Raw genomic sequence first — 57,671 nt, forward strand, 5'->3', positions numbered from 1 at the left:
CCGAGAGATTGGCCGCAGGCGATGCTGCCAGTGCCTCGCGCGCGCTAATGGAATGGACGTTGTACGACGCGGATAAAGGGGCAGATGAAATCGACCAACTGGTTGAGCACTTCCTGCGCAAGGACTATCGGAATCCGGTCGGTGATGCGCCAGGACAAAGCAGCAAGTTCAGTTTATTGAAATGTCTGGATCTTTACCACAGCAAGGAACTGAATTCGCTCGTGAAGCGGATAGTCATTAGGCCGCATTCCATCAAGCGGTGAGCATGCAGCACAGGGGGAGTCCGGACGAAAAAGAGGCGGATGCTATCGCTGTGGGAGCATCCGCTTGCAAGCGGATGCCGTTACGCAGGCGAATCGCACGCGATTCGAAACCCCTGCTCCACCGCAGCGCATCCGCCGTTTTTGCCTATAAGGTCAGGTGTTGTTGACCACGAGGCGCGGTTCGCCGCCGGCGAAACGCTGGCGAATCGAAGCCGCAATGCCCTTCGCATCCAAGCCCACGCCAGCCAGCAGCGCCGCCGGATCGCCATGGTCGATGAACTTGTCCGGCAGGCCGAGCATCATGATCGGCTTGACGATGCCTTCGGCAGCCAGCGCTTCCGCCACGGCTGCACCGGCGCCGCCCATCACGCAGCCCTCTTCCACCGTCACCAGGTAGTCGTGGTCCGCCGCGAGGCGCTTGACCAGTTCGACGTCCAACGGCTTCACGAAGCGCATGTTGGCGACCGTCGCACCCAGTTCCGTGCCGGCGGCCACGCTTGGCGCCACCATCGAACCGAACGCCAGGATTGCGATGCCCTTACCTTCGCGCTTGATCTCGCCCTTGCCGATCTCGATCGAGGTCAGCTCCTTCTGGATCTCGGCGCCGATGCCGGCGCCGCGCGGATAGCGCACCGCAGCAGGACCTTCGTAGCGGTAAGCCGTCGTCAGCATCTGGCGGCATTCGTTTTCGTCCGACGCGGCCATGACCACCATGTTCGGGATGCAGCGCAGGTATGACAGGTCGTAGTTGCCGGCGTGGGTCGCGCCATCGGCGCCCACCAGGCCCGCGCGGTCCAGTGCGAACGTCACGTCGAGGTTCTGCAGTGCGACATCGTGGATCAGCTGGTCGTAGGCGCGCTGCAGGAAGGTCGAGTAGATCGCAACCACAGGCTTCAGTCCTTCGGTCGCGAGCCCCGCGCCAAAGGTCACCGAGTGCTGCTCGGCGATGCCGACGTCGAAGTAGCGGTCCGGATACTGCTGGTCGAACTTCACCATGCCCGAGCCTTCGCGCATCGCGGGCGTGATGCCCACCAGGCGCTTGTCGGCGGCGGCCATGTCGCACAGCCAGTTGCCAAACACTTCGGTGTAGGTGATCTTGCCCGCGGCCGCAGGCTTGATGCCTTCGTTCGGGTTGAACTTGCCGGTGCCGTGGTACAGGATAGGCTCGGCTTCGGCCAGCTTGTAGCCCTGGCCCTTCTTGGTCACCACGTGCAGGAACTGCGGGCCCTTGAGCTTCTTGATGTTTTCCAGCGTCGGGATCAGCGATTCGAGGTCATGGCCGTCGATCGGGCCGATGTAGTTGAAGCCGAATTCCTCGAACATCGTGGCCGGAACCACCATGCCCTTGGCATGCTCTTCGAAGCGTTTGGCCAGCTCCAGCACAGGACCCGGCAGCACCGATTTGCCGACATTCTTCGCAGCTGCATAGAACTGGCCGGACATCAGGCGCGCGAGATAGCGGTTCAGCGCGCCCACAGGCGGCGAGATCGACATGTCGTTGTCGTTCAGGACCACCAGCAGGTTGATGTCTTCCTGAACGCCCGCATTGTTCAGCGCTTCGAACGCCATGCCGGCGGTCATCGAGCCGTCGCCGATCACTGCGATCGCATGGCGATGTTCGCCCTTGATCTTGGCGGCTTGCGCCATGCCCAGCGCGGCCGAGATCGAGGTCGACGAGTGGGCGGTACCGAAGGTGTCGTATTCGCTTTCGATGCGGCGCGGGAAGCCCGATATGCCGCCGAACTGGCGCAGCGTGTGCATCTGGTCGCGGCGGCCGGTGAGGATCTTGTGCGAGTAGGTCTGGTGGCCGACGTCCCACACGATGCGGTCGTGCGGCGTGTTGAACACGTAGTGCAGCGCAATGGTCAGTTCGACCGTGCCGAGGTTGGACGACAGGTGCCCGCCGGTCTTCGATACGGAATCGAGCAGGAAGCTGCGCAGTTCATGCGCCAGCGGCGTCAGTTGCGCGCGCGGGAGCTTGCGCAGTTCGGCCGGCTCGTTGATTGTGTCTAGCAATTTCATTTACTTTACGCTTTCCGCTGCACGATCAGGTCCGCGATTTCGCGAAGCCTGCGCGCCTTGTCTCCGAACGGTTCGATCGCCTTGTGCGCGTCGTTCCTCAGTTTTTCTGCCAAAGCCCTGGATTGTTCCAGGCCCAAAATCGATACATAAGTCGGCTTGTTGGCCGCCGCATCCTTGCCCGCGGTCTTGCCCAGCGTCGCCGAGTCGGCGGTCGCGTCGAGCACGTCGTCGACCACCTGGAACGCCAGGCCGATCGCCACCGAATACGCATCCAGCGCGGCCATTTCCTGCGCCGTCAGGTCCTTGCCGGCCAAGGCGCCAAGCACCACCGATGCACGCAGCAGCGCGCCGGTTTTCAGCTGGTGCATGCGCTCGAGCTGTTCGAGGTTCAGGCTGATGCCGACGCTGTCCAAATCAATCGCCTGCCCGCCGCACATGCCCGCCGAACCGGATGCGCGCGCCAGCACCCGCACCATGGCGAGCTGGCGTGCCGCAGGTACCGCGTCGCCTTCGGACAGAACCGTGAAGGCCTGCGCCTGCAGCGCGTCGCCCACCAGCAGCGCGGTCGCTTCGTCGTACTTGACGTGCACGGTCGGCTTGCCGCGCCGGAGCACGTCGTCGTCCATGCACGGCATGTCGTCATGGACCAGCGAGTACACATGGATCATTTCGACCGCGGACGCGGCACGTTCCAGCGTAGCCGTGTCGGCGCCGGTCAGGTCGCCGGCGGCGAACACCAGCAGCGGGCGCACGCGCTTGCCGCCGCCGAGGGTGGTGTAGCGCATCGCCTCATGCAGCTTGTGCGGTACCTCGCCGGGCTGCGGCAGGAAGGCGCCGAGCGCCTCCTCGACGTGGGCCTGCACCGATTTCATCCAGTCGTCGAAGCTCGCACTCATTGCATGCCCTCGCTGCCGTTGTCGCTGGCGAATGGCTTGAGCATGTCGCCCTCGAGTACCTTGACCTGGGCTTCGACTTTTTCCAGCTGGGCCGCGCAGTAGCGCACCAGCTCCGAGCCGCGCGCGTAAGCGGCGACGGATGCCTCCAGCGGCAGTTGTCCGGCTTCCATCTGTGCGACCAGCTGGGCCAGTTCGGCCATGGCCTGTTCGAAGGATTCCGGGCCGGCGCTGCCGTCGGCTGTTAATTTGTTTGACATAGATACTTAAAAGTGAGGCAGCGCGCAAATTGTGCGCCACCCGGCAGTCTAATCGCTTATTTTAGAATAATTCACATCAACGGGATACGACACTTGTCCGTTGCGGGCTTGCCAGCCAGACCAGATTTTATCGCAAATGGGGCGCGGGCCATGAAAACCATGCCTTTCCAGCAATACTTGCACATTTCCAATCCTCATTCACGGCAGGGCAATTGCATGAAGGCGATCTCGTTGTCATGAGCAAAGGTTGCAAGTATTGCTTGTAAACTCGCTCAGAATGGCGTTTACTCTCGATATTTGAGCGAGAAAATGGCAAACGGACCGATGTCGTTGGTGGAAGCATTCGATGAATTGCGCGATCCGCGTGCGCGGCAATGCGCATATCAACTCGACGAATTACTGTTGGCCGCGATCTGCGCCGTCATCAGTGGGGCAGAGAGCTGGACCAATGTTGTCGAATGGAGCGAGATGAAGCTCGACTGGTTGCGCCAGCACCTTCCATTTGCCAATGGCATCGCCTCGCACGACACCTTCGGACGGGTCTTTTCGCTGCTCGACGCAACGCAGTTCGAGGCATGCTTCGTGCGCTGGATGAGTTCAATGTGTCCCTCGCTGAAGGGACAGCACATTGCCATCGATGGCAAGTGCGTACGTGGCTCGCATGATGGCAAGCAGAGTGCCATTCACCTAGTGTCGGCATGGAGCAGCGCAAGCGGTTTGACGCTGGGACAGGTCCGGACAGCCGACAAGAGTAACGAGATCACGGCGATACCGGAACTGTTGGCGACGCTGGACATCAAAGGCGCCATAATCACGATTGACGCGATGGGATGCCAGCACGACATCGCGGCCAATATCGTCGCAAGCGGCGCCGACTATGTGCTGGGCGTGAAGGACAACCAGCCCGGTCTGTCCGAAGCCGTCAAGCTGTGGTTCGATGCCGCAGATAGCGGCAAGTTGGATCGCCCGTTCTGGGATGACAGCCAGACGGAAAAAGATCACGGACGGATCGAAACCCGGCGCTGCTTGGTAACCAACGACGTCGCCTGGCTCGGTCAGCAAAACCAGCACTGGTCCGGCCTGCAAAGCCTAATCATGATCGAATCGACGCGTGAAATTATTGGCAGAAACAGTAGCGGCAAAACCAGCGTCGAACGCCGATACTACATCAGCAGCCTGCCGGCCAAAGCGGCGCATCTCGCTCAGACCGTACGGGCACACTGGGGCATCGAAAACTGCATGCACTGGGTTCTGGACGTCGCATTTCGCGAGGACGATTGCCGTATCCGCGTAGGCGAAGCTGCGCAAAATTTCGCCATCCTGCGTCGAATTGCTCTCAACCTACTGAAAAACGAGAAGACCACGAAGCTCGGGATCGCCGGAAAACGCTTAAAGGCAGGCTGGAACACCGACTATCTCGCTAAAGTATTGGGCTTGGCAATCTGATCCTTCATGCAATCGCCCTGTCATTCACGGGCGGGGCCGCGACTGTAGAGTCCGTTACGCGGTATAATCGCCGGTTCTGTCCGAAATACCGTATTCCGCAAGCTCAAAATACTGGTCTTTGGATTCTTTCTCTTCTTTGGCTCGATGCTTATTTAAAAGGGGGGTTGGGATGTCCGATCTGGCTACCCACGCCAAGCTGGCGCAATCTTGCGCACAGCTTCCGGTAGATGTCTACTTTGACGAAGCGCTGTTGAAGCGCGAAATGCAGCAGTTGTTCCAGGATGGCCCGCGCTATGTCGGCCATGAACTGATGGTGCCCGAAGTGGGCGATTTTGCCACCCTTGCCGCAGAGAACGAGGGTCGCATGCTCGTACGCAACGCAAACGGCATCGAGGTGCTGTCGAACGTCTGCCGCCACCGCCAGGCGCTGATGTTCAATGGCCGCGGCAACGCCAACAACATCGTCTGCCCGCTGCATCGCTGGACCTACGACCTGAAGGGCCAACTGATCGGAGCCCCGCACTTCCCCGAAACACCTTGCGTGCACCTGGCGAAAACCCCGCTGCAAAGCTGGAACGGCCTGCTGTTCGAACAGAACGGCTACAACGTCATGGACAAGCTGAAGACGCTGTCGGTGACGAAGGACCTCGACTTCACCGGCTACATGCTGGACCACGTCGAGGTGCACAACTGCGACTACAACTGGAAGACCTTCATCGAGGTCTACCTCGAGGACTACCACGTCGAACCGTTCCATCCGGGCCTGGGCGGCTTTGTCAGCTGCGACGACCTGCGCTGGGAGTTCGGGCGCGACTACAGCGTGCAGACCGTGGGCGTGAACCGCGGCCTGCAGAAATCCGGCTCGCCCGCCTACAAGAAGTGGCAGGAGCAGGTGCTCAAGTTCCGCCGCGGCGAACCGCCTCCGTACGGCGCGATCTGGCTGACGCTGTACCCGAACATCATGGTCGAGTGGTATCCGCACGTGCTGGTGGTGTCGACCCTGTGGCCGGACGGCCCGCAAAAGACCCGCAACGTGGTCGAGTTCTACTACCCCGAGGAGATCGTGCTGTTCGAGCGCGAGTTCGTCGAGGCCGAGCGCGCAGCCTACATGGAAACCTGCGTCGAGGACGACGAGATCGCGATGCGCATGGACGCCGGCCGACGCATCCTGGTGCAGCGCGGTGTCAACGAAGTAGGCCCTTACCAGTCGCCGATGGAAGACGGCATGCAGCACTTCCACGAGTGGTACCGAAGTAATATCGATCTCCAAACCTAAGTAAGGACCCGATGGCGTCGTTATGGATGTTGTTCGCCAGCTTTATGTTCGCCGCCATGGGCGTGGCCGTGAAGCTGGCCTCCGAGTTGTACTCGACCTCAGAAATTGTGATGTACCGCGGATTGGTCGGCACGATCATGTTGCTGATCTTTGTACACCAGCAGGGCGGCACGCTGCGCACAGCCTTCCCAAAGGAGCACCTGTGGCGCGGCTTCGTCGGCGTCGTCTCGCTGTGGCTGTGGTTCTACGCGATCGATGCACTTCCGCTGGCCACTGCCGTCACACTTAATTACCTGGCACCGATCTGGATCGCGCTTTACCTTGCCCTGATGGGCTGGTTGCGCGGCAGGCACCATGTCGAGTGGCCGATGCTGGTGGCAGTAGGTGCCAGTTTCATTGGCGTGGTGCTCGCGCTGCAGCCGGCCGCCGAATCGAACCAGTGGCTTGGCGGCGTGATGGGCATCGCCTCCTCCGTCATATCCGCGATGGCCTACATGCAGGTGCGCCGCCTTGGCCAGATGGGCGAACCCGAATTCCGCGTGGTGTTCTACTTCTCGCTGATGACCGTGGTGTTCGGCATGGTCGGAACGCTGGCGCCGGGATCGGATGGCGAGCCGTCGCTGCATCCACACAGCTGGTACGGCGCGGCGCTGCTGCTGGCGGTCGGCGTATCGGCAACCATCGCGCAGATTGCGATGACCCGCGCCTACCGCGTCGGCAAGGTGCTGGTTGTGGCCAACCTGCAGTACACCGGCATCGTGTTCTCCAGCCTGTGGGGCGTGGCGCTGTGGGGCGACGTGTTCGACTGGCACGTGTGGCTGGGGATGGGCGTGATCCTTGCCTCCGGCATCGCCGCGACGTTCTACAATACGCGCAGCACGCCCGCCAACGAGGCCGTGAAGACCGATCCGATCGCAAGCGAACTTTGAGGACTGCATGTACACGACATTGATCTCCGCTGCCGCCCTGGCAGCCCAGGTGGACAACCCGAACTGGCTTATCGTCGACTGCCGCCATGACCTGGCCAACCCGGATGCGGGCCGCGACGGCTACGCGATCGGGCATATCCGCAACGCGGTCTTCGCGGAGCTGGAAACCGAACTGTCGGGCGAAAAGCGCGGCGCCGACGGCCAGTTCCATGGCCGCCATCCCCTGCCCGACCGCACCGCCTTCATCGACACGCTGCGCCGCTGGGGTGTCAACGACGAGACCCAGGTAGTGGCTTACGACGCCCACGGCGGCATGTTCGCGGCGCGCCTGTGGTGGATGCTGCGCTGGGTGGGCCACCCGGCCGCCGCGGTGCTCGACGGCGGTCTGGCTGGGTGGCAGGCCGGCGGCTACCCGATGTCGACCGAGGCGCCTGCGCGTGCAGCGGGCGCCCTCAGCGACAGGCCGAGGCTGGTGCACACCGTGACGGCGCAGGATGTACTGGAAAATATCGAAGGCGGCGAGCGCACCGTGATCGACGCGCGCGCGCCGGACCGCTTCCGCGGCGAGAACGAAACGATGGATCCGGTCGGCGGCCATATCCCCGGTGCGAAGAACCGCTTCTTCAAGGACAACCTGCAGCCGGACGGCCGCTTCAAGGATGCGGCGCAGCTGAAGGCAGATTTCGCGGCGCTGGTGGACGATCCGGCCAAGGTCGTGGCGCAGTGCGGCTCCGGCGTGACGGCTTGCCACAACCTGCTGGCGCTCGAAGTGGCAGGCATGCCCGGCGCGGCGCTGTATCCGGGTTCGTGGAGCGAATGGAGTTCCGATCCTTCTCGCCCGGTCGCCACTGGGGCGTGAACGAGTCAAACATGACGGCATGTCTCGATCCACCGCCGGCCGTCGCCCGTCGATCCCGCGAAAGCGGGATCCTATACTGACGACATGCAGCATGCGGTGTATGGGTTACCGCGGGGCCGCCGAGGCCTTCGCGGGAAGTCGAGTCCGGCAATGCCGGGCACGACGTCGCTCACGACTGGGGCGATGCCCCGCGCTCCCACAATTGGTGAGCTTATGAAAAAGCCGGTGGATCTGTCAGATCCAGCGGCTTTTTTGTTTTAGTGCGCTCCCGTGAGGAACACCACGATCAGCACGCCCGCCCCGATCAGCAGCACCTGCGGCACCGATTCGCGCACGGTGGCGCGGCGCTGCATCTGCCGCATCAGGTCGCTGACGGCGATATACAGGAAACCGGACGACGCGAACACCAGTACATACGGAATCAGGCCGCTGGCCTGCTCGCGCAGCAGGTATCCCCGCGCCAGGTGCTCCCCCGCGCCAGTTCCGGCATTGTCGATCAGGTAGGGTATGTTTGCAATCGACCTGCCTATGTATTCCTCCATGCCGGCGGCGGGCGCCGCAAGCACGGACAGGGTACCCAGCACGACGCGCGCCCAGGTTGGGTTGTCGGGATTCTGCGCGTCGTTGATGGCGCCTTCGTACTGCTGCAACAAGACGCCATGCGGTATGAACGCGCGGTAGTTAGGGCCGCTCACCGGAGGCAAGGGGGTCGCTTCCGGCCTGCGCGTTCTGGCGCAGGGCAAATTTCTTCGCAGGCCCCTGCCTCTGGTGTCTCGCGCGCCCTTCCTCCTAACTAGCTGGAAAAAGCGCCTCCCTACACATGCCCAACGCTTGGATGATGCGCCCTCCTCATGCGATGGCTGCCAGTTTGTTGAGGCGTTCTACAGATTGAAACGCACATCGATCCGCACCTTGCGCGGCGGCGCCGGGTTGGCGAAGCCGCCACTGACCCATTCGGAGTTGTAGGCCTTGTCCGTGGCGTTCTCGACCGCGGCCGACAGCGACCACTTGCCTTTGGCGTCCTCCAGCACGGCGCGCAGGTTCAGCAGCCACAAGGCTGAGCGGGCCGCCGAGTTCTCGGTGTCCCAGTATTGCTTGCCTTTGTAGACCAGATCCGAGCGCAGCATGATGCGCAGCGCACCGCTGAGCGGGAAACGGTATTGCACACCGGTGTTACCGGTCACGCGCGGCACGTAGGGCGCCCAATTGCCCACCACCGAGGGATCGACGCGGTATTCATCGATCACGCTGCGGGTCACGCCCAGGCCGATGCCGGCGTCCAGCCCGCGCGCCAGGCTGGCAGTGGCCTCCAGTTCGCCGCCGGTCAGATGCACCTTGTCCAGGCCCGCCATCACCTGCGAGCTGAGGGCGGTGATGAATACGAAGTATGGCGAATTGCGCACTTCGGTATCGAACAGCGCCGCGTTCAGGCGCAGCTTGCCGTCCAGTAGCGTGGTCTTGTAGCCCAGTTCCGCCGACTTGGTCAGCTCCGCAGGCATCATTTCGCGCACGCCCTTGATTTTGGTGGCCTCGGCCAGCTCCGCCACACCGCTCTGATTGAACAGGCCGGACCGGAAACCCTTGCCCCAGGAGGCGTAGGCCACCGAACCGTCAGCCGCCTTGTGGCGCAACGACACCTTGGGCTGCCAAGCGCTGAAGGTGGCCTCGCGCCCGCACGCTGCCGATGCCGCCACCGTGCAGCCGGCAGGCACGCCAGTCGACAGGTCACCGGAGAACTGACGCGGATCGATCGTCTGCTTGCGGCGGTCGCGGTCATAGCGTAGAGCCAGCGACGCTTCGACGCGCTGCGTCAAGTCGTAGTCGAGATTGCCGAAGGCGGCGGTGGCGCGATTGTCGTTGTGGTCCGCCAGCCACAGCTTGGTCGGGTTGGCGCTGCCGGCCGGCGCGGGATCGTAGCTTAGGTAAGTGATGTCCTGGCCGTTGTCGATACCGTTGGTGGACGAGACAAACTTGTTGGCGTTCATCGCGTACACCCCGCCCATCCAGCGCAGGCCCGGATCGCTCGGCGAGGTCAGGCGCAGCTCCAGCGCCGTGTTGCGGGCGGCGATGTACTGGGTCTGGGTGCCATCCACCTCGAACGGGAAGCCCCAGCCCGCCACCGTGCCCACGTCCACGTTGCGCGAAGAGGTGTACGGGTATTCGTCGCCTTCGATGTATTCCTTCATGCGGTCGTGGCTGGCGGTGGCGGCCAGCGTGGCGAAGTCCAGCGCGTACTCAGCCTTCAACGCCACGTTGTCGAGCGAGCGCGTGTTGCGGCCGGGGTTGGTGGTGCAGATGCGCCGCACCACGCTGTCCGGGTTGGCGCGGCTGGCGTCCTCCACCGTGGCGCTGCCGCCGCTCAGGTCGGCGCTGCAATTGGGACCGATGTGCTGCGGCTGATAGACGTAGTTGAGCGCGCCGGCGCGGTCGCGCACTACGCCGAAACGGGCATCGAGCTGCAGCTTGTCGCCGGCGATCCAGCGCAGGTCGCCGCGCAGCGCGTCGTTGCGGTAGGGATCGGCCTTGGCGTGCAGGTAGCCGTTTTCCAGGTAGCCGCCAACGTTCGTGTAGTTGCCGCCGATGCGGTACAGCAGCTTGTCGTCGACGATGGCGCCGCCGACGCTGCCCTGCACGCCGCGCCGCTGGCCATTGCCGGCGGTCGCCTGCACGTAGCCGCGCGTGGTGTTGGTCGGCGCCTTGGTCGTGATCAGGATCGCGCCGCCCGAGGCGTTGCGGCCGTACAGCGCGCCCTGCGGCCCGCGCAGCACTTCGATGGACTGGATGTCGAACAGCTCCTGCGTGAACTGCTGGGCACTGGTCTGTGTGACGCCGTCCACCACCACCGCCACCGGGGCTTCGCCATTGCGAACCTGGGTCAGGCCGCGCACCGTCATGAACGACGTGCCCACCGATTGCGATTCCGACAGCGAGACATTGGGCGTCAGCGCCACGAAGTCACCCGGCTTGCTGATGCCGGCATCCTCGATGGCCTTGGCGGAGAAGGCCTTGACCGACATCGGCACGCCCTGCTGTGTTTCATCGCGGCCGCGCGCGCGCACCACAACCTGTTCCATGGCGCCTTCCGGCGCCGGCGCGACGGACTCCCCCGCCGCTGGCGCCTGGGTCTGGGCCGCGGCGGCGCTGGACCAGGCCAGGGCCACGGCGATACTGATGAGTGTGGGGCGTGAGACGAAATTCTGGCAAGGCATGGAATTCTCCGTTGTGCTTGATGTGGGAAAGTCGCTGTGGAGCCGGGCTTGGCGCCGTTTCGATCCACTATAGGTAGGCACCGCAACGCGGGCAACGGCGGCGGCGGGTAGTTGGCTGCAATGGCTGGCGCCCCGCTACCCGGCCGGGTAGATTCATGGCACGGCGTCGATATAGCCGTTCTGCAGCGCCACCGCGATGGCAGCGGTGCGCGTGCCGACGCCCAGCTTGAGGAAGATCTGCTTGAGATGGAACTTGACCGTGTTTTCCGACACGCCCAGCGCATTGGCCACCATCTTGTTGCCCTGCCCGGCCGCCACCAGCGCCAGCACCTGCTCCTCCTTGGCGCTGAGCGGACTCCGGTGGCGTGGCGGATGCACTTGCCAGCCACGCAGGCGCGTCACCAGCGCGGCCAGGCCCGGCCAGGCGGCGTAGCGGCCGTCCGGGTCCAGCGATTGCAGGCGCGGCAGCAGGCCCGCGCCGATCTCCAGCAGCAGGCCGTGCAGGTTCTGGGCCCAGACTGACTGCATCCAGTGGCGGAAGCCTTCCTGCGCCGCCGGGCTGTCGGCGTCACGCCGGCCCAGTGCCCACGCCAGCCCTTCCAGCCGCCAGGCGCACAGCCGCAGGCCGGCGCCGTCCAGCGCCTGCGCTCCTCGCCGCAACCCGGCCGCCGCCGCTTCGGACGCGCCCTGCGCGGCGGCCAGGCGCCCCAGTGCCAGGCTCACCGCCTCGTATTCGCGCCAGTTATCGGTCACGCCGCGCGGCGGCGTCCAATCGACCAGGCCGGCCGCGCGGGCTTCCTGCTGGGCCTGCGCCACGTGGCTGCTTTGCACCAGCAGGTCGATGCGCCAGGCTTGCACCAGCCGCCCCAGGCGCGGCAATTGGCGCTGGCGCGCGTCCAGCGCCGACTGGTCCAGCTGGCGCAGCGCGGCGGCCAGGCCATCCAGCCGTAGCGCGCTGCGCCACAAGATTTCGGCGCTGGTGGCGCACACTTCCAGCCAGCCGTCGGTCTGGTGCAGCGGCTCCAGAGCCGCCGTGGCCCAGGGCCAGGCCTCGCTCCAGGCGCCCGACCAGTAGAGGTGCTGGGCGCGGTAGCAGCCCACCATCGACTTCAGCGAGCTTTCGGTGCCGAAGTTGGCCTCGGCCAGCGCCAGCGCGGTGTCGATCTGGCTGCGCGCCATGCGCACGTTGCCGGACAGCGCCTCGGCCTGCGCCTGGTTCAGCAGCACATACGCCTCGCCCAGCGCGCAATGCGCCAGCTGCATCTGAACCCGCGCCTCCTGCGCCTGGCGCACCGCGTCCGGCAAGTGCGCGTTGGCCAGCGCCGCCATCGCGCGTTCGTTCAGCACGCAGGCGCGGCCCAGGATGCTCAGGCCGTCCGGCAGCGGCGCGGCGCACAGCGTCGCTTCGCGCGGACGGTCGAAGTAGCCATAGACCATGAACTCGATGACCAGGTAGTCGCTCCGCAGTTGCGGCGTGGCGGCCAGCCCCGCTTCTGCCAGCCGCAGCATCTCGAACGCCAGCGCCTCATTGCCCAGCTTCGCGTTCAGGTAGGCCTGCATCAGCAGCAGCGCCGGTTCGCTGCGGCGTTGCAATTCGTCGAATTCGTTCAGCAGGCTTTGCGTGTAGGCGATGCCCTTGCGCAGCACCAGTTCCCAGCCACCGGCCGCGCGCACCAGCGACACCGCCAAGGCCTGGTCGCCGGCACGTTGCGCGTGGCGCACCGCCAGCAGGCAGTCGGATTGCTTGGCCAGCCAGTGCGCGGCGGCGCGGTGCAGCGTGCGCGCCCGCGCCGGATCGAGGCGGGCGCGCAGGAAGTCGGCCAGCAGCGGGTGGTAGCGGTGCCAGCGGCGTTGCGCGTCCAGCGGGACCAGCAAGGCGCGGTAGGAGGCCAGCGCCAGCAGGTGAGCAGCGCTGTCGCCGCGGCCGCGCACCTCGTCTGCCATTTCGACACTGAAGCGTTCCAGCAGCGAGGTTTCGATCAGGAATTCGCGGCAGTCGGGCGGCAGGGCTTCGAGCACCTGCTCGGTCAGGTAGCCGGCGATTTCGCCGGTATGGCCGGACAGTTGTTCCAGCCCGGACAGCGCGGCGCTGTCGCGCGCCAGCCAAAGCTTGGCAAGTTGCACCGCCACCGCCCAGCCCTCGGTGCGCTCGTGCACCAGCGCGGCGGCATCTCCGGCTGCATCGCCCAGGATGGCGCTGGTTTCCGCACCGCTCAGCACCAGGTCGGCCGCGTCAATGCGGTACAGCAGCCCGCGCGCCTGCAGGGTGGCGACCGGCAGGCGCGGGCGACCCCGGCTGGCCAGCACGAGCTGCAGCCAGTGGCTGGCCCGCTCGATCAGCATCAGCACCGCCGCATCGACCTCCGCGCTGCTGGCGCGGTGGTAGTCGTCGAGAATCAGCGTTACGCGCCGCCCGCCCTGCCCCAGCGCGGCCACGATGATAGCCAGCGTGTGCTGCGGGTTGGCGTCCAGCGCGTGCGACCGGGCCAGCGGCGCCAGCGACTCTAGCGGCACCCCGGCGCGCTCCAGCGCCAGCACCAGATAGGCGAGGAAACGGTGCGGCGCGCGGTCGTCCTCGTCCAGCGACAGCCAGGCCACCGGCACAGGCGGGGTTTGCCCAGCCAAGCGGTCGCGCCATTGCGTCAACAGCGTGGTCTTGCCGAAGCCGGGCGGCGCCTCCAGCATCACCAATGGCTTGGCGGCCTGCTGTGCCAGGCGTTCCAGCAAGGCGGTGCGCGGCACGGCGTCCACCTCGGAACTGGGCGGCGCCACCTTCCCGATCCAGATCCAGTTCGCTTCCGCCGCAGCGGCCAGGTCGGGCGTCTCGCTCATGCTTGCTTATCCGTCGAATGCGACCAGCGGGTCCATCAATACAAAGAAAATTTCGCTGTCTTCCAGCGCCGTGGTCGCATGCGGCTGGTCCGGGTTCTCCACCACGATGTCGCCGGCAGCGATCTCGTAGCTGCCGGACGCGGTATCGACCCGCAGCCGCCCGCTGACCACATAATCGACCTCGCTGGCGCAGCCCCGCCGGAAACCGGACGGCGGACTGCGCACGCCGGCCTCGATGCGCGCCAGGCCGGTCAGCACCTTGCGCACGCCACCGACTTCCAGCGGCGGCGCGGTGGCGACTTGATAAGGGCCGCTCAGCGGCGGGAAACGGTGCACAGTCATATCAGCTCCTCCAAGAGTATAGCGGAGGCTTGCGGTTCAGCCCAGCAAGCCATTCTGTTGATCCTCGGCCAGCGCCTGCGGCGCGCGCTGCGCCGGGTCGCCCCAGCCGCCGCCATGCGCGGTGACCAGGCGCAGCAGGTCGCCCTGCCCCAGCGGCACCCGGTTGGCGCGCGCGAAACGCTGGCGCGAGCCGTCCGGGCGCACCACCTCGGCGTAGCTGCAGGAGCCGTCGGCGCCGCCGTCCATGCCCCAGGGCGGGGTCTTGCCGCGCCCGAAGAAGGTCGAGACCCAGGCGCGCGGCCCCAGGATGCGGTATTCCAGCGCCACGCCGCGTCCGCCTCGCCAGCGCCCGGCGCCGCCCGCGTCGCCGTGGAAACCATAGCGCTCGATGCGCACGTCGTAGCAACGTTCCGCGATCTCGATGGGGATGTTGCTGGTCTCGCCGTTGCCGACGCAGAACTGTCCGTTCTCGCCGTCCTTGCCCTCGCCCGCGCCCCAGCCGCCCACCAGCGGCTGCACTAGCAGGAATTCCTTGCCGCTGTCGCGCGCGTGGCCGTTCAACACCATCGAACAGACCGAGCCGAGCTGGCCGGCGATCAGGCGGTCGCTCAGCACCGGCGCCAGCGCGCGGCGGATGACGTCGGCCGCCGTCACCATCGCCTCGAAATAGGCGGACACCGGCGCCGGGCGTTCGGCGGTGCAGATGGTGCCGGGCGGGCAGATCACCTCGATGGCGCGGAAGCAGCCGGCGCTGGCCGGCACGCCCGGCCGCACCACGCCCATGAATACTTCGCGCACCGCCGATTCCAGGCCGCAGCGGGTGTTGTTAACCGGGCCGGGCGCCTGCGCGCTGGAACCGGTGAAGTCGGCCACGAAACGCTCCGCCGTGATGGTAACGCGCACCTTGATGGTGAACGGGCCATTGCCCAGGCCGTCCTCGTCGATCACGTCCTCGGCCTCGTACACCCCGTGCGGCAGGCGCGCCAGCGCGGCGCGCGTCATCGCAGCGCCGTAGTCGAGCAGGTGCGTCATGGTATCTTCCACGCCGTCGCGGCCATACTTCTCCACCAGGGCCAGCAGGCGACGCTCGCCCACCCGCAGCGCGGCGGTGCAGGCGTGCAGGTCGCCCAGCGTCATTTCCGGCAGGCGCACATTGGCAGCGATCAGGTCCTGCAAGCCATGGTTGACCCGCCCCTGGTCGACGATGCGCACAGCCGGGAATTGCAGGCCCTCCTGGTACACCTCGGTGGCGTCGGCGCTGAAGCTGCCGGGGTCTTTGCCGCCCACCTCCGTCCAGTGCGCCTTGTTGGCGGTCCAGGCCAGCAAGCGGCCGTCATGGAACACCGGGGCCACCATTGACACGTCGGACAAATGGGTACCGCCGCCCGCGTATGGGTCATTGGTGATGAACACGTCGCCGGGGTGGATGCCGTCCGCGCCGAACTTGTCCAGTATGCTGCGCACGGCGCCGTCCAGCGTGCCGATGAAGCCGGGGATGCCGTTGCCCTGCGAGATCAGGTTGCCGGCCGCGTCGGTGATGCCGATGCCGTAGTCGAGCGCCTCGTAGATGATGGGGCTCATGCTGGTGCGCTGCATGGCGGCGAACATTTCCGCGCCAATGGCGGTGAGCGCGTTCTTGATCACCTCGCGCGTGAATGGCGTGTGCTGCATGGGTGCTCCTTAAAGCTGCGGTAAGTGGATGTGCAGGCCGCCGAAGCGGTCGATTTCGACCCGCTCGCCGCGCCCGACCACGGTGGTGGTGGTGGCTTCTTCGATGATGGCCGGGCCGTGCAGCTCCATGCCCGGCAGCAGGCGCGCGCGCGCATACACCGGCGTGGTTTCCGGCTGGCCGGGCAACAGTTCGACCATGCGCTCGCCGGCCAGGGCTGCGATGGCGGAAGGCCCAACGGCCGCCGGCAGGGGCGCCATCGGCGACTTGGGCACGGCGCCGAAACCGGCCAGGTGCAGGCCCACCACCTCCACCGGCGCATCCAGGCGGAAGGCGTAGGCCTGCTCGTGGATGCGGTGAAAGCGTTCCAGCGCCTCCGCCGCGTCCGCGCCCTGTTCCGGCAGCGCGACCTTGACCGCGTGCTCCTGGCCGACGTAACGGGCATCGACGTAACGCTCGAAGCGCAGCTGGCCGGCCGCGAAACCATCCTGCCGGAACGCGGTCTCGGCTTCCTCGCGCAGGCCTTCGAACGCCCGTTCCAGCGCCGCCATGCCGTCCTGCGCCAGCGGCTGCACGTGGGTGCGGATCGCGTCGCGGCGCACGTCCAGCATCAGCATGCCCCAGGCCGAGAACACGCCCGCATACGGCGGCACGATCACTTTCGGGATGCCCAGTTCGGCCGCCAGCGCCGTGGCGTGCAGCGCGCCGCCGCCGCCGAAGGCCATCAGCGCGAATTCGCGTGGATCGTGGCCCCGGTTGACCGACACCAGCTTCAGTGCGTTGACCATGTTGGCGTTGGCGATCTGCAGCACGCCGTGCGCCACCGCCATGCCGTCCAGCTCCAGGCGCTGGCCGATCGTGTCGAACGCTGCCCGCACCGCGTCCAAGTCCGGCATGATGGTCCCGCCGGCGAAGCCGTCCGGATTGATGCGGCCGGTAGCCAGGTTGGCGTCGGTGGTGGTGGGCGCCTTGCCGCCGCGTCCATAGGCCACCGGTCCCGGCATGGCGCCGGCGCTTTCCGGCCCAACGCGCAGGCTGCCGGCTTCGTCCAGCCAGGCGATACTGCCACCGCCGTTGCCAATTTCGACGATATCGACCACCGGCGTCATGATCGGGTAGCCGGCGCTGGTCGGGCCGCGTTCGATCACATAGTCGTTGGTAATGGTGACGCGGCCCTGGTCGATCAGCGAGCACTTGGCGGTGGTGCCGCCGATGTCGAGCGCAATCAACTGCGACTCGCCGATCAGCGCACCGTACACCTGGGCGCCAAGGATGCCGCTGACCGGGCCGGATTCCACCAGGCTGATCGGGTCGGCGCGCACGGCGGCCAGCGGCGCGATGCCGCCATTCGATTTCATGATAAAGGGCGCGCCTGGCAGGCCGCGCTGTTTCAGCCGCTTTCCCAACTGGTCCAAATAATTGCTGGTGGACGGCATCACGTAGGCGGACAGCACCGCCGTGCTGCAACGCTCGTATTCGCGCCAGACCCGGCTCACTTCGTGCGAGGCCACCACCGCCACTTCCGGCCAATGCGCCAGCACGGCCGTCTTTAGCGCTAATTCATGGGCCGGATTGCGGTAGGCGTGCAGCAGGCAGATTGCCACCGCGCCCACGCCTTCCACGCGCAGCCGGTCCAGCGTGTCCGCCAGTCCCTCCAGCGACAGCGGCACCACCACCTCGCCGCGATGGTCGATGCGCTCGCGCACTTCGCAACGCAGGTGGCGCGGCACGAAGGGGCGCGGCTTGCTGTAGCGCGGATTGAAGATGTCTGGTGTGTTGCCGCGCGCGATCTCCAGCACGTCGCGGAAGCCGGCGGTCGTTAGCAGCGCGGTCTTCACGCCCTTGCGCTCGGTCAGCGTGTTGATGACGACGGTCGAACCGTGGGCGAAAAAGTCCACCTCGCGCAGGTCGATGCCCGCCTTGTCGACGGCATCCAGCAAGCCCAGGTGGAAATGAGGTGGCGTGGTGTCGGCCTTCACGGCATGCACCTGCCCCTGCTTCAGGTAAACCAGATCGGTGAAAGTGCCGCCGATATCGGTGGCGATGCGGATGGACATGAGCTACTCCGGGATGGTGGATGCGGCCGGGCTGGCCGGGCGTCCCCGGGTACAGCGGTGCAGCAGTGGATAGATGATGGCCGCCGCCAGCATGGCGTCGACCGTTGGAATGGCGGTGATCTGGACACTGCCACTGGTGCCGCACCAGGCCAGCGCACAGGACAGCGCCCATGCCGACAGCGCGCTCCAGCGCCACGCCGGCAGCGCCGCGATCAGCTTGTCGTCGTAGCGCTGGCCGCGTAGCAGGAAGAAATCGATCAGATAGATGCTGGCGATGGGCGGAATGAAAACGCTCAGGCCGAAAAGGAATTGTTCGAAATGCCGCATCACGCCCGCCAACGCGAGCACGGTGCCGGCGACGCTGGCGCCCAGGGTCAGCACCCGGTCGCTGGGGCGGCTGACGGTAGCGAGGGTCAGCGTGGCGGAATAGAGATTGGCTGTGTTCGTGATCCAGTTGGAGAACAGCAGGATGAACAGGCCGGGCAGCACTACGCCGAAATGCGCCAGGTTCTCCGCGATGCCATTCTGGCCGGTCAGGATGGCCGGCAAGCCGCCCGCCATCAGCACTAGCGGGAAGCCGAAGGCGATCCCGGCACTGGCCGCCAGGCAGCCGCGCAGGCCATGGGCATAGCGGGTGACGTCCGGCATCAGCACAGGCATCATGATGACCATGCCGATGGTGCTGGAAACCGCCTGGACCATGCCGCCGCCCTGCCCCGCGTAATGCGCCAGCTGGCCGGGTTCGCCCGCGCCGAGCGCCAGCGCAAGAATGTACAGAACGAAGATCGCCATCACCGGCACGGAAAAGCCGGACAGGCGCTCCAGTCCGCGCATGCCCACCAGCGCTGCCAGCGTCATCAGCACACTGCCAGCGATGGCGCACAGCGCGGGACTAACGGCGAGATACCCGCGCAGCGAACTGCTGGCGGCCTGGCCGAAGGCATCGATGGTCACGGCGTAGAACCCCACCAGCGTCGCCGCGATGAGCAAATTGACCAGTTTCGCGCCATGGCGGCCGAAAGCGAAGTGCAGCACCATATAGGTGCTCAGGCGGCTGCGCGCCCCCACCAGGCCGGTGACGACGGAGATCAGCCCCAGCGCGCCGCACACTGCCAGGAAGATTCCCAGCGCCGCGCCGGTACCGACGCTCCGCGTGACTTCCGCGCCCAGCCAGAATACCGGCAAGGTGGTGCCGATGCCAAAGGTGATCAGCGCGATGCTCCAGGCCGAAGCCCGTTCGCTATCCGGCAGCGCGCGACGCGAATAATTGTCAAAATGCTCAGCTTCCTGGCTCATTCATGCATACCTGAACTAATAATGTATGCAGCCAGTCTACGGGACCAGCGTAGCCGGTTCAACATGGCCCAAGGGTAGATTGCGGCGCCGATCCCGCCATACCTACCCGGCCGAGTAGTATAGTGGATCCACAATTTGAGACAGTGACTACGGGGTAGTTTAAGCTGTCGTGAATTCGCGCAGACATATGGCTACAGGACGCCAGTCAGCGTCTATCGCAGTGGAATCGGCGTGGTGGCTGATCGTCGACAAGTACGGCAGTGCCGAGATGGCAGCGCTCGAAACCGCGTGACTGCGGCAGGCCCTGCGCGGCATTCGACGCGCCGGTCGTCACGCCGGCGTAATAACGCTTATCTTCCGCGTGGGCGTGCGTGCAGCTGATGGCCCCCCCGTATGAGTGAACCGCTGCGCCGACGAGGCGCAGCAGCAACTTCATCGTCGGGATCTGCGCGGCAAGGCGCATGTGCCAAAAGTCAGGTGGCGTGCCCGGACGCGATCAGTGCGCGCTGGTCAGGAACAGCACGATCAGCACGCCGGCCCCGATCAGCAGCACCTGCGGCACCGACTCGCGCACGGTCGCGCGGCGCTGCATCTGCGGCATCAGGTCGCTGACGGCGATGTACAGGAAACCGGACGACGCGAACACCAGCACATACGGAATCAGGCCGCTGGCCTGGTCGAGCGTGTAGTAGCCAATCAGCCCGCCCGCCACTGCCATCAGGCTGCACAGCAGGTTGAATACATAAGCGCGGGTGCGCGAGAAGCCGGCATTGAGCAACACGATGAAGTCGCCGATCTCCTGCGGGATCTCGTGGGCGATGATTGCCAGCGCCGTCACGAGGCCCAGTTCCGGGTTGGCGAAGAAGGCCGCCGCGATCAGGATGCCGTCGGTGAAGTTGTGCATGCCGTCGCCGACCAGGATCATCCAGCCCGATTTGCCTGCCTCGCGCGCGTCATGGCCGTGGGCGTGGTGGTGGCCGTCGCCTTCGTGGTGGTGCGAGTGGCGCAGGATGGCCAGCTTTTCAAGCATGAAGAAGGCCAGCAGGCCGCCCAGCAGGGTCGCGAACAGGCTGCGCGGATCGGCATTCGACTCGAACGCTTCCGGCAGCGCGTGCAGCAATGAGGTGGACAACATGATGCCGACCGAGAGGCTGACCATGCGTTCGACCATCTTCGCGAGCAGCGCAAACGAAAACACCGCCGCAGCGGTGATGCTCGCGACACCACCGATTGTGGTCGCGAGGAGGATGGAAATGAGGATCGGGTCGATTTTTTGGCCTCTTGTTCGATTGCGATACAGGCAAGCCCGGCATTGTACCGCCTCGGACGCAAAGCGGTTGTATCGCGCTACGGAAACGCCTCCCGCACGCGGGAGGCGTTTCAAGGCCGCGGCAAACGCCCCCGGCGGGGCGCGCTTCAGGCCGGCATCAAGGAACCAGCACGAAGTTGACGTTCGAGGCGTTCTGGGTTGCGATGTCGACCGCCTCGGCCTTCACCAGCGTGGTGTAGCCCGTCGCCGATGCGGATACCGAGTACTTGCCCACGCCCGGGGTTACCGTCGGCGCGGCGGCAAACACCAGCGGCAGCGTGCTGTTGTACACGGCATACTGCGGCGCCGTCACCGGCAGGTTGTTGATGCTGTAGGCGCCGGTCGCCAGGTCGGCGCCTGCATACTTCACGGTGACGGTCGGGCCGGCCGCGAAGGTCTGCTTCGCCGACACGTAGGCCGCCTCGCCGGTGGTGCTCACCGGCGTCATGGTCACGGTGCCCGCGATGCTGCCGTTCAGGCCTTCGGCCAAGGCGATCGGCGCGGCCGCGGTGCTCAGGGCGGTAGTACTCGTCGTGGTCGCGACAGGCACGGCGCCGACCACCGAAGCGGCGCGGCCATTCGCCGTGATCACGACATCGTAGTTGCCCGGCGCAAGGCGCGACAGGAAGAATTCACCGGTGGTCGCATTCGGCGCGGTGGAACTGACGATCACGCCATTCTGCTGCGCGCTGACGGTCACGCCGCTGGCCAGCAGCGCAGTGCTTACAAAGCCGCTGATGCCGTTGCTGGTGGTCGGCACGATCTTCACGACCGGCTTGAGCGCGTATTTGCCGTTGCCCTTGGTGAGCACCGATTTGCAGGCGTCGAAGTCCAGCACCACGTCGGTGCGTTGGCCGGATGCCACGTCGAACTGCCCGACCAGCTTGATGCCGCTCTGGACAGCGCTCGGGGTGTCGAGCGATTTTTCCGCGGTAGTACCGGTCGGGACCACGGAATTGGCGAGGCCGTTGCCGGTGTTCGCGTCCAGCACCAGGCGCATCTGGGTGTAGCGGCCGGCCGGGAGCGCCGTCGTGCCGAGCGCTTCGATCACGCCGTTGGTCAGGTTGAGCAGGTTGATCTTGCGCGGCGCGGACAGCGTGATGTCGCTCCATCCGCTCTCGCCCTCGCCTGCACTGCTGCTCTGGTGCACGCGCACTTTGGTGACCGTGACGTTGACGGCATCGAAGCCGCACGCGGGCGCGTCGGTAATGGAGACGCCGAGCGTACCCGGCACAGGAGTGCTGCCGGATCCACCGCCGCCACCGCAAGCGGCGAGGGTTGCTGCAAGGGCTGCGCCGGCGATCAGCTTAAGTCGATTGGTTTTCTGGTTCATGTGTGCCTCGTATAGTTTATAGGTCATAACGCGAACAGCTGAGCTGCACTGAAGACCGACTATACATTTCCACATAGTAATTTTGTGTGCACTAGTTCACATAGCAACACTCTCTTACAACTTCGTACTTACACCGTTGCATTTTTGGTACGATAGCCGGGACCTAGTGCGCCCTAGTGCGCCTGGTCCCAGTTGCTGCCGATGCCCACTTCCGCCAGCAGCGGCACGTCGAGCCTGGCCACGCCCGCCATCAGTTCCGGCAGCTTGACCTTGACGATTTCCAGCTCCGCTTCCGGCACTTCCAGCACCAGTTCATCGTGCACCTGCATGATCATCCTGGTCGCCATGCCGGTCGACTCCAGCCAGCCCTGCACCGCAATCATCGCCAGCTTGATCAGGTCCGCGGCAGTGCCCTGCATCGGCGCGTTGATCGCCGCGCGCTCGGCGCCCTGGCGGCGCGGGCCGTTCGGGGAGTTGATCTCGGGGAGCCACAGGCGGCGCCCGAATACCGTCTCGACGTAGCCGCGCGCCTTGGCCTGCATGCGCGTGTCGTCCATATACTGCTTCACGCCCGAGAAGCGCGCGAAGTACTTCTCGATGTAGCTCTGCGCAGCGGCGCGGTCCACGCCCAGGTTGCCGGCCAAGCCGAAGGCGCTCATGCCGTAGATCAGGCCGAAGTTGATCACCTTGGCGTAGCGGCGCTGTTCGGACTGCACCTCGGCTGGCGCCACGCCGAAGATTTCGGCGGCGGTGGCGCGGTGGATGTCCTCGCCTTCCGCGAACGCGCGCAGCATCGCCGCGTCGCCCGAGATGTGCGCCATGATGCGCAGTTCGATCTGCGAGTAGTCGGCCGAGACGATCACGCTGCCCGGCGGCGCGATGAAGGCTTCGCGGATGCGCCGCCCCTCCGCCGTGCGGATCGGGATGTTCTGCAGGTTAGGCTCGTTGGACGACAGGCGTCCCGTCACCGCCACTGCCTGCGCGTAGTTGGTGTGCACGCGGCCGGTTTCGCGGTTGACCATCTTCGGCAGCTTGTCGGTGTAGGTCGACTTCAGCTTCGACAGGCCGCGGTGCTCCAGCAGGATCTTCGGCAGCGGATAGTCCTCGGCCAGCTTCTGCAGCACTTCCTCGTCGGTCGACGGCGCGCCGCTCGGGGTCTTCTTGATGACCGGGAGCTGCAGCTTGCCGAAAAAGATCTCGCCGATCTGCTTCGGCGAACCGAGGTTGAACGGGCCGCCTGCCAGTTCGTGCGCTTTCTGTTCCAGCTCCATCAGGCGCGCGCCAAGTTCGTTCGACTGGGTGTCGAGCAGGGCAGCGTCGATCAGCACGCCGTTGCGCTCGATCTTCTGCAGCACTACCGAGGTCGGCAGCTCGATCTGGCGGTAGATGAAGTTCAGCTTCGGGTCGTTTTCGACGTGGCCCTTCATCGCATGGTGCAGGCGCAGCGTGATGTCCGAGTCTTCGCCCGCGTATTCGGTGGCGCGCGAAAGCTCGACCTGGTCGAAGCAGATCTGGCCCGCGCCCTTGCCGCACACTTCGGTGAACGGGATGGTGGTGTAGCCAAGGTGGCGCATCGCCAGGCCGTCCATGTCGTGCGGCTTGTGCGATTCGAACACGTAGGATTCCAGCAGCGTGTCGTGCACGATTCCGCGCAGGGTCACGCCGTGGTTGGCGAAGATGTGGCTGTCGTACTTGAGGTTCTGGCCCACCTTCGGCTTGTCCGGGCTTTCCAGCCAGGCGCGCATCTTTTCGAGCACAAGCTCGCGCGGCAGCTGCTCTGGCACGCCTGCGTAGCGGTGCGCCACCGGAATGTAGGCGCCGTGCCCCGGCTCGACGGAGAGCGAGATGCCGACCATCTGCGCCGTCATCGGGTCGAGCGAGGTGGTTTCGGTATCGACCGAGGTCAGTTCCGCCGCGTCGATCAGCGCCAGCCATTTGTCGAGCGCTTCTTCGGTCAGCACGGTTTCATAGTCGCCGCGGATGACCGGCACTACGGCGGCGCCGAACAGGTCGCCCTCCGGAGAATTGAGCACCAATGCGCTGGCGCCGGCGTCGACCGCGCCGCCGATTTCGCGCAGCAGCGTCTTGAAGCCGTAGCGCTGGAAGAAGTCGCGCAGCCCTTCCTTGTTTTCATCCTTGCCGACCAGCGTCTCGGAGATCGACACCATGTGCGCGGACAGGTCGCAATCGGTCTTGACGGTGATCAGGGTGCGGCCCTGGGGCAGCCACTCGAGCGCCTGGCGCAGGTTCTCGCCGACCGCGCCGGTGATCGTGTGCGCGTTCTCGATGACGGATTCCAGGCTGCCGTGCTGCGCCAGCCACTTGAGCGCGGTCTTCGGGCCGCACTTTGTCACTCCCGGGATGTTGTCGACCGTGTCGCCGATCAGGGTCAGGTAGTCGATGATGCGGTTCGGCGGCACGCCGAACTTGGCCAGCACGCCGGCTTCGTCCAGCTTTTCGTTGGTCATCGTGTTGATCAGCATGACCTTGTCGTTGACCAGTTGCGCCAGGTCCTTGTCGCCGGTCGAGACGATGGTGTTCATGCCCAGCTGCGAGGCCTGCACCGACAGCGTGCCGATCACGTCGTCCGCCTCGACGCCTTCGACCATCAAAATCGGCCAGCCCATGTGTTTCACCGCCTCGTGGATCGGCTCGATCTGCAGGCGCAGGTCGTCCGGCATGGATGCGCGGGTGGCCTTGTACTCCGGATACATGTCGTCGCGGAAAGTCTTGCCCTTGGCGTCGAACACGCAGGCGATGTACGCGGCCGGGTAATCCTGGCGCAGGCGGCGCAGCATGTTGACCATGCCGTGCATGGCGCCGGTCGGGTGGCCTTCGGGGCTGCGCAGGTCCGGCAGGGCGTGGAAAGCGCGATACAGGTAACTGGAACCGTCAACTAACAGCAGGGTATTTTGCATATGCCAAATCGAAGAGTGGGTGCCGGCACGGCGGGGTGCGCGGCGGACATCTGCCATTATCGCAGAATCGCGCATGGAGAAAACACAACAGCGTTCGCTGCCGTCCCTTGCATATGGGAGCGATTCCGCGCCCTTCACGGGAAAGCCTGCCTGTTTTTGTTACAATGGCCTCAACATATCCAAGGTGACCATCATGCTGCGTAAAACTGCAATCTGGAAACTGCTGGCCGCCGGCCTGATCGTGCAGTCGGGCGCCGTGCTGGCCCAGACGCCGCCGGCCCAGACGGCGCCAAGCCAGGCGCCGCCGAAACTCGAGCGCATCGAAGAAGGCAGCGACACGCCGATCACCATCACGCCAAGGCGCGAGCAACGCAACAAGATCGTCGAGAGGCGCGACGGCGGGCAGGTCAAGGAAGTCAAGGTCACGACCGGCGGCAGCACCTACACGATGAAGGGCGCCGGCCCTGCCACCGCCAGCACCAACAACAGCGAAGGCGCCGGCAGCACGCTGCGCCCGCCACAATGGCAGATCCTCGAATTCGACCTGAGCAAGAGAAAACAGAGCGAGCGCGAGGCCGAGGCAACTGCTGCGGCAGCCGCCGCGCCGCCGGCGCTAGTACCGCCGCCACCACCGCCACCCGCAGCGAAGTAAGCCTGCCCGCCCGGAAAACCGGGCCCAGGCGCACGCCGTTACCGACTTACTCTTCTACTTTTTCGCATTCACAATGGCAGTTTTTACCGCGGTCGGGCTGGGTGACCTCACCCAGTGGATCAAGCAGTTCCCTCTCGGCAATGCCGTCGCGCTCAAAGGCATCGCGTCCGGCATCGAAAACAGCAATTTCTTCCTGACGACGGAGCGCGGCGAGTACGTGCTCACGATCTTCGAGAACCTGGGTTTCGACCAGCTGCCGTTCTACCTCAAGCTGATGCGCCACCTGGCCGAGCGCGGCATTCCCGTGCCGGCGCCTGTCGCCAACGACCAGGGCGAGCTGGTGGTGGCCTTGCACGGCAAGCCGGCATCCATCGTCAGCAAGCTCGAAGGCAGCTCGCAGATGGCGCCCCAGCCGGCGCACTGTGCCGCGGTCGGCGCCATGCTGGCCAGGATGCACCTGGCCGGCCGCGACTTCCCGATGGAGCAGCCCAACCTGCGCGGGCTCGGCTGGTGGAACGAGACCACGCCCAAGGTCCTGCCCTTCCTGACTGCCGCCAACGACCACCTGCTGCGCGCCGAGATGCACTTCCAGGAGGCCTTCGCCGGCAGTGCGCACTACTGCGCTTTGCCGCATGGGCCAGTGCATGCGGACCTGTTCCGCAATAACGTGATGTTCGTCGGTACCCGGCTGACCGGTTTCTTCGATTTCTATTTCGCCGGCTGCGACACCTGGCTGTTCGACGTGGCGGTGACGCTCAACGACTGGTGCATCGACCTCGACACCGGCGTCATCGACCAGGCACGTGCGCGCGCCATGCTCGACGCCTACCATGCAGAGCGTCCGTTCACCGAGGACGAACGCGCCTCATGGCAGCAGATGCTGCGCGCCGCCGCGCTGCGCTTCTGGCTGTCGCGCCTGTACGACCTGCACCTGCCGCGCGAAGCCGAGCTGCTGACGCCGCACGACCCATCGCACTTCGAACGCATCCTGCGCGAACGCATCGCCACGCCTGCGCCGGAGCTGTTCCATGGATAAGCTGGTGGCGCGCGAAGGATGGGAATGGGTCAAGCGCGGTTTCGGCCTGTTCCGCAAGCAGCCGCTGGGGCTTGCGTCGCTGTTCTTCGGTTACCTGCTGCTGACTTTCTGGCTGGGCCTCGTGCCGCTGGTGGGCAAGCTGCTGTCGTACATGCTGGTGCCGTTTTTCACGGTGGCGTTCATGCAGGGCTGCGCCAATGCGGAACAGGGCAAGCCGGTGCGTCCGGCGCTGCTGCTGACGGGCTTTCGCTCGCCCGCCTTGCCGTCGCTGTTGAAGCTTGGGGTGGTGTACCTGGCAATGGCCGTGGTGGCGATTTCGGCGTCGACGCTGATCGACGGCGGCATGCTGGTGCAGGTGCTGCTGCGCCAGGTGGAACCCGATTCGCCCGAAGCGAAGGCATCATCGCTTGGCCCGGCGATCCTGTTCACAGGTTTCACCCAGCTGATCGGCTTCGTGATGCTGGCGTTTAGCGGGCCGCTGATCCACTGGAAGCGGATGCCGGCCGGGAAGGCAGTGTTCTACAGCGTGTTCGGGATCATCAACGCGACCAAGCCGTTCATGGTGTTCGCGCTGGCGTGGTTCGGCATCAGCGCGCTCATCTCGCAACTGCTGTTCTTCATCTTCGGCGGGAGTACGGCGTGGCAGGCGGTGCTGGTGCCGATGTCGCTGCTGTATACGATTACGGCGTTTTGTTCGTTCTTTGCGATTTATTGCAGGCTGTTTGGGGCGCCGGTGGTTGAGGCGGTCAAGCAGGCGCCGGCCAACGAGGCCTGAGTTAAGGGCCTCGAAGAGCCAGCATGGGATGCTGGACTACCCTCAGCGTCCCACCTTCTCCAGCTTCGCAATCGACAGATCCAGCACCTTCATCCCCGCGCGCCCGAAATTGATCTGCGCGCGCGCATTGGTCCCGCTTCCCTCGATATTCACGATCACGCCTTCACCGAACTTGGCGTGCGCTACCGACTCGCCAATACGCCAGCCCGGACCAGTGCTGGACTTCTGCGTGATCTGCTGCGCGATCTTGTTGTCCGATCCGCCGTTGAACGACGCATCGTCCCACGCCGTCTTCCGGTTCGGTGACCAGTGCGACTGCACGCGCGGCGACAGCCACTTCAGCGCCTCCTCGGGCAGCTCATCGAAGAAGCGCGACTTCATGTTGTAGCGGGTCTGGCCGTGCAGCATGCGGGTCTGCGTGAAGCTCATGTACAGCCGGCGCCGCGCGCGCGTGACCGCCACGTACATCAGGCGCCGCTCCTCATCCACGCCGTCCATCTCGCGCGAACTGCTCTCGTGCGGGAACAGGCCCTCTTCCAGCCCGGTGATGAACACCGCGTCGAACTCCAGGCCCTTGGCGGAGTGCACCGTCATTAGTTGCAGCGCGTCCTGTCCGGCCTGCGCCTGCGCATCGCCCGCTTCCAGCGAGGCATGCGACAGGAAGGCCGACAGCGGCGACATGACGGTCGACAGCGGCGCATCGGCGTCGAGGACCTCGATGCCGTCCTGGTAGATCACGGCTTCGCCCGACGACGCCTGCGCCTGCGGCCCGAGGTGCGCGGGCGCAGCCTGGCCGAAGCCCTCTTCCTGCACGAACTGGGTGGCAGCGTTGACCATCTGCTCCAGGTTTTCGATGCGGTCGGCGCCTTCCTTCTCGCCCTTGTAATACGTGATCAGGCCGCTGACGTCGAGCACGATGCGCACCATCTCAGGCAGCGACAGCTGCTGCGTCTCGAAGCGCGCGCCCTCGATCAGGCGCACGAAGCCGCTCAGCGAGGTACCGCCCTTCCCCGCCACGTAAGGCACCGCCGCGTACAGCGAAATGCCGTACTGCTCCGCCGCCATCTGCAACGCCTCAATGGTGCGCATGCCGATGCCGCGCGTCGGGAAGTTCACCACGCGCAGGAAGGCCGAATCGTTGTGCGGGTTGTCCATCAGCTGAAGGTAGGCGATCGCGTGCTTTACCTCGGCGCGCTGGAAGTAGCGCTGGCCGCCGTACACGGTGTACGGCAGGCCGGCCGCGAACAGCGCGTGTTCGATCACGCGCGACTGCGCGTTGGAGCGGTACAGGATTGCGATGTCGCTGCGCGCCGCGCCTTCGGCCATCAGGCTCTTGGCTTCCTCAATGATCCACTGCGCTTCTTCCAAGTCGGATGAAGCTTCGTAGATGCGAACCGGCTCGCCGTGGCCGGCGTCGGTGCGCAGGTTTTTTCCGAGGCGTTTGCTGTTGTACGAAATAAGCTGGTTGGCGCTGTCGAGGATGTGGCCGTGCGAGCGGTAGTTCTGCTCGAGCTTGATCAGGTTCTCGACCTGGAACTCGCGCTCGAACGCACTCATGTTGCCGACGTTCGCGCCGCGGAATGCGTAGATGCTCTGGTCATCGTCGCCCACCGCGAACAGCGCGCCGCCATGGCGTTCGCCGTGCCCGGCCAACAGCTTCAGCAGCTTGTACTGCAGGTCGTTCGTATCCTGGAACTCGTCGACCAGGATATGGCGGAAGCGCGCCTGGTAGTGCTCGCGCAGCGGCTGGTTGCGCGACAGGAGTTCGTAGCAGCGCAGCAGCAGCTCGGCGAAATCGACCACGCCCTCGCGCTGGCACTGGTTGTCATAGAGCTTATACAGCTCCACCATCTTGCGCTCGATCGGGTCGTAGGCCTCGACCTGGTTGGCGCGCAGCCCGTTGTCCTTCGCGTTATTGATGAAGTACATCAGGTTCTTGGCCGGGTACTTCTCGTCGTCGACGTTGTTCGCCTTGAGCAGGCGCTTGATCATCGACAGCTGGTCCTGCGAATCGAGGATCTGGAAGGTCTGCGGCAGCGCGGCGTCGCGGTAATGGGTGCGCAGCAGGCGGTTGGACAGGCCGTGGAAGGTGCCGACCCACATGCCGCGGGTGCTCATCGGCAGCATCGCCGACAGGCGCGTGAGCATCTCCTTGGCCGCCTTGTTGGTAAAGGTAACAGCCATGATCCCGGCCGGCGATACCTGGCCGGACTGGATCAGCCACGCGATGCGGGTGGTCAGCACGCGTGTTTTGCCCGAGCCTGCACCAGCCAGGATCAGGGCGCTCTGCTGCGGCAGGGTGACGGCGGCGAGTTGTTCGGGATTGAGATTGTGGAGGAGATTTTGCATCCCGTGATTATACCGGCGGGGTGCTGCCGCGATGGGCGAATCCACACCCGTCCCGCGTTGGCAAACTGGCCATGCCGGCGCGGGACGGGACGGGTGTCAGCTCGCGCCGGCAGCTGGCGCTGGCTGCGCCAGGCCTTTGCTGCGGGCCTCGTCGATCAGGCCGCGCATCACTTTGCTGGCGGCCTCGCTTTCACGCTCGATCTGCTTGCCCAGCACGCCCATCTTCTTGCCGAGGGCATCCATCGGCTTGCCGGCCCGCTCCATCTTGGCGCCGACCGCTTCCATCGGTTTCGCGGCGCGGTCGATGGCGCGCACCTGCTCGCCGAGGCTCTTTGCCTGCTGGTCCATCTGGCGCGACATTGTGTCCATGTCGCGCGCCAGCTTGTCCATTTCACGCGACAGGACGTCGTGCTGGGCCGGCGTGGCGTCTTCCATGCGGCGGCCCACCTTCTCCATTTCGCGTCCCAGCTTCTCCTGCTCGCGGCCGAGCGCTTCCATCTTGCGTTCGATCTCGCGGGTGGCGGCGGTCGGCCCGGTGCCGCGGCTGGCGGCTTCCATTTCGCGGCCCAGGGCTTCCATCACCTTGCCATGCTTGTCCATCTCCTTGCCGTACACGTCCATCTCCTTGCCGAGGCGGTCGACCGGAGCCCAGGCCTGGTTGGCGCGCGCCACCAGCGCAGGGTCCTGCACAATGAACGCCTTGCCGTTCTTGTCGCGGAACCAGAGGAAGTCGCCTTTCACGGCGCGCTTGGCGGCTTCCAGGTTGCGGAAGTCGTCGCTGTGGCCATTCATCATGCTGCCGCCACGCTCGTCGCCGCGCACCAGCGCATACGAGGTACCGCCGTGGCCTTTGCTGACGTTCCATCCGCGCTCCGGAGGCGCCGGGGGCGACGGCGGAGATGGAGGCGATGGCGGGGATGGAGGCGACGGCGGCATGCTGTCGGCCGGGATCGCGGGGATGGCCGGCGTCGCGGGCCGGGCCGGCGATCCCGGAATGGCCGTGCGCGCGGCCGGGGCAGCATGCGGCGGATCGGCGGGGTGCGCGGGATGGGCAGGCGGTGGCGGCGGGGCCGGCGGCGCGGGCACGGTCTGGGCGTGGGCGTAGAAGCCGGCGCAGGCCGCGGCGAGGCCGAGGGCGGGCAGCACCATCTTCCATTTGAACGGTTCGGTATCCGGGCGTACCAGGCGTTTGATGCGGTTCATAAGGTTTCCTCCGTGTGCCGCATGGGCGAGTTGGGCGGTGGTGAGCTGGAACTGGTCAAGCTCGGACAATGCAAGTGCCAGGCGCCGCGGTTCGCCGAGCATGCTTGCGGCTAAATCATCTGCAATCTGTTCGCGTTCGATCCGGATGCGGTTCGACAGCCACCACACGGTGGGGTGGTAGAACAGCACGATCTCGATAGCGCCCTGGACCAGGTTGACCAGGTAATCGTGGCGCTTGATGTGGGCCAGTTCGTGCGCGACCAGCGCTTCGAGCAGTTCATGCGGCATGCCGGACAACAGCAACGCCGGCAGAAGCACGACCGGGCGCCACCAGCCTGCTGTTACCGGCCCCGAGAGCTCGTCGACGATGCCCAGCGCGACCGGGCGGCCGATGCCGAAGCGTTTCGCCATGCGCGATACGCGCGCCTGCCAGGCGGAATCGGGTCGATGCCGGCCGGCGTTGGTAAGGCGGCGCACCCACGCCAGTCCGAACGCCATGCGCAGCGCCAGCACGGCGGCGCCGCAGGACCAGAACAGGATCACCAGCGGCAGGCGGCTTTGCAGCGACTGCTCCCAGCTCGCCAGGCGGCCGGCGACGAGGGTCGCGGTTTCGTGAGGGGCCGCTGCGGATGCACCCGGCATCTCGACAGCGGAAATCGGCAGGAGGGTTGACGTCAGCGACTGCGCCTCGGCGATGCGCTGCACCACTCCGGCCAGCGGCAGCGCGGCGCACAGCAGCAGCGCGGCACAGGCGACCGCGTAGCGCGCTTGCGGGGTCGACTTGCGCATGGCTGCCAGCGCCAGCGCCGCGCCCCAGCCGACCAGCAGGCCTTGCCAAACGAAGTCGAGCAGCGCCCACGCGAGGGCCGGCAGCAGCGCGCTCATCGCGCATCTCCGGTGGTTGGCAAACGGAACTGGTTCATGAAGTCTCCCTGTCGTTGAATGTAGAATAAAATATCTAGATTATTTTGTCTAGACTTTTTCTTCTACTTATCGCCGTCGAGCGGCCGGGTGTTCTTCAAGCACTATAGGAAAGGCGGCCCTGCCCCGCCAAGGGCTTGCGACAGGCGGCAAAATCCGAGGTACAGCCCGCGCGCGGATGCGCAAGAAAAAAGGGACAGACCCTGAGCCTTCCCCTCATATTTCGTACGTCTCGAGCATGGACCCGAGCTCGTTCAACGCTTCGGCGATTTGACGTCGCGTTAAGAGTGCCGAGCTGTGATATTGCAGCCAGTGGCGCGCTAGCGACAGGATGGATAGGGTGGCAGCCGCTTTCTTGCGACTGCCATAGTGAACAGCGAACCCGTTGCGGCGTACGGCCAAGCCGATCAGCCACAGCGCGAACGCAAGCAGCGATGCGATGAGCAACAAGATGGTGAGTCGATGTGGCTTGCGTGTTTGGCTGCTGCTGAGCCCCATTCCCCATTGGGAGCTTTTGAGGTCGCGGAACGTCTGCTCGATCTGCATGCGGCCCTGGTACAAATTAACAACCGCCTTGGCACTGAGCCTCGACAGGCGTGGCGAAACAGCCAGCAACCACGGCTCCCGTTGCCCTGCGCTCTGCTTCTTACTATGGTGGCTCTGCGATTTTTTCCCGAACACAGTCTTGCATGTGCGCCCTTTGGGTACTCTCTTGATCATCACCAAACGGCATGGCACAGGGTTCGAACGGACGTAATTGAAGCTCCCCAGGTCGCGTGCACGTCCCTTCGTGTCCGCGAAATGCTCTTTGCAACCGCGCCAGTCACTTTTGCCACTGGGGGTCACCATGTCGCGGTTTCGGATGCGTCCTATCCAGGCAAACCCGAGTTGATCGAGCATCTTGAACCACGCGGCGCGAAAGCCGGCATCGGTGATGATCAAGGGCTGACAATGGGCTGGCAGCACCGAGCGTAGCGTCTTCATGAACTCGCGGTGCACCGAAGCCGCACCATACTGCGCGGTGGGGTGTATCTCTTCATAGATGACGATAGCGCGGCCCTTCACAACGACAGCCGCACGCAGCACGTGTTGGCTGATGTCGGCTAACAAATCGGACCAGTCCACGATAATGCTGATCTTCGATTGGCCTTGCAAGACGCGCTGCGCGACTGCGCGAAATATCTCCACGCGTTCGGTCGCCAGATGGGGATTGCTCAACAGCCGATCACAGCGCTTGATGCGATGACGCAATGAGCTCGAGCCTTGCACAGACTTACTCATCTTCAGCAAACCAAGCCCGCCACTCCGCGCCGCCTCAATCATCAAGGCAAGGCAATGCCGGCGTTTGGCGTGTATCGATGGGCATTGATCGGCTAACAAATCTTGTATGATTCGTCCTGCATGCATAGTCTGTTCCTTTCGTTCGCAGTTTGGTCGCTACAAACGAAAGGGTTAACACAGCCATGCATGCGCCGTTTTTGGGATTAGAAGTTAACAGGCATCCAGCCTGTTTACAAGCAATTTTTGAGGGGAAGGCTCAGGGACAGACCCCAGCCTCGGGGTCTGTCCCCGATCTGATTCACTGTTTCGCCCGCGCCGCGAACAGCGCGTCGAAGCGGCGCACTTCGGCCCCCGGCACCGGCGCCGCGTAGACACTGCTGATCGCCGCCACCATGTCGGCGCCCAGGCTAACCAGCGGCGCCGCATTGTCCGGGGTCATGCCGCCGATGACGACTACCGGCACGCCTACCGCAGCCTTGGCCTCGGCGACCAGCGCGGGCTCGGTGCGAAAGCTGTACTGCTTCACGCGGGATGGATAGAAGCCGCCGAACGCGACATAGCTGGCGCCGTCGCGCTCGGCCGCCAGCGCCAGCGGCAGCTGGCCGTAGCAAGAGGCGCCGACGATCTTCAGCGGCCCGAGCAGCGCGCGTGCCTGCGCCACCGATGCGTCGGTGCCGCCCACATGCACGCCGTCGGCGTCGACCGTCAGGCACAGGTCGATGTGGTCGTTGATGACCAGCGGCCGGTTGTAGCGGCGGCACAGCGCCTTCAGCGCCGCCGCCTGTTCGCGCCGCAGCGCCGGACTGGCGCCCTTGTGGCGGTACTGCACCATGGCGGCGCCGGCGTGCAGCGCGGCCCCGGTGTGTTCGAGCAGCTTTGCGGTGTCGTCCCAGTCCGGGGTGACGAGGTAGAGGCCTTGCATGGTCTTCCTTTCAGTGTGGACTGGCGTCGCGGCGCGGGATGCGCTGGCCAGGGCCAATCGAGAATGACTGCGCCAGCGCGCGCTGGCAGTAGGCCTGGGCGCGGCCGAGCGCCTGTTCCATCGGTTCGCCCAGCGCCAGCCGGCCGGCCACCGCGGCGGCCAGCGTGCAGCCGCTGCCGTGGAAGCTGCCGGCAAGGCGCGGCCAGCTCCATTCACGCATGCGGCCTTCGCTGTGCCAGCGGTTGACGACGGTATCGCCATCGGTATGGCCGCCGGTGACCAGCAGGCCAACGCACTTCTCCCATGCCAGCGCGGAGGCTTCCGGCAGGTTGGGCGTAACCAGGGTGGCCAGCGCCAGCAGCGGTTCGACGGCGGCCAGCGCGTCGCCGGCCGCCAGCGCATCGCCGTTGCCGCTGGCGAGCACCGGGTCGAGCACCACCGGCAGCGCCGGGTCGGCCGCGCGCAGCCGTTTGACCACGGCCGCAATCGCGAGCGCGTTGGCGCGGTTGCCGGTAATGCCGATCTTGACCGCACCGATGGCGCAGGCGCCGGCCAGCGCCAGCGCCTGCCGGGCCAAGAGGCCGGCGTCGACCGGCGCCACCTCGTACACGCGGTTGTGGTCCTGCACCGTCAGCGCGGTGACGACCGGCAGCGCATGCGCGCCCTGCGCGGCCACCGCCCCGATGTCGGCTGCGATGCCGGCCCCACCCGACGGGTCGAGGCCGGCGAACACCAGTACCGTCGGACGCGTCACTGCAGGCGCCCCGCCATCGGCGACGACGGCGACGCCGCAAAGCGCTTCGGCATGCGTCCGGCCAGGAAGGCTTCGCGCCCGGCCTGCACCGCCAGCCGCATCGCGCCTGCCATGCGCACCGGATCGTACGACAGCGCGATCGCACTGTTCATCAGCACGCCGTCGCAGCCCAGTTCCATCGCGATCGCGGCGTCGGAAGCGGTGCCGACGCCGGCGTCGACGATCACCGGCACCTTCGCCTGCTCGATGATCAGCGACAGGTTCCATGGATTGAGGATGCCCATGCCCGAGCCGATCAGCGACGCCAGCGGCATCACCGCCACGCAGCCGATCTCTTCGAGCATGCGGGCCTGGATCGGGTCGTCGCTGCAGTAGACCATCACGTCGAAGCCGTCGCGCACCAGGGTTTCGGCCGCTGCCAGCGTTTCGGGCATGTTGGGGAACAGGGTCTTGTCGTCGCCCAGCACTTCGAGCTTGACCAGCTTGTGCCCGCCCAGCAGCTCGCGCGCCATCTGCAGCGTGTAGACCGCGTCCTTGGCCCGGTAGCAGCCGGCGGTATTCGGCAGGATGGTGTACTCGGACAGCGGCAACACGTCGAGCAGGCTGGGCGCGTTCGGGTCCTGCCCGATGTTCACGCGCCGGATCGCCACGGTGATGATTTCGGCCTGCGCGGCGTCGGTCGCGGCGCGGGTTTCGTCGAGGTCGCGGTACTTGCCGCTGCCGACCAGAAGGCGCGAGCCGTATTCCTTGCCCGCGATGGTGAGGATGTCTTTATTGCTCATGTCGTTTATGTCCTTGATATGTTTAGCCGCCGCCGATGGCGCGCACGATGTCTACCTTGTCGCCGGCCTGCAGCCGGCGTTCGCCCCACTGCGCGCGCGGCACCACGCTGCGGTTGACCGCCAGCGCCAGCGCCTGCCCGTCCAGCGCCAGCGCGCCGACCAGCTGGTCGAGCGTGCTGTGCGGCGTCACCTGGTGCGCTTCGCCGTTGATTTCGATGGGCGTCATGCGCCCTCCTTGCGGTACAGCTGCGCGCCGCCCTTGACGAACTCGATCGCCTTTTCCTCCATGCCGCGCTTGACCGCGCCTTCCGGCGCCACCCCGGTTTTCGCGGCGTAGTCGCGCACTTCCTGGGTGATCTTCATCGAGCAGAAGTGCGGCCCGCACATCGAGCAGAAATGGGCCACCTTGGCAGAATCCTTGGGCAGGGTCTCGTCGTGGAAGGCGCGCGCCTTGTCCGGATCGAGCCCGAGGTTGAACTGGTCTTCCCAGCGGAACTCGAAGCGCGCCTTGGACAGCGCGTTGTCGCGGATCTGGGCGCCGGGATGGCCCTTGGCCAGGTCGGCCGCGTGGGCCGCGATCTTGTAGGTGATGATGCCGTCCTTGACGTCCTGCTTGTCGGGCAGGCCGAGGTGCTCCTTGGGCGTGACGTAGCACAGCATGGCGGTGCCGTACCAGCCGATCTGCGCGGCGCCGATGCCCGAGGTGATGTGGTCGTAGCCCGGCGCGATGTCGGTGGTCAGTGGCCCAAGCGTGTAGAACGGCGCTTCGCTGCAGTGCTCCAGCTGCAGGTCCATGTTCTCCTTGATCAGCTGCATCGGCACGTGGCCGGGGCCCTCGACCATCACCTGCACGTCGTGCTTCCACGCTACCTGGGTCAACTCGCCCAGGGTCTTCAGTTCGGACAGCTGGGCTTCGTCGTTGGCGTCGTAGATCGAACCGGGACGCAGGCCGTCGCCCAGGCTGAAGGCGACGTCGTAGGCCTTCATGATCTCGCAGATGTCCTCGAAGTGGGTGTACAGGAAGGATTCCTTGTGGTGGGCCAGGCACCACTTGGCCATGATCGATCCGCCGCGCGAGACGATGCCGGTCAGGCGCGAGGCCGTCATCGGCACGTAGCGCAGCAGCACGCCGGCGTGGATGGTGAAGTAGTCGACGCCCTGCTCCGCCTGCTCGATCAGGGTGTCGCGGAAGATTTCCCAGGTCAGGTCCTCGGCCTTGCCGTTGACCTTTTCCAGCGCCTGGTAGATCGGCACCGTGCCGATCGGCACCGGGCTGTTGCGGATGATCCATTCGCGCGTTTCATGAATGTGCTTGCCTGTCGACAGGTCCATCACGTTGTCGGCGCCCCAGCGGATCGCCCAGGTCATCTTTTCCACTTCCTCGCCAATCGACGAGGTCACCGCCGAATTGCCGATGTTGGCGTTGATCTTCACCAGGAAGTTGCGGCCGATGATCATCGGCTCCGATTCCGGGTGGTTGATGTTGTTGGGGATAATCGCACGCCCGCGCGCGATTTCCGAACGCACGAATTCGGGCGTGACTTCCTTCGGGATCAGGGCGCTGAACGACTGGCCCGGATGCTGGCGTCCCAGCAGCTCGGCACTGCGGCGGCCCATCGGACCGGATGCTTCCAGGCTTTCCAGGTATTCCTTGCGGCGCAAGTTTTCGCGCAGCGCGACGAATTCCATCTCGGGGGTAATGATTCCCTTCCGGGCGTAGTGCATCTGGGTGACGTTGGCGCCGGCGCGCGCGCGGCGCGGCGCCCGGGTCAGTTCGAAGCGCAGCGGGTCGAGACTGGCGTCGGCAAGACGTTCGCGGCCGTAGGTGGAGCTGGGTCCCGTCAGTTGCTCGGTGTCGCCGCGCTCTTCGATCCATGCGAGACGCGGCGCAACGAGCCCACGCCGGATGTCGATGCTGGCGGCCGGGTCGGTGTACGGGCCGGAGGTGTCGTAGACGAACACCGGCGGATTCTGCTCGCCGCCGAACGAGGACGAGGTGGCGGACTGGCTGACGGCGCGCATCGGCACGCGGATGTCGGGCCGACTGCCTTCTATATAGACCTTGGTGGAATTGGGGAAAGGTGCAATCGCGGCCTGGTCCACCGTGGCGGTGGCCGAGTCGAACTTCAATGGTGCATTCATGTGGCTCCTTTTTTTGCTTGCAGGAGCCAGCAAAAAGGAGCGCGGACACGTCCGGCGCAAAGGCTTGTGCGGCGTGATCCACATGCTTCCCTTCGCTGGCATTATCCAGATCAGGTTCAGAGGGTGTTTCTCACCCGCGCCTCGCATTGCATGCGATTGGCAGGACCCCTAGCGTGTGCCGCCTTGCGGCAGCAGGCAAATTATACCTGCTTGCTTCCTGCTATAGATGGCTTTTTTTGCCAGCCCCGCATGCGATTGGCTCAAGCGCCCCTGCAGCGACGCTACGCCCAGCGCAACAGGCAATGCGCAAGGCGGCGTTAGCATCAAGCGGTCGCATTCGGCCAACGCTGATGCCTTCTCTCGTGGAGAAATAAAATGAACCGTATAAACAACAGGGCGCGCGCGGCGCCGTGCGGCTCGAGATCCCGCGCCTGAACGCGGTGGCCGCCGACCTACCGGCCGCCGCCGTGCGCGCGCTGCGCAACAACCCGCATGTCGAGTTCGTCGAGGAGGACGTCAAGCGCTACGCGCTGGCAGCCGCCACGCCGTCGCGTCCGCCGTATGTGGCGGGCCAGCTGGTGCCTTACGGTATCCATATGGTGCAGGCCGACCAGTTGCCCGATACCTATGCCGCCAACCGCAAGCTGTGCATCATCGACTCCGGCTACGACCTGAATCATGAAGATTTGTCCGGGAACACCGTCACCGGCAGCTACGATCCAGGCACCGGCTGGTGGTACAGCGACGAAAACCACCACGGCACCCACGTGGCGGGCACCATCGCCGCGATCGACAACAGCGGCACCGGGGTGGTGGGGGTGAATCTCAACCGCCGGCTGCAACTGCACATCGTCAAGGTGTTTGGCGCCGACGGCTGGGCTTATTCCTCGACGCTGGCGGCGGCCGTCGACGAATGCGCCGCGGCGGGATCGAACGTGGTCAGCATGTCGCTCGGCGGCGCCCTGCCCAGCCGAATCGAGATCATGGCCTTCAATGCGCTGGCGGCGCAGGGGATCATGGCGCTGGCGGCGGCCGGCAACGACGGCACCACCTCGATCCAGTACCCGGCCGGCTATCCGGGGGTGATTTCGGTGGGGGCGCTGGACGAGAACAAGGCCTGGGCGCCGTTTTCACAACGCAACAGCAAGGTGGAGTTGTCGGCTCCTGGCGTCGACGTGCTGTCGACCGTGCCGATGGGCGCCGGCGTGCACGCCACGCTGAAGGTGGGCGGCGCGGACTTCAAGCCGGGCGTGATCTACAACAATGTGCCGGGCGCCTTCAGCGGTACGCTGGGCGGCGCGGCCACCACCACCCCGTCGGTCAGCGTGTCCGACACCGACGGCGCCGCGCTGAACGCAAGGCTGGGACAGGAGGCCACGGTCTCGGTGGAGCCCTACAACTACGGCTATTACGACGGCACCTCGATGGCGACGCCGCACGTCTCGGGAACTGCGGCGCTGGTGTGGAGCTATTTCCCAAGCTGCAGCGCGGAACAGTTGCGCCGCTCGCTGGGGCGCAGTGCCCAGGACCTGGGCAAGAAGGGACGCGACGACCAGTTCGGTTACGGGCTGGTGCAGGCAAAGGCAGCGTATGACCGCATCCGGACACTGGGTTGCGGCAACTGACCTCCCAAGAAATGGCACAAAAATCGACGCCCTGGGCGTCCATAGTTACATCCAAACATTTACGTCCAGCATTAAATGTTGCTTTATCAACATTAAAATATGCGTGGCGCCAAATAGTATCACCAAAAATATCCATACGGTTAGGCCCCTCGCAAATTTTGCAACGTTCTCATGTCAATACAACAGGTAGAAGAACATCTCGGAAAGTTCGATTGATTTCCCTGATTTTTTGCCAATACACTGCATCCTGCTGTTCAGAAACACTGGCCAGCGAAGGGTTGTTCCAACCTCGCACGGGGTCCACAAGAGTCCTGGCGAATAAAAACTATTTAATCGGAGAAGATTCATGATGCAGAGCAACACAGGCATGACCAAAATGGCTGCCGCAGTCAAGGTGGCGGTAGCAGTAGCAGCATTCGGTGGCGTAATGGGCGCGGCTTCGGCGGCCGCTCCAGACACCACCCGTGTGATCGTGGCATTCAAACCCGGCGCCGCCGCCAGCATGAAATCCGCGGTTGCCGCGGCCAAAGGCAGCGTCAAGCACGAAATCTTCGGCGCCAACGCGATGGCGATCGAAGTGCCGGCAGTTGCTCTGAAGGGCCTCCAGAACAATCCTAACGTCGAATATGTCGAAGAAGACGTCATTCGCAAGCCTTTCGCGCTGACCTCGCCTTCGACCGGCACCCCATACGCGACCGGCCAGCTGGTGCCTTACGGCATCAAGATGGTCCAGGCCGACATCCTGCCTGATACCAATGCAGCCAACCGCAAGGTCTGCATCATCGACTCCGGTATCGACCAAAACCACGAAGACCTGGCCGGCAACGCCATGACCGGAGAGTACGACGCCGGCACCGGCTGGTGGTATACCGACGAAAACCACCACGGCACCCACGTGGCAGGCACCATCGCCGCGATCAACAACAGCGGCAAGGGCGTGGTTGGCGTCAACGCCAACGCCAAGCTGAACCTGCACATCGTCAAGGTGTTCAACGCTGCCGGCTGGGCATACTCGTCGACCCTGACCACTGCTGCCAACAAGTGCAAGGCAGCAGGCGCGAACGTGATCTCGATGTCGCTGGGCGGCGGCCGTTCCAGCCAAACCGAGAAGAAAGCCTTCGACAGCCTGGCGGCAGCCGGCGTACTGTCGATCGCAGCGGCCGGCAATGACGGCAACACCGTCGTTTCCTATCCGGCAGGCTACGCCAGCGTGATGATGGTCGGCGCGCTGGACGAGAACAAGGCATGGGCTACCTTCTCCCAGTACAACACCAAGGTCGAGATCTCGGCGCCCGGCGTCCAGGTCCTGTCCACCGTGCCGATGAACAGCGGCACCGAAGCAGCACTGTCGGTCGGCGCCACCACCTACGCTCCTGGCGTGATGGAAGGTTCGCCGGTGGCTACCGCCACCGCGCCGCTGGCTGACTTCGGCAACGGCAGCGCGACCAACGCCGCCGTCTCCGGTAAGATCTGCGTGATCGCCCGCGGCACCGTCGACTTCGCAACCAAGGTATCGAACTGCCAGGCATCGGGCGGCGTGGGCGCGGTTGTCTACAACAACGTGGCAGGCACGTTCGGCGGCACGCTGGGCACTACCGTGACCAGCATCCCGTCGGTCACCGCCACCGACACCGAGGGTGCATCGCTGATGAGCCAGCTGGGCCAGACCGGCACCGTTGCCATCAAGACCAGCAGCTATGCCTACTACGACGGTACCTCGATGGCTACCCCGCACGTGTCGGCAGTGGCGGCACTGGTGTGGAGCTACTTCCCAACCTGCACCGGCGCACAGATCCGCAGCTCGCTCACCAAGAGCGCTGAAGACCTGGGCCCGGTCGGCCGCGACACCAAGTTCGGTTATGGCCTGGTGCGCGCCAAGACAGCTTACGATCGTATCGCCTCCCTGGGCTGCGGCAACTAAGCTACCCTCCGCATGACGAAAAGGACGCTTCGGCGTCCTTTTTTTTGCACTGCAGCGTTTGCGCGCGGCACTCCCTTATAATGGTTGTTTTCGCACAAATTACACGCCCAACCATGGAATTAGCCAAGTCTTTCGAGCCAGCCGACATTGAACAATTCTGGCGCAACGAGTGGGAACAGCGCGGTTACTTCACCGCCACCCTCGACGCCGACAAGCCGTCTTTCAGCATTCAACTGCCGCCGCCGAACGTGACGGGCACGCTGCACATGGGGCACGCGTTCAACCAGACCATCATGGATGGCCTGACCCGCTACTACCGCATGCGCGGCTTCAATACCGCCTGGATCCCGGGCACCGACCATGCCGGCATCGCCACCCAGATCGTGGTCGAGCGCCAGCTGGACGCGCAGAAGGTCTCGCGCCATGACCTCGGCCGCGACGCCTTCATCGAAAAGTCTGGGAATGGAAGGAAAAATCGGGCAACACCATCACCGGCCAGATGCGCCGCATGGGCACCTCGCCAGACTGGAAGCGCGAGTACTTCACGATGGACGAGACCCGCTCGGCGGTGGTGTCGGAAGTGTTCGTGCGCCTGTACGAACAGGGCCTGATCTACCGCGGCAAGCGCCTGGTCAACTGGGACCCGGTGCTGGGCACCGCGGTCTCGGACCTGGAAGTGGTGTCGGAAGAAGAAGACGGCTCGATGTGGTACATCAAGTACCCGTTCGCCGACGGCAGCGGCCACCTGACGGTCGCCACCACCCGTCCTGAAACCATGCTGGGCGACGTCGCCGTCGCGGTCGACCCGACCGACGAGCGCTATACCGCGCTGGTCGGCAAGATGCTGACCCTGCCCCTGGCCGGCCGCGAAATCCCGGTCATCGCCGACAGCTACGTCGACAAGGCCTTCGGCACCGGCTGCGTGAAGATCACCCCGGCCCACGACTTCAACGACTATGCGGTCGGCCAGCGCCACAAGCTGGAGCCGATTAGCATTTTTACTCTTGATGCAAAAATCAAGAAGAGTATTTTTGATGATTTCACGTTCTCACGTGCGCCCGCCGCAGACGGCACGACATTGGCCGACGAGCCAATTCTTGGTAAAGCCACATTTGAGCTAATTCCGGAAGCCTACCGCGGCATGGACCGCTTCGCCGCGCGCAAGCAGATCGTGGCCGACCTCGACGCCCAGGGCCTGCTGCAGGAAGTCAAGCCGCACAAGCTGATGGTGCCGCGCGGCGACCGCACCGGCGTCGTCATCGAGCCGATGCTGACCGACCAGTGGTTCGTCGCGATGAGCAAGCCGGCCCCGGAAGGCACTTTCTTCCCTGGCAAATCGATCGCCGAGGTAGCGCTGGAAAAAGTGGCCGGCGGCGAAATCAAATTCGTCCCCGAAAACTGGACCACCACCTACAACCAGTGGCTGAACAACATCCAGGACTGGTGCATCTCGCGCCAGCTGTGGTGGGGCCACCGCATCCCGGCATGGTACGACGACGCTGGCAACATCTTCGTCGCCAAGACCGAGCAAGAAGCCAGGGCCAAGGCGGCCGCCGCCGGCGTCACCGCTGAACTCAAGCGCGACGACGACGTGCTCGACACCTGGTTCTCGTCGGCGCTGATCCCGTTCTCGACCATGGGCTGGCCGGAACAAACGCCGGACATGAAGGCCTTCCTGCCGTCGTCGGTGCTGGTCACCGGCTTCGACATCATCTTCTTCTGGGTCGCCCGGATGGTGATGATGACGACCCACTTCACCGGCAAGGTGCCGTTCGAGACCGTGTACGTGCACGGCCTGGTGCGCGACTCGAGCGGCCAGAAGATGTCCAAATCGAAGGGCAACACGCTCGACCCGATCGACCTGATCGACGGCATCGACGTCGATACCCTGGTCGCCAAGCGCACCACCGGCCTGATGAACCCGCGCGACGCCGAGAAGATCGCCAAGGCCACCCGCAAGGAATTCCCGGAAGGGATCGCGGCCTACGGCACCGACGCGCTGCGCTTCACCATGGCCAGCTACGCTTCGCTGGGCCGCAACATCAACTTCGACCTGGGCCGCGCCGAGGGCTACCGCAACTTCTGCAACAAGATGTGGAATGCGACCCGCTTCGTGCTGATGAACACCGAGGGCAAGGACTGCACCGCGAGCGACGCCGACCTGTCGCAGGCCGACAAGTGGATCCTGTCGCTGATGCAGCGCGCCGAGCTGGAAGTGGCCAAGGGCTTCGAGGACTACCGCTTCGACAATATCGCCGCCGCGATCTACAAGTTCGTGTGGGACGAGTACTGCGACTGGTACCTGGAAGTGGCCAAGGTCCAAGTCCAGCAAGGCACCGAAGGCCAGCAGAAGGCCACCCGCAACACCCTGCTGCGCGTGCTGGAAGTAATCCTGCGCATGGCGCATCCGATCGTGCCGTTCGTGACCGAGGCGCTGTGGCAGGCCGTCGCCCCGCTGGCCGGCAAGACCACTGAAGGCAGCGGCGATTCGATCATGACACAGCCTTACCCGGTTGCGAACGAAGCGCTGATCGACACCCAGGCCGAGGAATGGATGGCGCAGCTGAAGGCGCTGACCGACGCCACCCGCAACCTGCGCGGCGAGATGCAGCTGGCGCCGTCGCTGCGCGTGCCGCTGATCGTGGAAGCGGGCGACGCCGACACCAAGGCGCGCATGCACGGTTTCGCGCCCTACATCCAGTCGCTGGGCAAGCTGGCGGAAGTGAACATCGTCGACGCGCTGCCGGAATCGCCCGCCGCGGTGTCGATCGTCGGCACCACAAAGCTGATGCTGAAAGTCGAGATCGACGTCAAGGCGGAACGCGAGCGCCTGTCCAAGGAAATCGCGCGCATCGAGGGCGAGATCGCCAAGGTCAATGGCAAGCTGGGCAACGAGAGCTTCGTTGCGCGCGCGCCGGCGGCGGTGGTGGAGCAGGAGAAGGAACGCCTGGTGAACTTCTCGGCGACGATCGAAAAGCTGCGCGAGCAGTTTGGGAAGCTGCCGGCAGCGTAATACTTCAGGGTTCACGCCTTCCTGGCGTGCCTGCTCAAATGCCGGTCCAGCGCATTCGCGAAATTGCGCTGGTCGCCCTGGCTGAACGGCGACGGACCACCTGTGTCCACGCCGTTCTGCCGCAATTCATCCATGAACTTGCGCATCGTGAGGATCTGCGCGATATTCGCCTCGGTATAGAACTCGCCGCGCGGGTTGAGCGCGAACCCGCCCTTGGCCAGCACGTCGGCCGCCAGCGGAATATCCCCCGTCACCACCAGGTCGCCCTGCGCCACCAGGCGCACGATTTCGGCGTCGGCCACGTCCGCCCCCTGCGGAACCTGCAGCGCGCGTACGAAGCGCGACCCCGGTACCCTGATCAGCTTGTTGGCCACCAGCGTGACTTCCATCTCCAGCCGCTCCGCCACGCGGAACAGGATATCCTTCACCACGCCCGGACATGCGTCCGCATCCACCCAAATCCGCATCCTGCCACCCTCATTTCCGTCTCGTTCTGCCAGCCGGCCAGTATAACCCGCTGAAAAAGTTGCTCGACGACCTGGCCTGATTCATTTAAGCGCCACATTTACAACTATTATGATATTGTCATTCGGAATTACTTTTGTTTCCCCAGACATCCGTCGTATCCTAGTTGCAACTTGAAATTGTGGAGTGACCATGATCTTCCTGCGTTGCCTGTCTGCCCTGGCCGGCATTCTGATCCTGCTATTTGCGCCGCAAGTCGCGCAACAGTTTGCTTATCTTGTCGACGCCGGCGATGTCGGGACCAACCGCGTGATGCTGGCCACTATGGCCGCCAGCGCCGTGCTGTCGTCGGGATTCTTCTTCGTCACCGTGGCCGGGCCTTCGGTGATGCGCAGGCCGGTCCGGCGCGCGGCGGCGGCCTTCCTGCTCGCGGTGCCGTTCGCCGCCAGTGCGTGGGTGCTGCTGTCCAGCGACCGCATGCCGCTGGTGTCGTTCGCCGCGCCGCTGCTGGCGATGTCCATCATTACTTTCAGTGCCTTCGTGTGGCCGGGCGCGCGCCGCCCGCGTCGCCGCTACACCCGCATTCCGGAAGGCCTCAACGCGCCCGCATCGCCCGTCCGTTCGTCCGACTGAGGGGTGTCCGCCGTCCGGCTACTGTACATATCAACATCCGGTGGATACCGTGCCAGGGGCGCGCTAGAATCATCGCGCCTCCAACCACCGCACGGATCACGACCAATGAAACAGCTCCTGCTTGCCCCCTTGTTTTGCGCCGCACTTGCGGCCGCCCCGTGTTTCGCACAAACCCCGCCTTCAGTCCCCCTGCCCGCCGACATCGACCGCGTGCTGAAGGACTACGAGCGCGCCTGGTCCGCCAATGACGCACCCGCCCTGACGAACCTGTTCCTGCCGGACGGGATGGCGCTGCCCGGCGGCCAGCCGCCCGCGCGTGGCGCCGAACAAATCCGCAAGGCCTATTCCCATGGCGGCGCGATGCCGACCTACCTGCGCGCGATCGACTATGCGGTGTCCGGCGACATGGCCTACATCGCCGGCGGCTATGGCCCCGTCGCAGCGAAGGAGGACATGGGCAAGTTCGTCCTGGTGCTGCGCCGCGTCGACGGCCGCTGGCTGATCGCGGCCGACATCGAGAACGCCAACATGCAGATGCGTCCGGCCCCGCGCCCGGCGAAGGCAGCCGCACCGGCAGCGCAAGGCTGACCGGCGCCTTCCGAATGCGCTGAGGCTTATCCCTGCAGGCTGTCCCAGAGGTCGCCGGTCGGACCGGTTCGCGGCGCGGCGACGCCGAAGTGCTGGTAGGCCGCCGGCGTGGCCACCCGGCCGCGCGGGGTGCGCTGCAGGTAGCCCTGCTGGATCAGGTAGGGTTCGAGCACGTCTTCGATGGTATCGGCCGCCTCGCCGATGGCCGCCGCCAGGTTGCCGATGCCGACCGGCCCGCCGCCAAACTTGAACAATACCGCTTCCAGCAGCTTGCGGTCCATGACGTCGAAGCCGACCGAATCGACGTCGAGCATGGCCAGCGCGCGGTCGGCCATTTCCTTGGTAATTTCGCCGTTGCCCTTCACTTCCGCGTAATCGCGCACGCGCCGCAGCAGGCGGTTGGCGATGCGCGGCGTACCGCGCGCACGCAGCGCGATCTCGCGCGCGCCGTCATCCTGGATCGGCGCGTTGAGCAGCGCGGCGCTGCGGCCGACGATGCGGGTCAGCTCCGCCGCGTTGTAGAACTCCAGCCGCGCGACGATGCCGAAGCGGTCGCGCAGCGGGTTGGTCAGCATGCCGGCGCGGGTCGTGGCGCCGACCAGCGTGAACGGCTGCAGGTCGATCTTGACCGAGCGCGCGGCCGGGCCTTCGCCGATCATCAGGTCGATCTGGTAGTCCTCCAGCGCCGGGTACAGGATCTCCTCGACCACCGGCGACAGGCGGTGGATCTCGTCGATGAACAGCACGTCGTTGGCTTCGAGGTTGGTCAGGATCGCGGCCAGGTCGCCCGGCCGTTCCAGCACCGGGCCGGAGGTCTGGCGCAGGCTGACGCCCATCTCGCGCGCGATGATGTGCGCCAGCGTGGTCTTGCCCAGGCCCGGAGGCCCGAACAGCAAGGTGTGGTCGAGCGCCTCGCCGCGCTTGCGCGCGGCAGAAATGAATATTTCGAGCTGGCCGCGGATCTTTTCCTGGCCGACGTATTCGTCAAGCTGCTTCGGGCGCAGCGCGCGTTCGATCGCCTCCTCGTTGGGCGAGGCAGGCGTCGAGGCGATGATGCGTTGCTCGCTGAAATCGTCGGTCTGGATACTCATTGCGTAATCTCGGAAAAAAACATTTCTGGCTCGGGTACGGAAGCCTGCCTTGCAAGGCAGGCCCGTTCCGCAGGGGCGCGGCATGCCGCGCCAATTCCCTGCTTCACCCCCTTGACAGCGCCTTGAGCGCGAACTTGATGCCGTCGGAGACGGACGAGCCCGCCGGCAGGTTCTTCAATGCGGACGTGGCTTCCTTGTCAGAATACCCCAATGCCAGCAGGGCGTTGAGGATGTCCGACTGGGAATCGTCGCGCGGCGCTCCGGCAACGGCACCGACGTCCGCACCCAGCTTGCCTTTCAGCTCGAGCAACAGGCGTTCGGCGGTCTTCTTGCCGATGCCCGGCACCTTGACCAGCCGCCCCGCTTCCTGCAGGGTCACGGCCTGGGCCAGGTCGGCGATCGTCATGCCCGACAGGATGGACAGCGCGGTGCGCGCGCCGACGCCGCTGATCTTGATCAGCTGGCGGAACACGGCGCGTTCGTTGGCGTTGCCAAAGCCGAACAGCAGGTGGGCATCTTCGCGGATCGCCTGGTGGGTGAACAGCGCCACCTTTTCGCCGATACCGGGCAGATTGTAATAGGTGCTCATCGGCACATCGACCTCGTAGCCGACGCCGTTGCAGTCCACCAGCAATTGCGGGGGATTTTTTTCGAGCAGGATTCCGGAAATGCGACCAATCATCGTGAGCCTTGGAGAAATTTAAACGAGGCGGCCGCGCTTCATGCGCAGCCCGCCGAGCGACGGCGCCAGCGACTGGATCAGCGCCAGCGCGTCGACACTGTTGGCGTGGCAAATGGCGACGCCGAGGGCGTCGGCGGCGTCCGAACCGGGCAGACCGGGAAGGACCAGCAGGCGCGACACCATGTCCTGCACCTGTTCCTTGGCCGCCTTGCCGGTGCCGACCACAGCCTGCTTGACCTGCAGCGCGGTGTATTCCGCCACCGACAAATCCTGGCTGACCAGGGCGGTGATGGCGGCGCCGCGCGCCTGCCCCAGCAGCAAGGTGGATTGCGGGTTGACGTTGACAAACACCTTCTCGATGGCCGCGCAGTCGGGCCGGTAGGTGCGCACCACTTCGCCGATGCCGTCCAGGATGACCTTGAGGCGGGGCGGCAGTTCGCCTTCGCTACCGGTCTTGATGGTGCCGGACGCGATGTAGCGCAGCTTGCTGCCCTGCTTTTCAATGACGCCGAAGCCGGTCGTGCGCAGGCCTGGGTCGATGCCAAGAATAATCATGGACGAATGTTATACCGGGCGGCAACGCTTGTGGGGAAATACTGTGTAAAAACACAGTTGTGTAGCGGATTTTTTGAAGGGATGGGGGTCCCGCGCTTGGCGCGGAACCCCGGGTATTGCTTAGTGGCGGAAGTGGCGGGTGCCGGTGTACAGCATGACCACGCCGCGCTCGTCGGCCGCGTCGATCACTTCCTGGTCGCGCATCGAGCCGCCCGGATGGATCACGCAGGTCGCGCCCGCGTCGACGACAACGTCGAGGCCGTCGCGGAACGGGAAGAAGGCATCCGACGCCACAGCCGAACCGGCCAGCGACAAGCCGGCGTTCTGGGCCTTGATCGAGGCGATGCGGGCCGAGTCGATGCGGCTCATCTGGCCGGCGCCCACGCCCAGGGTCATGCCATTGCCGCAGAAGACGATGGCGTTCGACTTGACGAACTTGGCCACGCGCCAGGCGAACATCATGTCCTGCAACTGCTGCTGGGTTGGCTGCTTCTTGGTGACCACGCGCAGGTCGCCCAGGCCGACGTTCTTGGCGTCAGGGGACTGCACCAGCAGGCCGCCGCCGACGCGCTTGAAGTCGAAGGTGTTCTGGCCGTCGCCCAGCGGAATTTCCAGCAGGCGCACGTTCTGCTTGGCCGACATGGTCGCGCGCGCTTCAGCCGTGAACGATGGCGCGATCAGCACTTCGACGAACAGCTTGGCCAGCGCTTCGGCCGCCTTGCCGTCGACTTCGACGTTGAAGGCGATGATGCCGCCGAAGGCCGAGGTCGGGTCGGTCTGCAGGGCGCGGTTGTAGGCGTCGAGCGCATCGGTACCGATCGCCACGCCGCACGGGTTGGCGTGCTTGACGATCACGCAGCCGGCGCTCTGGCCGAGGCCGCCCAGCGACTTGACGCATTCCCACGCCGCATCGGCGTCGGCGATGTTGTTGTACGACAGTTCCTTGCCCTGCAGCTGCTGGTAGGCTGCCAGCGAGCCGGCGGCGGGCGCCAGGTCGCGGTAGAACGCGGCTGCCTGGTGCGGGTTTTCGCCGTAGCGCATGTCCTGTACTTTTTCGACGGTGACGTTGAGCGTCTGCGGGAAGGCGCTGCGGGTGGCGTGGGCCTTGTCTTCGCCCAGGCTGGTCAGGTAGTTGGTGATGGCGCCGTCGTATTGCGCGGTGTGCGCGAACACTTTTTTCGCCAGCATGAACTTGGTGTCGTAGCTGACCGCGCCGGCAGCAGCGCCGGTGCCCTTCATTTCCGCCAGCACCATGCCATAGTCGGACGGGTCGCACACCACCACCACGTCCTTGTGGTTCTTGGCCGCCGAACGGAGCATGGTCGGGCCGCCGATGTCGATGTTCTCGATCGCGTCTTCCAGCGAGCAGTCGTCCTTCGCCACGGTCTGCTGGAACGGATACAGGTTGACCACCACCATGTCGATTTGCGGGATGTTGTGCTCGGACAGCTTGGCGACGTGTTCAGGGAAGTCGCGGCGCGCCAGGATGCCGCCATGCACTTTCGGGTGCAGGGTCTTGACGCGGCCGTCCAGCATTTCCGGGAAACCAGTGTAGTCGGCAACTTCGGTCACCGGCACGCCGTTGTCCTGAAGCAGCTTGGCGGTGCCGCCGGTGGACAGGATGTTCACGCCGAGCATGGACAGCGCGCGTGCGAAGTCGAGCACGCCAGTCTTGTCGGAGACGGAGATGAGGGCTTGTTTGATCATATGAGTGGCCTGGTTGTTGAGTATTCGGTATGCATACACTGGCATTCGCTGGCGCGATGGGCTCGCGCTCGCCAGCACGGCCACCCAGTGCTAAACGGTTTACAGCAATCCGTGTTCTTGCAGCTTCTTGCGCAAGGTATTCCGGTTGATGCCCAGCATCTGGGCCGCGTGCGACTGGTTGCCTTCGGCACGCGTCATCACGACTTCGAGGATCGGCTTTTCCACCGTCAGGACGACCATGTCGTAGATGTTCGACGGTTGCTGTTCGCCCAGGTCATTGAAATAGTCTTCAAGGCTCTTCTGGACAACTTCCTGGATGCTTTCTTTGCTCATGTTCTTACTTGATCCCGCTGGTGATGAGTTTCCGCCTGCTGCTTTTGACGGCAGGGTCTGTCCCTTGGTGTTTTTCTTCTTGTAACGACTTTTTATGCTGCGAGTGCTAACCCGGCGTTTTCGCCGGCGGCGGAAACGTCCGCGGGGCGATATTGTAACCGCTCTCCATGACTATGTTGCGATTCGAAAAATTTATCTACAGCCAACAACTGTTCCACCGTGGATTCAAGCCGGTTCATTTGCTGGCGGAAATCTTCACCGCCGGGCAGGTCCTCGACGTACCAGCCAATGTGTTTTCGGGCGGTACGCACGCCGACGAATTCGCCGTAGAACGCATAGTGGGCCTGCAGGTGTTCGTTCATCAGCTGGCGCACCTCGTCCACGTAAGGCGCCGGCAGGTGCTCGCCGGTGCGCAGGTAGTGGTCGATCTCGCGGCAGATCCAGGGGCGGCCCTGCGCGGCGCGGCCGACCATGACGGCGTCCGCGCCGGTATAGTCGAGCACGAAGCGCGCCTTTTCCGGCGTGGCGATGTCGCCGTTGGCCACCACGGGGATGCCAACCTCGGCCTTGACCGCGCGGATGGTGTCGTACTCGGCGTCCCCCTTGTAGCCATCGGCGCGGGTGCGGCCGTGCAGGGTCAGCATCTGGATGCCGGCCTGCTCGGCGATGCGGGCGATGCGCAGCGCGTTCTTGTTTTCGCGGTTCCAGCCGGTGCGGAACTTCAGCGTGACCGGCACGTCCACCGCGCCGACCACGGCGTGCAGGATGCGCTCGACCAGGTCTTCGTGCTGCAGCAGCGCGGAACCGCACCAGCTGTTGCACACCTTCTTGACCGGGCAGCCCATGTTGATGTCGATGATCTGTGCGCCGCGGTCGACATTGAATTTCGCGCAGTCGGCCAGGTCCTGCGGATCGGCGCCGGCAATCTGCACCGCCTTCGGCTCCATCTCGCCCGCGTGGTCGGTACGGCGCGAACTTTTTTCGGTCGCCCACAGGCGCGGATTCGAGGCCGCCATTTCCGACACCGCATAGCCCGCGCCCAGCTCCTTGCACAGCTGGCGGAACGGGCGATCCGTGACGCCAGCCATCGGGGCGACGAACACGTTGTTGCGGAGAATATGGGGGCCGATTTGCACTGGTCGAGTTGGAAGAATGACGGGAACCTTTTATTTTAACCGATCCCCTGCTCAATTTATGAGCAGGTGTCGCGGGAGGACGACGAATTTAATTAAAAATTAACGGTCGTTCGTTAAATTTTGAACATTCGCGATGCTCAGGGCAGCTCGTCCAGCGCACCCTGCAGGTGGGCGACCTCGCCCCAGCTCGACAGCACCAGCTTGTCCGGCGTCGACGTGAAGCGGTTGATGCTTGCATTCATCACCTGGAAGCTGCGCGGGGTTTCCAGCGACAGGCCCTGGGCGTTGCGGTAGGCGCACTCGAGCACCCCGCCGTGCGCCACCACGGCCAGGGTCGCGCCCGGATGGGCCGCAGCCCAGTATAGGATGGCCCCGACCGCGCGTTCGTAGAACTGGCGGAAACTTTCGGCGCGCCGCTCGCCATCCGGCATCACGGCATCGATGTTGCGTGCTTGCCATGCGGCAAATTCGAGCGGATAGCGTTGCTCGATCTCGGCGTACAGCAGGCCTTCGAAGCCGCCGTAGCAGCGCTCGCGCAGCTGCGGGTCGGCCAGCACCGGCAAGCCGTGGCGGCGTGCGACCGCCTGCGCGGTCTGGCCGGCGCGCTGCAGGTCGCTGGCGATGACGGCGTCGATACGTTCGCCCGCCAGGGCGCCGGCCAGCGCTTCAGCCTGGCGCTCGCCTTCGGCATTGAGGGCGATGTCGATGTGGCCTTGCAGGCGGCGTTCGGCATTCCAGGCGGTTTCGCCGTGGCGTATTAATAGGATGCGGGTTTCTTGCATGAGGTTCCTGCGGGAATGTCCCGGGCTGGCTGCCCGGGCTGGCGACTTACTTCGGCTCGACCTGCAGCCAGAAGGTGACGGGACCGTCGTTGGTCAGCGAGACTTGCATATCGGCGCCGAACTGGCCAGTTTCGACTTTCGGATGCCTGGCGCGCGCGCCGCGCACGAAGTGCTCGAACAGGCGCAAGCCATCCTGCGGACTGGCGGCGGGGGTGAACGAGGGACGCGTGCCGGACTTGGTGTCGGCCGCCAGCGTAAACTGCGGCACCAGCAGCAGGCCGCCTTCGACGTCGGCCACGCTGCGGTTCATCTTGCCGGCATCGTCAGAAAACACGCGGTAGGACAGCAGCTTGGCCAGCAGGGCGTCGGCTTCGCGCTCGCTGTCGCCGCGCTCGGCGCAGACCAGCACCATCAGGCCGGGGCCGATGGCGCCGACGGTGTCGCCACCGACCGCCACGCTGGCCTGGGTCACGCGCTGCAACAGCCCGATCATGCGCTGAAGGTCACGCGCGCAAACTTGCGCTTGCCCACTTGCAATACGAAACTGCCGGCCTCGATCTTCAGCGCCTTGTCGCTGACCACTTCGCCGTCGATACGCACGCCGCCCTGGTCGACCATGCGCATCGCTTCCGAGGTGGAAGCGCACAGGCCGGCCTGCTTGAGCAGGTGGGCGATCGACAGTGGCGCGCCGGACAGGGCCACTTCCGGCACGTCGTCCGGAATGCCGCCTTTGGAACGGTTGACGAAGTCGGCCAGCGCCTGCTCGGCAGCGGCGGCCGAATGGAAGCGGGTGACGATTTCCTGGGCCAGGGCCACTTTGGCGTCGCGCGGATTCTTGCCGCCCTCCACCTCCGCCTTCAGTTGCGCCAGCTCGGCGATCGAGCGGAATGACAGCAGGTCGAAGTATCTCCACATCATGGTGTCGGAAATACTCATCAGCTTGGCGAACATGGTATTCGCCGGTTCGGTGATGCCGATGTAGTTGTTCTTGGACTTGGACATCTTCTCGATGCCATCCAGGCCTTCCAGCAGCGGCATGGTCAGGATGCACTGCGGCTCCTGGCCGTAGTCCTTCTGCAGTTCCCGGCCAACCAGCAAGTTGAATTTCTGGTCTGTTCCACCCAGCTCAAGGTCCGACTTCAAAGCGACGGAATCGTAGCCCTGCATCAAGGGATACAGGAACTCATGGACCGAGATCGGTGTCCCATTCTTGAAGCGCCGGGTAAAGTCGTCGCGCTCCATCATGCGGGCGACGGTGTAGCGCGAAGCCAGTTCGATCATGCCGCGCGCGCCCAGCGGGTCGGACCATTCGGAGTTGTAGCGGATTTCGGTGCGCGAGGCGTCCAGCACAAGCGAAGCCTGGCGGAAGTAGGTGGTGGCGTTTTCCTCGATCTGTTCGCGGGTCAGCGGCGGGCGCGTGACGTTGCGGCCGGACGGGTCGCCGATCATCGACGTGAAGTCGCCGATCAGGAAGATCACCTGGTGGCCAAGGTCCTGCAGCTGGCGCAGCTTGTTCAGCACCACGGTATGGCCGAGGTGCAAATCGGGGGCGGTGGGGTCCAGGCCCAGCTTGATGCGCAGGGGCTGGCCGGTCTTTTCGGAGCGCGCGAGTTTCTGCGCGAATTCGCTCTCGATCAGCAGTTCGTCGACACCACGCTTGGTAATTGCGAGCGCTTCCAGGACGGCATCGGTGAGCGGCAGCGGCGCCGTCGCCTGTGGTGCTGCGGTGTTTTTGGAAGGAGTTAGGGCGTCGGTCATGGAAGATATTAGCAAAATAGAAATGGTCCTACATTTTCAAAGGAATCGTCCTACAAGCTCAATAGTTTGATATACTGCTCGGTCACCACATCAATCTTGCCAGTCGAAAACACTCTCGCATAATAACAAAAATAGTAACCCCCGGTGTTCAAGCTGCAAATCTTTAACGGGATTGCATGAACCAAACAAATCAAATCACAGGCAAGCGCTTGACCAGCCTGCTGGGTACGACGCGAAAGGGGCGCATCCTCAGCGCCTCCGCGATCTTCCTCGCAGTATGTGCATTCGGCGCAGCCGGTGTCGCGCCTCTGGCTCCAGACGCGCCGGAAATCCCTCAGGTCTCGATCGCACAGGATCTCGAACTGCCTAACCTGGCAGACCAGATCGCTGCGCTTCAGGACGACGAACAGCAGTTCGTCCATGAGGAACGCGTCCGTGCCGGCGACACCCTCGCAGCCCTCCTGACCCGCCTTGGCGTCGACGATGCCGAAGCCGTCAAGTTCATCAAGAGCGACAAGCTGGCGCGCGGCGTCATGCAGCTCAAGAGCGGCAAGCGCGTCCAGGCCCGTACCGGCCAGGACGGCGAATTGCTGTGGCTGCGTACGACCGTGGTCGATGGCCGCGACATGCCTGTCAAAAACATCTCGATTTCGCGCAAAGGCGAGCGTTTCACGGCTGAGGAAACGCCGGTCAAGCTCGAGCGCCGCGTCGAAATGCGCGCCCGCGAGATCACTTCTTCGCTGTATGCGGCGACCGACGCCAACACCGACGGCAGCAAGCTGCCTGACGCGATCGTCGCCCAGATCATCGAAATGTTCTCGACCAGCATCGACTTCCGTTCCGACCTGAAACGCGGCGACCGCTTCAACGTGGTCTACGAAACGTTCTGGCAAGACGGCGTGATGGTGCGCGCAGGCCGTATCCTGGCCGGCGAATTCACCAACCGCGGCGTGACCCACCAGTCCGTGTGGTTCGAAGATCCGCACAGCAAGCAGGGCGGCGGCTACTACAGCCTCGACGGCAAGGCGCTGAAAAAGGCCTTCCTCAAGTCGCCACTGGCGTTCTCGCGTATTTCGTCCGGCTTCTCGATGCGTTCGCACCCGATTTCGGGCGTGTGGAAGGCACACAAGGGCATCGACTATGCAGCGTCGACCGGCACCCCGATCCGCGCAGTGGGCGATGGCGTGGTGTCGTTTGCCGGCGTCAAGGGCGGCTACGGCAACTTCGTCGAAGTCAAGCACTGGGCCAACTACTCGACCGCCTATGCACACATGAGCAAATTCGCTCCTGGCGTGCGCAACGGCACCAAAGTCAGCCAGGGCGACGTCATCGGCTACGTCGGCTCGACCGGCTGGTCCACCGGCGCCCACCTGCACTTCGAGTTCCGCGTGGCGAACCAGGCCAAGGATCCGAGCAAGGTTGCCATGATCCAGCAGGCTCCGCTGAACGCAGCTGAAATGGCGCGCTTCCGCATGGCTGCCGCCGACATGTCGCACCGCTTCGCGCTGCTGCGTCCATCGGGTGCAGGCGCTGCGATGGCCGCACGCTGATCTTTAGTACGTAATAATGTAGGGTGGAAAGGCGAACTTCGCTTTCCACCCTATTTTTTTGGGCAAACCTAATGAACAATACTTCCCACCTCTACATCGGCCTGATGTCCGGCACCAGCATGGACGGCGTCGACGGCGTGCTGGCCGACTTCGGCAACAATCAGATCACCACCCTGAAAGCCGCGTTCACCAGCTTCCCGCCCGCCCTGCGCAGCGAACTGATGGCGCTGCAGGCCAACAGCGACAACGAGATCGAGCGCGAAGCGATCGCCGCCAACCTGCTGGCCGCCTGCTACGCCGAATGCGTGGCCGCCCTGCTCCCGGATGCGCCCGGCCCTGTGGCCGCCATCGCCGTGCACGGCCAGACCATCCGCCACCGCCCCGAACTGGGCTTCACGCGCCAGACCAACAATCCGTCGCTGCTGGCCGAACTGACCGGTATCGACGTCATTGCCGACTTCCGCAGCCGCGACATCGCCGCCGGCGGCCAGGGCGCCCCGCTGGTGCCGGCCTTCCACCAGGCACAGTTCGGCGTCGCCGGACAGAACCGGGTGGTGGTCAATATCGGCGGCATCGGCAATATCAGCGTGCTGCGCGCCGACGGCCGCGTGACCGGCTACGACACCGGCCCCGGCAATGTGCTGATGGATGCGTGGATAGCGCGCCACCTGGGCAAGGAATACGATGCCGACGGCGCCTGGGCCGCGACCGGCAGCGTCAACCCCGCCCTGCTCGGCATCTTCCTGGACGAACCCTATTTCTCGATGCCGGCGCCGAAAAGCACCGGCCGCGACCTGTTCCACGCCGACTGGCTGGACGCGCACCTGGCGCGGTCGACGGTGGCACTGCCGCCGGAGGACGTGATGGCGACGCTGACGGCGCTGACCGCCTTCACGATCGCGCGCGCGATCCAGGATGAATCATCGGCCGAGGTGGATGCGGCGGCCGTCGCTACGGTGTATGTGTGCGGGGGCGGGGCGTACAACGGCACGCTGCTGCGCGAACTGGCGGCTGCGCTGGGAGGAAGGACGCGGGTGGAATCGACTGCGGTGCTGGGCGTGGCGCCCAACCGGGTGGAAGCGCTGGCCTTTGCGTGGCTCGGCTACCGCTTCACGCAGCGCGAGCCAGGCAACCTGCCGGCGGTGACCGGAGCAAAGGGCGCCAGGATCCTGGGCGCCCTCTACCCGGCCTGATGCTTAAACCGAGAACGACGAACCGCAGCCGCAGGTCGAGCTTGCGGTCGGGTTCTTGATGACGAACTGGGCGCCTTCGAGGTCATCCTTGTAATCGATTTCGGCGCCGACCAGGTACTGGTAGCTCATCGAATCGATCAGCAGCTGGACGCCATTCTTGACCATGGTGGTGTCGTCTTCGTTGACGATTTCATCGAAGGTGAAGCCGTACTGGAAGCCCGAGCAGCCGCCACCCTGCACGAACACGCGCAGCTTCAGGTCGGGATTGCCCTCTTCCTCGATCAGCTGGGCCACTTTGTCGGCGGCGCTGTCGGTAAAGATGATTGGCGCTGGCATCGCGTCCAGGTTTTCGACGACTGCATTCATTAGAAACTCCTACTTGGGAACAATTACGGTCATTATAGACCGTTGGGGCATCTCATGCTTCAGAGAGTGCTTCGGCCGCCGCCAGGTGAAACACCGGCTCGCCGGTTTGCATATGCGTCAACTGGCCGGTCACCATCGCGCCACCATGCATTTCCAGGGTCTTGTAGTGGACGTCCCCTACAATGCGGGCCTTCGGCTGCAATTCAAGCATGTCGGTCGAATATACCGGGCCGGCGATGTAGCCGTTGACGATCAGGTTGCCACAGCGAACCTCGCCCTCGATGCGGGCGTGCTCGGACACCACAAGCATGCTGTCGGTGCCGTCGGCCGCGATCACGCTGCCGTGCACCTCGCCATCGATGCGCAGGCCACCCGCAAAGCAGAGGTCGCCCTCGATACGGGCAGAGATGCCCACCAGACTATCAATTTCGCTTTTGGCGTTGCGACCGAACATGATGAGCCCCTTGTAAGTTACACCAGAAGATCTGGTTAATTTACCGTGCTCAACCTTGACCACGTTGACCTATGTCGTCCGACGGCAAC

The 57,671-nt window shown here is 64.7% G+C and carries 46 protein-coding genes, 2 pseudogenes and 1 riboswitch; of the genes and pseudogenes, 15 read left to right on the plus strand and 33 right to left on the minus strand.

Annotated features, from left to right (window positions below; all coding sequences use genetic code 11):
- On the plus strand, positions 1 to 263 hold a 263-nt coding region (locus D3872_RS13340), incomplete at its 5' end, for a T6SS amidase immunity protein Tai4 family protein (protein WP_119811228.1).
- 153 nt (positions 264 to 416) lie between these two features.
- On the opposite strand, the gene dxs is transcribed toward D3872_RS13340, so the two are convergent.
- The 3 genes from dxs to D3872_RS13355 are packed head-to-tail and all read right to left on the minus strand — an operon-like array spanning position 417 to position 3,438.
- A complete protein-coding gene (dxs, locus tag D3872_RS13345) occupies positions 417 to 2,285 on the minus strand; it encodes a 1-deoxy-D-xylulose-5-phosphate synthase (RefSeq protein WP_119811229.1) in 1,869 nt (622 codons plus the stop codon).
- 5 nt (positions 2,286 to 2,290) lie between these two features.
- Entirely contained in the window at positions 2,291 to 3,181 is an 891-nt protein-coding gene (locus D3872_RS13350; RefSeq protein WP_119811230.1) for a polyprenyl synthetase family protein, read from the minus strand.
- Positions 3,178 to 3,438, minus strand: a complete 261-nt coding sequence (locus D3872_RS13355) for an exodeoxyribonuclease VII small subunit (RefSeq protein WP_119811231.1) — start codon at positions 3,436 to 3,438, stop codon at positions 3,178 to 3,180. Before D3872_RS13355 ends, D3872_RS13350 begins: the two co-directional genes overlap by 4 nt.
- Positions 3,439 to 3,747: 309 nt before the next feature.
- Here D3872_RS13355 and D3872_RS13360 point away from each other — a divergent pair, with 309 nt between their 5' ends.
- From D3872_RS13360 to D3872_RS13375, 4 genes are all read left to right on the plus strand, one after another.
- Entirely contained in the window at positions 3,748 to 4,884 is a 1,137-nt protein-coding gene (locus D3872_RS13360) for an ISAs1 family transposase (RefSeq protein ID WP_119808982.1), read from the plus strand.
- A 169-nt stretch (positions 4,885 to 5,053) separates the two neighbouring features.
- Entirely contained in the window at positions 5,054 to 6,160 is a 1,107-nt protein-coding gene (locus D3872_RS13365) for an aromatic ring-hydroxylating oxygenase subunit alpha (RefSeq protein ID WP_119811232.1), read from the plus strand.
- 11 nt (positions 6,161 to 6,171) lie between these two features.
- Positions 6,172 to 7,089, plus strand: a complete 918-nt coding sequence (locus D3872_RS13370) for a DMT family transporter (RefSeq protein ID WP_119811233.1) — start codon at positions 6,172 to 6,174, stop codon at positions 7,087 to 7,089.
- Positions 7,090 to 7,096: 7 nt separating this feature from the next.
- On the plus strand, positions 7,097 to 7,948 hold the full coding sequence (locus D3872_RS13375) for a sulfurtransferase (protein ID WP_119811234.1): 852 nt from the start codon (positions 7,097 to 7,099) through the stop codon (positions 7,946 to 7,948).
- 257 nt (positions 7,949 to 8,205) lie between these two features.
- On the opposite strand, the pseudogene D3872_RS13380 reads toward D3872_RS13375, so the two are convergent.
- The 10 genes and pseudogenes from D3872_RS13380 to polA all read right to left on the minus strand — a co-directional run.
- Positions 8,206 to 8,403: pseudogene (locus tag D3872_RS13380) on the minus strand (ZIP family metal transporter); the annotation flags it as partial.
- Between the two features lie 426 nt (positions 8,404 to 8,829).
- Positions 8,830 to 11,157 carry a TonB-dependent receptor gene (locus D3872_RS13385; RefSeq protein WP_119811235.1) on the minus strand — a complete coding sequence of 776 codons (2,328 nt, stop codon included), beginning with the start codon at positions 11,155 to 11,157 and terminating at the stop codon, positions 8,830 to 8,832.
- A 153-nt stretch (positions 11,158 to 11,310) separates the two neighbouring features.
- Complete coding sequence (locus D3872_RS13390; RefSeq protein WP_119811236.1) at positions 11,311 to 13,989, minus strand: winged helix-turn-helix domain-containing protein; 2,679 nt, start codon at positions 13,987 to 13,989, stop codon at positions 11,311 to 11,313.
- Between the two features lie 6 nt (positions 13,990 to 13,995).
- Positions 13,996 to 14,331 carry a cupin domain-containing protein gene (locus D3872_RS13395; protein ID WP_119811237.1) on the minus strand — a complete coding sequence of 112 codons (336 nt, stop codon included), beginning with the start codon at positions 14,329 to 14,331 and terminating at the stop codon, positions 13,996 to 13,998.
- A gap of 36 nt (positions 14,332 to 14,367) precedes the next feature.
- Positions 14,368 to 16,002 carry a hydantoinase B/oxoprolinase family protein gene (locus D3872_RS13400; RefSeq protein ID WP_119811238.1) on the minus strand — a complete coding sequence of 545 codons (1,635 nt, stop codon included), beginning with the start codon at positions 16,000 to 16,002 and terminating at the stop codon, positions 14,368 to 14,370.
- Between the two features lie 9 nt (positions 16,003 to 16,011).
- Positions 16,012 to 18,057: a hydantoinase/oxoprolinase family protein gene (locus tag D3872_RS13405; RefSeq protein WP_182915806.1), complete on the minus strand. Its 2,046-nt coding sequence runs from the start codon at positions 18,055 to 18,057 to the stop codon at positions 16,012 to 16,014.
- Positions 18,058 to 18,060: 3 nt separating this feature from the next.
- Positions 18,061 to 19,353, minus strand: coding sequence for a purine-cytosine permease family protein (locus D3872_RS13410; protein WP_119811239.1), 1,293 nt, complete (start codon positions 19,351 to 19,353; stop codon positions 18,061 to 18,063).
- Positions 19,354 to 19,849: 496 nt separating this feature from the next.
- The gene (locus tag D3872_RS13420) at positions 19,850 to 20,602 is read right to left on the minus strand and encodes a ZIP family metal transporter (RefSeq protein WP_370660966.1); all 753 of its coding nucleotides are present in this window, start codon (positions 20,600 to 20,602) and stop codon (positions 19,850 to 19,852) included.
- A 178-nt stretch (positions 20,603 to 20,780) separates the two neighbouring features.
- Complete coding sequence (locus D3872_RS13425) at positions 20,781 to 21,995, minus strand: DUF4382 domain-containing protein (protein ID WP_119811242.1); 1,215 nt, start codon at positions 21,993 to 21,995, stop codon at positions 20,781 to 20,783.
- A 173-nt stretch (positions 21,996 to 22,168) separates the two neighbouring features.
- The gene (gene polA / locus D3872_RS13430) at positions 22,169 to 24,913 is read right to left on the minus strand and encodes a DNA polymerase I (RefSeq protein ID WP_119811243.1); all 2,745 of its coding nucleotides are present in this window, start codon (positions 24,911 to 24,913) and stop codon (positions 22,169 to 22,171) included.
- Positions 24,914 to 25,106: 193 nt separating this feature from the next.
- Here polA and D3872_RS13435 point away from each other — a divergent pair, with 193 nt between their 5' ends.
- From D3872_RS13435 to D3872_RS13445, 3 genes are all read left to right on the plus strand, one after another.
- Entirely contained in the window at positions 25,107 to 25,565 is a 459-nt protein-coding gene (locus D3872_RS13435) for a DUF2782 domain-containing protein (RefSeq protein ID WP_119811316.1), read from the plus strand.
- A 73-nt stretch (positions 25,566 to 25,638) separates the two neighbouring features.
- Positions 25,639 to 26,601 carry a homoserine kinase gene (locus D3872_RS13440; RefSeq protein ID WP_119811244.1) on the plus strand — a complete coding sequence of 321 codons (963 nt, stop codon included), beginning with the start codon at positions 25,639 to 25,641 and terminating at the stop codon, positions 26,599 to 26,601.
- On the plus strand, positions 26,594 to 27,376 hold the full coding sequence (locus tag D3872_RS13445) for a BPSS1780 family membrane protein (protein WP_119811245.1): 783 nt from the start codon (positions 26,594 to 26,596) through the stop codon (positions 27,374 to 27,376). Before D3872_RS13440 ends, D3872_RS13445 begins: the two co-directional genes overlap by 8 nt.
- A 42-nt stretch (positions 27,377 to 27,418) precedes the next feature.
- Here the strand turns inward: D3872_RS13445 and D3872_RS13450 are convergent, their stop codons facing one another.
- From D3872_RS13450 to thiC, 8 genes are all read right to left on the minus strand, one after another.
- On the minus strand, positions 27,419 to 29,725 hold the full coding sequence (locus D3872_RS13450; RefSeq protein ID WP_119811246.1) for a UvrD-helicase domain-containing protein: 2,307 nt from the start codon (positions 29,723 to 29,725) through the stop codon (positions 27,419 to 27,421).
- Between the two features lie 96 nt (positions 29,726 to 29,821).
- A complete protein-coding gene (locus tag D3872_RS13455) occupies positions 29,822 to 31,813 on the minus strand; it encodes a M56 family metallopeptidase (RefSeq protein WP_119811247.1) in 1,992 nt (663 codons plus the stop codon).
- Between the two features lie 252 nt (positions 31,814 to 32,065).
- The gene (locus tag D3872_RS13460) at positions 32,066 to 33,256 is read right to left on the minus strand and encodes an IS4 family transposase (protein WP_119810180.1); all 1,191 of its coding nucleotides are present in this window, start codon (positions 33,254 to 33,256) and stop codon (positions 32,066 to 32,068) included.
- Between the two features lie 172 nt (positions 33,257 to 33,428).
- Complete coding sequence (gene thiE, locus D3872_RS13465) at positions 33,429 to 34,052, minus strand: thiamine phosphate synthase (RefSeq protein ID WP_119811248.1); 624 nt, start codon at positions 34,050 to 34,052, stop codon at positions 33,429 to 33,431.
- A gap of 10 nt (positions 34,053 to 34,062) precedes the next feature.
- Complete coding sequence (gene thiD / locus D3872_RS13470; RefSeq protein ID WP_119811249.1) at positions 34,063 to 34,806, minus strand: bifunctional hydroxymethylpyrimidine kinase/phosphomethylpyrimidine kinase; 744 nt, start codon at positions 34,804 to 34,806, stop codon at positions 34,063 to 34,065.
- Positions 34,803 to 35,588, minus strand: a complete 786-nt coding sequence (locus D3872_RS13475; RefSeq protein ID WP_119811250.1) for a thiazole synthase — start codon at positions 35,586 to 35,588, stop codon at positions 34,803 to 34,805. Before D3872_RS13475 ends, thiD begins: the two co-directional genes overlap by 4 nt.
- Before the next feature lie 22 nt (positions 35,589 to 35,610).
- Entirely contained in the window at positions 35,611 to 35,814 is a 204-nt protein-coding gene (gene thiS, locus D3872_RS13480) for a sulfur carrier protein ThiS (RefSeq protein ID WP_119811251.1), read from the minus strand.
- A complete protein-coding gene (gene thiC / locus D3872_RS13485; protein ID WP_119811252.1) occupies positions 35,811 to 37,730 on the minus strand; it encodes a phosphomethylpyrimidine synthase ThiC in 1,920 nt (639 codons plus the stop codon). Before thiC ends, thiS begins: the two co-directional genes overlap by 4 nt.
- A gap of 70 nt (positions 37,731 to 37,800) precedes the next feature.
- Positions 37,801 to 37,910, minus strand: a riboswitch (TPP riboswitch).
- Between the two features lie 230 nt (positions 37,911 to 38,140).
- Between thiC and D3872_RS13490 the strand changes: the two genes are divergently transcribed.
- From D3872_RS13490 to D3872_RS13500, 3 genes and pseudogenes are all read left to right on the plus strand, one after another.
- Complete coding sequence (locus D3872_RS13490; RefSeq protein ID WP_119811253.1) at positions 38,141 to 39,355, plus strand: S8 family serine peptidase; 1,215 nt, start codon at positions 38,141 to 38,143, stop codon at positions 39,353 to 39,355.
- Positions 39,356 to 39,701: 346 nt separating this feature from the next.
- Positions 39,702 to 41,276: a S8 family serine peptidase gene (locus D3872_RS13495; RefSeq protein ID WP_119811254.1), complete on the plus strand. Its 1,575-nt coding sequence runs from the start codon at positions 39,702 to 39,704 to the stop codon at positions 41,274 to 41,276.
- A gap of 113 nt (positions 41,277 to 41,389) precedes the next feature.
- Positions 41,390 to 44,289: pseudogene (locus tag D3872_RS13500) on the plus strand (valine--tRNA ligase).
- 11 nt (positions 44,290 to 44,300) lie between these two features.
- Here the strand turns inward: D3872_RS13500 and D3872_RS13505 are convergent.
- Positions 44,301 to 44,756: a YaiI/YqxD family protein gene (locus tag D3872_RS13505; protein ID WP_119811255.1), complete on the minus strand. Its 456-nt coding sequence runs from the start codon at positions 44,754 to 44,756 to the stop codon at positions 44,301 to 44,303.
- A 190-nt stretch (positions 44,757 to 44,946) separates the two neighbouring features.
- On the opposite strand from D3872_RS13505, the gene D3872_RS13510 reads away from it, so the two are divergent.
- Together D3872_RS13510 and D3872_RS13515 are read left to right on the plus strand one after the other, a co-directional pair.
- The gene (locus D3872_RS13510) at positions 44,947 to 45,387 is read left to right on the plus strand and encodes a hypothetical protein (protein ID WP_147373878.1); all 441 of its coding nucleotides are present in this window, start codon (positions 44,947 to 44,949) and stop codon (positions 45,385 to 45,387) included.
- A 105-nt stretch (positions 45,388 to 45,492) separates the two neighbouring features.
- Entirely contained in the window at positions 45,493 to 45,975 is a 483-nt protein-coding gene (locus D3872_RS13515; protein WP_119811257.1) for a YybH family protein, read from the plus strand.
- Positions 45,976 to 46,001: 26 nt separating this feature from the next.
- Here the strand turns inward: D3872_RS13515 and ruvB are convergent, their stop codons facing one another.
- From ruvB to tyrS, 9 genes are all read right to left on the minus strand, one after another.
- A complete protein-coding gene (ruvB, locus tag D3872_RS13520; protein ID WP_119811258.1) occupies positions 46,002 to 47,066 on the minus strand; it encodes a Holliday junction branch migration DNA helicase RuvB in 1,065 nt (354 codons plus the stop codon).
- A gap of 103 nt (positions 47,067 to 47,169) precedes the next feature.
- The gene (gene ruvA / locus D3872_RS13525) at positions 47,170 to 47,748 is read right to left on the minus strand and encodes a Holliday junction branch migration protein RuvA (protein WP_119811259.1); all 579 of its coding nucleotides are present in this window, start codon (positions 47,746 to 47,748) and stop codon (positions 47,170 to 47,172) included.
- Positions 47,749 to 47,766: 18 nt separating this feature from the next.
- Complete coding sequence (gene ruvC, locus D3872_RS13530) at positions 47,767 to 48,303, minus strand: crossover junction endodeoxyribonuclease RuvC (RefSeq protein ID WP_119811260.1); 537 nt, start codon at positions 48,301 to 48,303, stop codon at positions 47,767 to 47,769.
- 120 nt (positions 48,304 to 48,423) lie between these two features.
- Positions 48,424 to 50,010 (minus strand): bifunctional phosphoribosylaminoimidazolecarboxamide formyltransferase/IMP cyclohydrolase, encoded by a 1,587-nt coding sequence (purH, locus tag D3872_RS13535; protein WP_119811261.1) that lies wholly within the window; start codon positions 50,008 to 50,010, stop codon positions 48,424 to 48,426.
- Positions 50,011 to 50,109: 99 nt separating this feature from the next.
- Positions 50,110 to 50,343 carry a helix-turn-helix domain-containing protein gene (locus D3872_RS13540; RefSeq protein WP_119811262.1) on the minus strand — a complete coding sequence of 78 codons (234 nt, stop codon included), beginning with the start codon at positions 50,341 to 50,343 and terminating at the stop codon, positions 50,110 to 50,112.
- 92 nt (positions 50,344 to 50,435) lie between these two features.
- Positions 50,436 to 51,479, minus strand: coding sequence for a tRNA dihydrouridine synthase DusB (dusB, locus tag D3872_RS13545; RefSeq protein ID WP_119811263.1), 1,044 nt, complete (start codon positions 51,477 to 51,479; stop codon positions 50,436 to 50,438).
- A 137-nt stretch (positions 51,480 to 51,616) separates the two neighbouring features.
- Positions 51,617 to 52,261 (minus strand): histidine phosphatase family protein, encoded by a 645-nt coding sequence (locus D3872_RS13550; RefSeq protein ID WP_119811264.1) that lies wholly within the window; start codon positions 52,259 to 52,261, stop codon positions 51,617 to 51,619.
- Positions 52,262 to 52,307: 46 nt separating this feature from the next.
- Positions 52,308 to 52,754: a D-aminoacyl-tRNA deacylase gene (gene dtd / locus D3872_RS13555; protein ID WP_119811265.1), complete on the minus strand. Its 447-nt coding sequence runs from the start codon at positions 52,752 to 52,754 to the stop codon at positions 52,308 to 52,310.
- Positions 52,751 to 54,019, minus strand: a complete 1,269-nt coding sequence (gene tyrS / locus D3872_RS13560) for a tyrosine--tRNA ligase (RefSeq protein ID WP_119811266.1) — start codon at positions 54,017 to 54,019, stop codon at positions 52,751 to 52,753. Before tyrS ends, dtd begins: the two co-directional genes overlap by 4 nt.
- Before the next feature lie 176 nt (positions 54,020 to 54,195).
- Between tyrS and D3872_RS13565 the strand changes: the two genes are divergently transcribed.
- Entirely contained in the window at positions 54,196 to 55,569 is a 1,374-nt protein-coding gene (locus D3872_RS13565; protein WP_119811267.1) for a M23 family metallopeptidase, read from the plus strand.
- A 71-nt stretch (positions 55,570 to 55,640) separates the two neighbouring features.
- Positions 55,641 to 56,762 (plus strand): anhydro-N-acetylmuramic acid kinase, encoded by a 1,122-nt coding sequence (locus D3872_RS13570; protein ID WP_119811268.1) that lies wholly within the window; start codon positions 55,641 to 55,643, stop codon positions 56,760 to 56,762.
- Positions 56,763 to 56,765: 3 nt separating this feature from the next.
- On the opposite strand, the gene erpA is transcribed toward D3872_RS13570, so the two are convergent.
- Positions 56,766 to 57,128 (minus strand): iron-sulfur cluster insertion protein ErpA, encoded by a 363-nt coding sequence (gene erpA, locus D3872_RS13575; protein ID WP_119811269.1) that lies wholly within the window; start codon positions 57,126 to 57,128, stop codon positions 56,766 to 56,768.
- Positions 57,129 to 57,180: 52 nt separating this feature from the next.
- Positions 57,181 to 57,582, minus strand: a complete 402-nt coding sequence (locus D3872_RS13580) for a bactofilin family protein (RefSeq protein WP_119811270.1) — start codon at positions 57,580 to 57,582, stop codon at positions 57,181 to 57,183.
- Positions 57,583 to 57,671: the final 89 nt, after the last annotated feature.

The organism is Massilia cavernae, from assembly GCF_003590855.1.
Classification (GTDB): Bacteria; Pseudomonadota; Gammaproteobacteria; order Burkholderiales; family Burkholderiaceae_D; genus Telluria_A; species Telluria_A cavernae.

Coding starts and splice junctions, on each gene's coding strand:
- dxs (WP_119811229.1), bottom strand. CDS start 2,285: ATGAAATTGCTAGACACAATCAACGAGCCGGCCGAACTGCGCAAGCTC.
- D3872_RS13350 (WP_119811230.1), bottom strand. CDS start 3,181: ATGAGTGCGAGCTTCGACGACTGGATGAAATCGGTGCAGGCCCACGTC.
- D3872_RS13355 (WP_119811231.1), bottom strand. CDS start 3,438: ATGTCAAACAAATTAACAGCCGACGGCAGCGCCGGCCCGGAATCCTTC.
- D3872_RS13360 (WP_119808982.1), top strand. CDS start 3,748: ATGGCAAACGGACCGATGTCGTTGGTGGAAGCATTCGATGAATTGCGC.
- D3872_RS13365 (WP_119811232.1), top strand. CDS start 5,054: ATGTCCGATCTGGCTACCCACGCCAAGCTGGCGCAATCTTGCGCACAG.
- D3872_RS13370 (WP_119811233.1), top strand. CDS start 6,172: ATGGCGTCGTTATGGATGTTGTTCGCCAGCTTTATGTTCGCCGCCATG.
- D3872_RS13375 (WP_119811234.1), top strand. CDS start 7,097: ATGTACACGACATTGATCTCCGCTGCCGCCCTGGCAGCCCAGGTGGAC.
- D3872_RS13385 (WP_119811235.1), bottom strand. CDS start 11,157: ATGCCTTGCCAGAATTTCGTCTCACGCCCCACACTCATCAGTATCGCC.
- D3872_RS13390 (WP_119811236.1), bottom strand. CDS start 13,989: ATGAGCGAGACGCCCGACCTGGCCGCTGCGGCGGAAGCGAACTGGATC.
- D3872_RS13395 (WP_119811237.1), bottom strand. CDS start 14,331: ATGACTGTGCACCGTTTCCCGCCGCTGAGCGGCCCTTATCAAGTCGCC.
- D3872_RS13400 (WP_119811238.1), bottom strand. CDS start 16,002: ATGCAGCACACGCCATTCACGCGCGAGGTGATCAAGAACGCGCTCACC.
- D3872_RS13405 (WP_182915806.1), bottom strand. CDS start 18,057: ATGTCCATCCGCATCGCCACCGATATCGGCGGCACTTTCACCGATCTG.
- D3872_RS13410 (WP_119811239.1), bottom strand. CDS start 19,353: ATGAGCCAGGAAGCTGAGCATTTTGACAATTATTCGCGTCGCGCGCTG.
- D3872_RS13425 (WP_119811242.1), bottom strand. CDS start 21,995: ATGAACCAGAAAACCAATCGACTTAAGCTGATCGCCGGCGCAGCCCTT.
- polA (WP_119811243.1), bottom strand. CDS start 24,913: ATGCAAAATACCCTGCTGTTAGTTGACGGTTCCAGTTACCTGTATCGC.
- D3872_RS13435 (WP_119811316.1), top strand. CDS start 25,107: ATGCTGCGTAAAACTGCAATCTGGAAACTGCTGGCCGCCGGCCTGATC.
- D3872_RS13440 (WP_119811244.1), top strand. CDS start 25,639: ATGGCAGTTTTTACCGCGGTCGGGCTGGGTGACCTCACCCAGTGGATC.
- D3872_RS13445 (WP_119811245.1), top strand. CDS start 26,594: ATGGATAAGCTGGTGGCGCGCGAAGGATGGGAATGGGTCAAGCGCGGT.
- D3872_RS13450 (WP_119811246.1), bottom strand. CDS start 29,725: ATGCAAAATCTCCTCCACAATCTCAATCCCGAACAACTCGCCGCCGTC.
- D3872_RS13455 (WP_119811247.1), bottom strand. CDS start 31,813: ATGAGCGCGCTGCTGCCGGCCCTCGCGTGGGCGCTGCTCGACTTCGTT.
- D3872_RS13460 (WP_119810180.1), bottom strand. CDS start 33,256: ATGCATGCAGGACGAATCATACAAGATTTGTTAGCCGATCAATGCCCA.
- thiE (WP_119811248.1), bottom strand. CDS start 34,052: ATGCAAGGCCTCTACCTCGTCACCCCGGACTGGGACGACACCGCAAAG.
- D3872_RS13475 (WP_119811250.1), bottom strand. CDS start 35,588: ATGAGCAATAAAGACATCCTCACCATCGCGGGCAAGGAATACGGCTCG.
- thiS (WP_119811251.1), bottom strand. CDS start 35,814: ATGACGCCCATCGAAATCAACGGCGAAGCGCACCAGGTGACGCCGCAC.
- thiC (WP_119811252.1), bottom strand. CDS start 37,730: ATGAATGCACCATTGAAGTTCGACTCGGCCACCGCCACGGTGGACCAG.
- D3872_RS13495 (WP_119811254.1), top strand. CDS start 39,702: ATGATGCAGAGCAACACAGGCATGACCAAAATGGCTGCCGCAGTCAAG.
- D3872_RS13505 (WP_119811255.1), bottom strand. CDS start 44,756: ATGCGGATTTGGGTGGATGCGGACGCATGTCCGGGCGTGGTGAAGGAT.
- D3872_RS13510 (WP_147373878.1), top strand. CDS start 44,947: ATGATCTTCCTGCGTTGCCTGTCTGCCCTGGCCGGCATTCTGATCCTG.
- D3872_RS13515 (WP_119811257.1), top strand. CDS start 45,493: ATGAAACAGCTCCTGCTTGCCCCCTTGTTTTGCGCCGCACTTGCGGCC.
- ruvB (WP_119811258.1), bottom strand. CDS start 47,066: ATGAGTATCCAGACCGACGATTTCAGCGAGCAACGCATCATCGCCTCG.
- ruvA (WP_119811259.1), bottom strand. CDS start 47,748: ATGATTGGTCGCATTTCCGGAATCCTGCTCGAAAAAAATCCCCCGCAA.
- ruvC (WP_119811260.1), bottom strand. CDS start 48,303: ATGATTATTCTTGGCATCGACCCAGGCCTGCGCACGACCGGCTTCGGC.
- purH (WP_119811261.1), bottom strand. CDS start 50,010: ATGATCAAACAAGCCCTCATCTCCGTCTCCGACAAGACTGGCGTGCTC.
- D3872_RS13540 (WP_119811262.1), bottom strand. CDS start 50,343: ATGAGCAAAGAAAGCATCCAGGAAGTTGTCCAGAAGAGCCTTGAAGAC.
- D3872_RS13550 (WP_119811264.1), bottom strand. CDS start 52,261: ATGCAAGAAACCCGCATCCTATTAATACGCCACGGCGAAACCGCCTGG.
- dtd (WP_119811265.1), bottom strand. CDS start 52,754: ATGATCGGGCTGTTGCAGCGCGTGACCCAGGCCAGCGTGGCGGTCGGT.
- tyrS (WP_119811266.1), bottom strand. CDS start 54,019: ATGACCGACGCCCTAACTCCTTCCAAAAACACCGCAGCACCACAGGCG.
- D3872_RS13565 (WP_119811267.1), top strand. CDS start 54,196: ATGAACCAAACAAATCAAATCACAGGCAAGCGCTTGACCAGCCTGCTG.
- D3872_RS13570 (WP_119811268.1), top strand. CDS start 55,641: ATGAACAATACTTCCCACCTCTACATCGGCCTGATGTCCGGCACCAGC.
- erpA (WP_119811269.1), bottom strand. CDS start 57,128: ATGAATGCAGTCGTCGAAAACCTGGACGCGATGCCAGCGCCAATCATC.
- D3872_RS13580 (WP_119811270.1), bottom strand. CDS start 57,582: ATGTTCGGTCGCAACGCCAAAAGCGAAATTGATAGTCTGGTGGGCATC.